Below are 50,114 nucleotides of genomic sequence, written 5' to 3' on the forward strand. Positions count from 1 at the left end.
ATCCCCTGTAGGAGTGAGCCTGCTCGCGATAGCGGTGGATCAGTCAACACACCTGCTGAATGTGAAGCCGCCATCGCGAGCAGGCTCACTCCTACAATTGGCTTGGGTACATCCGCAGGAGATTGATCGGCTGTCAGGCCGCCATCGCTGGCAAGCCAGCTTCCGGCTGTACTTGGAACTGCGGCCATTGAAGATCCCTGTGGGAGCGGGCTTGCCCGCGATGGACGTCAACGATAACGCGCCCTGTCTGAATGAGCGCAGTATCAAGTTTTCATTCACCGGTTCCGCAAAACCCCGCGACGATCTCGTCAATCACCACCCGCACCCTGGCCGTATGCCGCAAATCGGCGTGGGTCACCAGCCAGATGTCATAGGGCACAGGCTTCGTACGTTCCGGCCACAGCCTGACCAGCCCGTCCCGTTCGCCCATGTACACGGGGACTTCGCCGATTCCGATCCCGGCAGCGATGGATCGGCGCACCAGCAAACTGGAACTCAGGCTCGAGACAATCCGCCCGCGGCCAATCGGTTCACCAACCAGTGTCACGTCCTTGTCGCCTTGCAAATAGGGCTGATAGATCACCAGATCATGCCCCTCGAACGCCGAACCCGGCTCCGGTATGCCGTGGGCGTCCACATAGTCTTGCGAAGCAAACAAACCGATCGGCCATCGGGCGAGTCGGCGGGCAATCAGATCCGGGTTTTCCGGCCGGGTATTGCGCACGGCAATGTCGGCCTCACGCTTGGCCAGGCTGAGAATTTGCGTCGAAGCGTCCAGCTGAACCCGCACGTCGGGATGCTGTCGATGCAAACGAGCGATGGCCGGGATCAGCAAATCGATGGCCATGGAATCGGTGGTGGTGACTCGCACGGTACCGGTCAATCGATCGTCCAGGCCTTGAATGCGTCGCTCCAGCTCGTGCGCTGAATGCTCCATTTTCTCCACGGCACGCATTGCCGCTTCGCCCACGGCTGTCAGCGCATAGCCTTCGGATGTGCGCAGGAACAACGTCGCGTTCAAGGACTTTTCCAGTGCCGCGATTCGCCGGCCAACTGTGGCTTGATCCACGCCCAGCACCCGTGCGGCACCGCGCAACGTGGATTCGCGGCAAACCGCGAGAAACACCCGTGCGTCATCCCAGTTCATGGTTTCTCCTGGTGATGCACCTATGCATCACTACAAAGTGTAATCGCAGCATTATTGCATCAAAGAACCTCGATATGCTGGTCGCCATGAAAACACTCAGGACAACGTTCATGGACCGTACCTCACTGACCCCCGATAAACCTGGCAGCGCGATCTGGCTGCCGATCCTTGCAGGTCTCTGCGCCAGCCTGGTGAGCATCGGCCTGGCGCGCTTCGCTTATACGCCGTTGATTCCCTCTTTGATCCAAAACCAGTGGTTTTCCGCCAGCGACGTGGTGTTCCTCGGCGCCGCCAACCTGGTGGGTTATCTGATCGGCGCCTTGCTCGGCCACCCACTGGCCAAGCGTACTTCCAACAAAACCGTTCTGCGGTTGATGATGCTCACGGTGACCCTGGCGTTTTTTGCCTGTGCCTTCCCGTTATCGGTGAGCTGGTTCTTCGCTTGGCGTTTGCTGTCCGGCGTTGCCGGTGGCGCGGTCATGGTGCTGGTGGCTACGACGGTGTTGCCCCATGTACCCGCCTCCCGCAGAGGTGTGGCCAGTGGTGCGATCTTCCTCGGCCTGGGCCTGGGGATTGCCGGCTCGGGGACCCTCGTACCGCCGCTGCTCAGTATGGGTTTGCAACAAACCTGGCTCGGCCTCGGGGTGCTGGCGCTGGTCCTGACGGCGGTCAGCTGGTTTGGCTGGCCATCTTCCACTTCCCCTGCTCCAGCGCCGGCAGCGGTCAAAACAGCGCCGACGTCGATGCCTGCGGGTGTTTACCTGCTGTTCGCCCAATACGCCCTCATGGCAGCCGGGCTCGTGCCCGCCATGGTCTTCCTGGTGGATTACGTCGCCCGGGGGCTCGGGGCCGGGCAACACGTCGGCGCAATGGTCTGGGTGATGTACGGTCTCGGCGCGATTGTCGGCCCGGTGAGTTACGGTTTTCTGGCTGATCGCCTGGGCGCCAAACGCAGCATACGCCTGGTGTTGCTGGTGCAGGCGATTGCGGTGGGCTTGCTGTCGATGTCCAGCACCTTCGTGGCTCTGGCGCTACTCGCGGTCATCATCGGCTCGTTTCCGCCAGGCATCGTGCCGCTGGCGCTGGCCCGGGTTCACGAACTGATTCCCGGCCACCATCAACAACAGATCGCCTGGAGCCGCGCCACGGTTTCGTTCGCCACTTTCCAGGCCATTTCCGGCTTCGCCTATTCGGCGCTGTTCAACGGCAGCGGTGGTAATCACCGATTGATGTTCATGGTGGCGGCCGGGGCGATTGTCGGTGCGTTGTTGTTGGAATGGGCGGCGCGTTTGCTGACCGGGCCAAAGGAACAAACCTGCGCCGCTGCAACGATCACATAAACAAAACAATCCCACCGTTATCGAACTGACTGCATTGCTCAAAGGTATTCATCATGTCGCTGCCGCAAACCATGACCCAAATCGAAATCACCACACCCGGTGGCCCTGAAGTGCTGCAACCAAACCTGGTGCCCGTACCCGTAGCGGGCGCTGGGGAACTGTTGATCCGTGTTCATGCCGCCGGGGTCAATCGACCTGATGTGCTGCAACGCGCCGGTCAATACCCGATGAAACCGGGCATGAATCCGATCCCGGGGCTGGAGGTGGCCGGTGAAGTGGTCGGGCTTGGCGCAGGCGTCAGCGACTTCGTGGTCGGCGACAACGTCTGCGCCCTGACCAACGGCGGCGGATATGCGCAGTATTGTGTCGTCCCCGCCAGTCAGGCTCTGCCGATTCCAGCCGGCATGGATTGGCTACACGCCGCAGCCATTGCGGAAACGTTCTTCACCGTGTGGGCCAACCTGTTCGAGATGGGCGGCGCGCGCAAAGATCAACGAGTCTTGATTCATGGCGGCACCAGCGGCATCGGCACCACCGCGTTGATGCTCTGCCGTGAGTTCGGCATCGAAGCGTTTGCCACGGCGGGCAGTGCAGAAAAGTGCGCGGTGATCCGCGAACTGGGCGCCGAGGCGATCAACTATCGCGAACAGGATTTTACCCAGGTCATTGCTGAAAAAACCGCGGGGCGCGGCGTCGATGTGATTCTCGACATCATGGGCGGTTCGTACCTCAACAGTAACGTTGCGGCGCTGGCCCTCGAAGGGCGATTGGTGATGCTCGGTTTCCTCGGTGGCGCGGTAGCCAGGGAAGTCGATCTGCTGGCGATCATGGCCAAACGCGCCACAGTCACCGGCTCGTTGTTGCGTTCTCGCACCCGGGAAGAAAAAGCCGCGATTGCGCAACAGTTGCGCGAGCACGTGTGGCCGGTATTGGCGGCCGGGCGTTGCCTGCCAATGATCGATGAGGTTTATCCCCTGGCCCACGCGGCGCAGGCCCACGGGCGCATGGAGGGCGGCGATCACATCGGCAAGATTGTGTTGCGGGTGGATTGAACGGCTGTCGAAATTATTCCCGCCCTGCGTGTGCATCTGCTAAAACGCGAACTTCATGTCCGTGCGGGTTGAACAACCGATGTCCACTGCTCTTCTCACTCGTCTGCGGCGACGCTGGCTGCCGCTGCTGTGCATGGCCGCGCTGGTGGTGGGCCTGCCCGTGGGTTGCGGTGCTCTGCAATATAAGGAGCGCGAGTTGCTGTTTCGCATCGAACCGGGCACGGCAGGCTGGTATCGCGGCTTGCCGCAGGACGTTCAGGAATTGGACATCAAGCCAGCAAGTTTCAAGGCCGGGCAAAACCTGCATGCCTGGTGGTGGCCGGCAGCGCGTAAAGATGCACCGGCAATTCTCTACTTGCACGGTGTGCGCTGGAACCTGACCGGACAGGCGTTCCGTATCGAGCAGTTGCGCGCCATGGGTTATTCGGTGCTGGCGATCGACTACCGCGGGTTTGGCCAGAGCAAAGGCGACCTGCCATCGGAAGCCAGTGTCTACGAAGATGCCCGGGCCGCCTGGGAGCGTTTCAAGGTGATGCAACCTGACGCCGGCAAACGCTTGATCTACGGCCATTCGCTAGGCGGTGCGGTGGCCATCGACCTTGCAGCAGAGCTCGCCGCCCAGGCGAAAAACAATCATGGTTCGGTGCCGGTCCGGGGCCTGGTGATCGAGTCCACCTTCACCTCGCTTGGCGATGCCGTGGCGGAAGTCGCCGGCAACAACCTGCCGGTGAACTGGTTGCCGGTGCGCTGGTTGCTGTCACAGAAATTCGATTCCATCGACAAGATCGTCGACATCGACATGCCACTGCTGGTGGTCCATGGCCTGGCCGATCAGTTCATGCCGTCGCGATTCAGCCAGCAACTGTTCAATGCCGCCAACCAGCCCAAGAGCCTGTTGCTGATTCCCGGCGGCACGCACAACAACAGCATGAGCCTGGGGGGCAATCAATATCGCAAGGCACTGGAAAACTTGCTGCGGGAAAAACCGCAGATGGCCGGCCCGGCGATGATTCAAGGTGCGCAGGATTCCTGAGCGCATTGACCCGATCAGCTAGCCCTGAAACCGCGCCCGATAGCGACCCGGACTTTCTCCCGTCCACTTCTTGAATGCCCGGTGAAACGCGCTGGGCTCCTGAAACCCCAACTGCTCGGCAATGTCGCTGATGCTCGCCCGGCTTTCGCGCAGCTGTTCGAACGCCACCGCCCTGCGCACTTCGTCTTTGATTTCCTGATAGGAACAACCTTCGCGCTCCAGTTTTCGGCGAAAGGTGCTGGGGCTCAGGTGTTGTTCCAGGGCAAAGGCCTGCAAGGTCGGCCATTGGCTGTAATGGCTGCTGCGCAAGCGTTGGTGCACTTGCGACGCCAGACCATGCTGATTGCGAAAACGGATCACCAGCCATTGTGGCGCGGTGCGCAGAAATACTTTCAGCGACGCCAGGTCCTGGACCACCGGTAGCCGCAGGTAGTGACTGGCGAACTCGATTTCGGTGCGCTCGGCACCGAAGGTCAGGTTGGGGCCCCAGAGCAACCGGTCATCGCTCAAGGACAAACGTTCATGGCGGAAGTCTGCGCGGTCGATAGGTATGCGCCGGCCTCCCAGCCAGCACAGCAAACTGATCATCAGCACCAGGAACGTTTCTTCGCCGAAACGATTGGCATCGGCATTCTGCGAATACGTCTCCAGACTGATTACCGCCCGTTTGCCGCGCACGGTCAGCGTGCCGCGAAAGTCGCGCAGGAACAGGGCGAAATTGGCCAGGCACTGGCGCATGGCCTTGTGCAGGTCGGGCTCCTGAATCAACGCCCGGCAAATCAGCGCAAAAGCGCCTGGCGGCATGCCATGGGAATCGAGGCCGAAGAACTCGTCGTTGAGCTCGCGGATCTGAATCAGCCACAACGCCGCAAAGGCACTGGCCGGCACTCGCGCCGATGGCTGCTGCATCACGGCCGGGTCGATGCCGGCCTGTTCCAGCACGGCACGCACCCGCTGCGAATCGTCCGCCAGCCCATGGATCATTGCCTGCACGAAGTAGGCGGCCACTGAATCCTTTTCCCGCATGTGAACGCTTCTCTCCCGATCACCCGAAATGGCAAAAAACATCAGGCCCGTTGAACAGTTTCGGCATAGGACAACCGCCCTGCCGGTTCTAGACTCGCGGCAATAGTACGCTTTGTGCCACGACGGCGGCCAAGGTATCGCAGGGTTTATCGGAAGGACGGCAACATGAATCTGCAAAACATTGGCGTGATCGGCGCCGGCACCATGGGCAACGGCATTGCGCAAGTCTGCGCCCTCGCCGGCTTCAACGTGACCCTGCTCGACATTTCCGAAAGCGCTCTGCAAAAAGCCATCGCCACCGTTGGTAAAAACCTCGATCGGCAGATCGCCAAGGACACCCTGACCACCGAGCAAAAAAACGCGGCGCTCGACAAGATCCAGACCAGCACCGACTACAGCAGCCTGCACAATGCTCAGCTGGTCATCGAAGCTGCCACCGAGAATCTCGAACTGAAATTGCGGGTGTTGCAACAGATCGCCGCACAGGTCAGCGCTGACTGCGTGATCGCTTCCAACACCTCATCGCTGTCGATCACCCAGCTCGCCGCCAGCGTCAGCCAGCCTGAGCGCTTCATCGGCCTGCACTTCTTTAACCCGGTGCCGGTGATGGGCCTGATCGAAGTCATTCGCGGCCTGCAAACCAGCGACGCCACCCACACCCTCGCGCTGGACATGGCGACGGCCCTGGGCAAAACCGCGATCACCGCCGGCAACCGCCCGGGGTTTGTGGTCAACCGGATTCTGGTGCCGATGATCAACGAAGCGATCCTGGTGTTTCAGGAGGGCCTGGCCAGCGCCGAAGACATCGACGCCGGGATGCGCCTTGGCTGCAACCAGCCCATCGGCCCGTTGGCGCTGGCCGACCTGATCGGCCTCGACACGCTGCTGGCGATCATGCAAGCGTTCTACGAAGGCTTCAACGACAGCAAATACCGTCCGGCGCCACTGCTCAAGGAAATGGTTGCCGCCGGCTACCTGGGACGCAAAACGGGGCGCGGCTTCCATGCCTATGCCTGAGCGTTGCTCGCGTTTTGCCGAATACCGGGACAAGGTGCTGGAACTGTTCGCCTGCAAGGGTTTCGGTCAGGTCGGCATGCGTGAGCTCGCGACGTGCCTGGGGCTATCCCCGGGCTCGTTGTATCACCATTACCCGAGCAAACAGCACCTGTTGCTGGACCTCATCGAAGAGTTTTACGAAGAGTTGCTGGCAACCCTGGGACGCATCCAGCAAAAGGCGCCGGCCAAGCGAGACCGGCTCAACCATGTGATTCGCGCCCACCTCAATCTGCACCGCGAGATGCCTTGGCATTTTCGCCTGGTCGAACGCGACTGCGGCTGCCTGAATGAAGACCAGCAGGCTCGGGTACGGCAATTGCGCGAGCAGTACGAACGCACCTTGCTGGTGGTGCTCGGCGCCCGTTCGCGATTCAGCGAATCGGGAAAATTGGCGGCCGGGCATGCCATCGCCTCGCTGCTCAACAGCGCCCCCAGTTGGCTGACCACTCAATCACTGGACGAACAAGAGCACAACGAGTTGCTTGAGAATCTGGTGAGCGGCGCCATTGAACGCCTGCTGGCGCCACGGCGCGCGAGCGAAGCGATAAGCATCACCCGCTCTATCGAAAAAAAATCTGACAATGTTCAGGCAGCCGCCGCGTTTTAGCGCTTTGCTGTCCCGGTCAGCCTCATCAGAATTCATCGCGCCAAACGATGTCAGATCCGATGTGCACCTTCATTGACCGGGGCAGAATCATGAAAATCAATCCCTACCTCATTTTCAACGGCGACTGCAAAGCCGCTTTCACCTTCTATGCCCAATGCCTGCAAGGCCATATCGAAGCGATGATGACTTTCGGTGAAACGCCTGCCGCCGAGCATGTGCCAAAGGAACATCACGACCTGATCATCCACACCTGCCTGAAAGTTGGCGATCAGATGCTGATGGCGTCCGATACCACGCCCGACCGCCCGACACCGGGCATGAGCGGTTGTTCGATCTCACTGAATGTCGACAGCGTCGCCGAAGCCGAACGGGTGTTCAATGCGCTGGCCGCGGGCGGCAAAGTCGAGATGCCGCTGGACAGCACTTTCTGGGCCGCGCGCTTCGGCATGTTGGTCGACCGGTTTGGGGTGTCGTGGATGGTCAACTGCGAAAAGGACCAGTAATCAGGCCTTCCTGTTCGAAGATGGCCCATTCGCAAACAGCCCAATCCGAAAGATTGGGCTTTCTGGCAACTCCTCGCCTGTCTGCTACCGTCAACAAAACGGTCTTCCCGATATCGAAAAAGTTCGGATAAGACCGGTTCAGACGTGTCGCATAACCTTTCGTCGCAAAGCAAAACGCTGGGCGCAATACACAGCCTGTCTGGCTTGCGGCTTGCACAGGCCGAGCGTAGCTGCCCAGGAGTGACATAATTCTGACACGGCAGCACCTCAAACTAACGATTAAGGACTCCAGCGAAACGCTTGGTCAGTCACCGGAGATGTAACGTGTCAACTCTCAATGAAATCGCAGCGAACCACGCGAGAATGGCCAAGGCAAAAGAGTTGGAGGCGACCGGTTTGGGCGAGCGACAGCTTCAAATAGTGGGCAGTTTCGAAATCCCCTCAATGGATCATCAACAGCCGGTGATGCCGTTGCACCTTGTAGCGGGCGCTCAGGAAAACATCCCTGGCCAGGCTGTCGGGTATCTGATTTAACTCAAGCCGATTTCAATTCCGAGCACGGGGGCGCGACGCGTGCTGCTCCTGTGCTGAGTATGGAGTTGGCTTCAGACGTATTGCCTATCGATCTCAGCCGTCTGCGTATGGCGTCAAACGCCATAAAAGCTGCGATACCAGCTCACAAATTGCGCCACACCGGCTTCAACCTCCACTTGCGGAGAAAACCCGACCCAGTCTGCCAGCGCCGAAACATCAGCCCAGGTTTTGACGACATCGCCGGCCTGCATCGGGACAAAGTTGCGCTGAGCGTGTATGCCCAGTGCCGCTTCCAGGCAATCGACAAAATCCAGCAGGGCCATTGGCATGCCACGCCCTATGTTGAAAAGCCGGTTGACGCCCTCCCCCTGTTTGTCCGGCACCGGCGGCTTCGGACACAGGCGGACAATGCTTTCGACAATATCGTCTATGTAGGTGAAATCCCGAGCCATCTGGCCATGATTGTAAATATCGATCGGCTGACCCTGGAGGATCGCTTGCGTGAACTTGAACAACGCCATGTCCGGCCGGCCCCAAGGCCCGTAAACGGTAAAAAAACGCAACCCGCTGGCCTTCAGACCGTACAGATGACAATAGCTGCAGGCGAGCAACTCATTGGCGCGCTTGGTCGCGGCATACAGGGAAACCGGCTGCTCGACCGCGTCATCGACACTAAATGGCAACTTGCTGTTGGCGCCGTACACAGAACTGCTCGACGCGTAGATCAGGTGTGCGGGCCGATAGTGTCGACAGGCTTCCAGCACATTGAGAAACCCGACCAGATTCGATTGCGCATAGGCATCCGGATTGTCCAGTGAGTAGCGAACCCCCGCCTGAGCGGCCAAGTGCACAACCTCGGTAAAACCGTGCTGTTTAAATAGAGCCATCAAGGCCGACTTGTCGACAATGTCCATCTTCTGAAAACGGAAATTGCTCAGCTCACTCAGTTGCTTGAGTCGGGCGAGTTTCAATTCCACGCTGTAATAGTCGTTGAGGTTGTCGATACCGACAACTTCAAGACCGTCCCGGCACAACCGTTTGGCGGTGTGATACCCGATGAAGCCTGCAGCGCCAGTCACAAGAATCGTCATGATCTCTGCCCGCGTGTTATTCCCATGGCCGTTACTTATAGCCTTGCTTCATTTCAAGGTCCAGATTCAATAACCAGCCCCACTATTGGGTAATTGCCTCTGAACCCCTCATGCAGCACACGACTATAAGCATCAAAAAAAGTTTAATCCGTTCGGCCGAAATATAAACACCTTACAAAACAGAAACCTACGCACCACCCATTGAACTATTGGATAGAAGGCATGTTTTTTGACAAGGAACGTTTGACATGCTGTCGAGACTGGTCAATAACTACACAGGTCTGATAAACAAGAATACGAGTGCAGTTTGTACGCTTATTTCTGTTGATCGGGCGCCATCAGTTTTTTCTGTTTTTCAATGATCCTTGGTAAGGACCGTGCGGTAGCTTTGCCTATCGAAAACTGCCTGATGGTTATGCCTAACAAGCTGTCAGATATAACGCCAATCCAGTTACCTTCACTGTTACGCCGATGAAACATATTGTGATTCATTATTGAAACACACTTATGGACATCAAATAAAAACAACAACTCTGCCTGACTTGATAACTTCTCGGACTCAGTAGAGCCACTGCCTGCCTAAACTTTCGATATTGACGGAGTTTACCAGCATGCCCGCAATTAGCTCCGATCGTTCCAACTGGTACCTGTTGCAATGCAAGCCTCACCAGGACGAACGCGCCCACCTCAATCTGCTTCAACAGAATTATGCCGTTTTTCATCCCCAGCTTTTGAGGGATCGCGTCATTCGCGGCAAACAACAACGGGTTCGGGAGTCCCTCTTTCCCGGGTACCTGTTCATCCATCTTGGCGGGAACGACAACTGGTCGCCCATTCGCTCTACCCGTGGCGTCAGTCGTTTCGTCGAATTCAATCATGGTCCTGCGACGGTGCCCGAGAACGTCATCGAGCACCTGCGTGCGCGCTGCTTTGAATCATCGTTAACCCCTGATGACCCGCCCCTGACACCCGGCGACCACCTGCAAATAATTCGCGGGCCACTGTCAACACTCGAGGGGGTTTTCATCACATCGCACGGGGCTGAGCGCGTCATGATCCTGCTTCAATTTCTGAACCGGAATCAAACGATCTGCATGCCACTCCGTGACCTCGAACGTCAGCTATCCTCGATTCACCCCAATATCTGACGGAGCCATGACATGGCCTTGAGTTCACGTTGCCCTTTTGCATTGATGATGGTCTCTCTTTACCCAGGAATGGCCTGGAGTCTCGATCCGGCACCGATCAATGTTTACGGATTCGATTTCACGCCGACCTTCCTGGTCGCAGAGAGCTATGACGATAACTTTCGAGAACTGGAAAACAACACGCAGTCCTCGATGATCACCAAGCTGGTGCCCAACTTCGAGCTCAAGGCTGAAGACCGCAACAGCGCAACACGACTGATCTGGCAGCCTGCCCGCTACATTTATCACGACGAATCGGATGCCTCTTACACCGCACAACGGCTGCGGGCGGACAGCATCATGGAGTTCACCGACAGGCACCGCCTGAAACTGGAAGCCGAATACCGCAAGTGGCAGCGCACCGAATCGACCGCGGTCGAAGGTGAAAACGACAAGTTCAACAACAAACGGGTGGGCGGTCTTTACACCTATGGCGCCAAAAGCGCGGACAACCAGATCGATTTTGGCGCCAGCTACGCCGAACTGCGTACCGACAACTCCGATGGCATCAACGAGGACAAGGAACGCAATACCACTGCACTTACGAGTACCTGGTATCACCGCATCGGCAGCAATACCCGTGGCCTGCTGGAGTATGACTACACCGATTTCGACTATCTGGAAACCAACAGCACGCGCAGCAGCCAATCCAACGCGGTATACGCCGGTGCCGTCTGGGACGTCACCGCCAAGACCACCGGTAAAGTCCGCCTCGGTTACGAGAAAAAAGACTTCGACAACAGCGAATCCAAGGACCTCGACAACCCGACGTGGCAAGTGGACCTGCAATACAAGCCACGCACCTATTCAACATTCACCTTTGTCGCCCGCCAGGCACTCGCCGAGGGCGACGATGGCGCCGATGCGGTGAAGTCGACCTTTACCCAGGTCGGTTGGCGCCATGGTTGGACGGATCGGATCACCACCCTGGCACAGGCCGGATTCGGTCGATATGTCTACGAAGGCCAAAGCCGCACGGACGATTTACAGGACTACAACCTGGCGGTGATTTATGCGATGCGCCGGTGGCTGGACATCGAGCTCGGCTATCGCTTCCGCGACAACGACTCGGATGCCGACAACGAAAGTTTTACCCGTAACGTGGTTCAGATCAGCTTCAACGTAAGCCTCTAAGAGGGTTTCGTCATGAACATACGCATAGTTGCCTTGTTGTTCGCACTGGCGGTACTACCCAATACGTATGCAGCAGACCCCGGCACCCAATACAAACTCGCCGCCGGCGATGTCTTGCGCATCATCGTCTTTGGCGAGCCGGAGCTGAGCATGAAAAAAATCCGTCTGAGCGATGCCGGCACCTTTTCCTACCCTTTCCTGGGGGAAATTTCCGCGAAGGGACTGACCCCCGGGCAAGTCGAAAAGATCATCGTCGACGGACTCAAGCAAGGCTATCTGAACGACCCGAAAGTCAGCCTGAGCCAGATCGAATATCGTCCGTTCTATATCAACGGCGAAGTGAAAAAACCCGGCAATTATCCCTTCATACCCGGGCTCACCCTGGAGAAAGCCATCGCCCTGGGCGGTGGCTTGACCGAACGGGCCTCGATCAAACGCGTGACCATCGTGCGCGGTGATGGCGGCGCCACACTCACCGATGAAGTCACCCGCAACACCACGATCGGCCCCGGCGATACCATTTCCATTGCACAAGGCTTTTTCTAATCATGGACAACAGCCCTAGCACCTACGTCGAACGTCCTCTGTCAACGCATGTACATCAACAGTACAGCGAAAACCAGGACACCATTGACCTGCTCAAAATCTGGAGGGTGATCTGGCGCGCCAAATGGAACATCGCCTGGCTCGTCCTGTTCTGCTGTGCGTTGGCCGCCATTGCTGTATCAGCCATTACCCCGCAATACATCGGCAGTACCACCTTGTTGTTCAACGATAAAACCCCGCCGCTGATGTCCTTCCAACAGGTCAAGGACTCGGGCAGCAATGCCACCGAGTATTTGCAGACACAACAAGCGCTCCTGCAATCGCGGGACCTTGCCGAACGCGCGGTGAAAAAACTCGGCCTGACCACCAACCCGGTCACTGACCCGCGCCAGCAACCGACACCCTGGTTCACCCCGCGCAAATGGCTGGCGGAGCTTGAGCTGGATCAATGGCTGCCGGGGCTGAGTACCTGGGTACCGATGAAAAAAGTGCCCAGCGAAGAGGACGTCTTCAACCAGGTCACGCAAAACCTCATGCAGCACACCAGCGTCAAGTTCGTTGGCAAAAGCCAGTTGCTGGAAATCGAGGTCGAACTGCCCGACCCGGTTCTGGCAGCAGCAGCGGCCAACGCGCTGGCCCAAGGCTTTACCGACAGCCAACTGGACACCAGCGAGAAGTCATCGCAGGCCACTACTGCCTGGATGAACACTCGACTGATCAAGCTGCGCGACAACCTGCGTGTCGCCGAGAAAAAGCTCCAGGGCTACCGCGAAGAGCAAGGGCTGGTTGACGTCGGCGGTGTCGCCACCATCAGCGCCAATGAACTGGAGATGACCGGTAATCGCATGGTCGACGCCCGTCGCAACCGTGCAGAAGCCGAGAGTGAATACCGTCAGGCGAAGGCCCTGAGCAACGGCGATCTGAGCCGTCTGTCCAGCGTGCCGGCAGTCTTGAGCAACCCGCTGGTCCAGCAATTCCAGGCGGATCGCGCCAAAGCCCAGGCCAAGGTCGATGAGTTGGCGGGACGCTACGGGCCCAAACACCCGAGCCTGATCTCCGCGCAGTCCGAATTGCGCGCGGCCACCACCAGCCTGCAATTGCAGGTGCAGCAGGTAGTCGCCGGCATCGAACGGCAATACCAGCTCGCCACGGCCAGCGAAGCCTCGCTGCGCCAGTCCTTCAACAGCAACAAGGCGCAGATCCAAGACATTGCTCGCAAAGAGTTCCAGTTGCGCGAGTTCCAGCGTGAAGTCGACAGTACCCGCGCGCTGTATGAAACCTTCGTCACCCGCTTGAAGGAGACCGCAGCCACCGCCGATATGGACTCCACCAAAGTGCGCATCGTCGACCCGGCCATTGTCCCTGTCGAAGCGAGCAAGCCTCGTAAAACGTTGATCGTGGGGATCGTCGGATTGGTTGCGACGTTGGTCGGCATGGCGCTGGCGCTGCTCATGGACAAACTGAGCAACACCTTCAAAACTGACGAGACGATTGAAAGCACGCTGAACATTCCGCTGCTCAGCGTCGTTCCGCTGGTCATGAAGAAAAGCCGTCGGCAACTGGCGCGGTTGTTCGAAGACAATGAGAACCCGCGTTTTTCCGAGACCATTCGCAACTTGCGCACCTGGCTGATGTTGCAAAGCAGCGACATGCCCTCGCAGGTGGTGTTGGTCACGTCGACGGTTGCCGGTGAAGGCAAAAGCACCATTGCCAACAACCTGGCCAGCTCGCTCACTCCACTGGAGCGCGTGCTGCTGATCGATGCCGACATGCGTCAGCCCACCCTGTCGCTGAACTTTGACTTTCCGCCCGACAGTCCGGGACTGGCCAATGTGATTGCAGGCACTGCAAGGCTCGAGGATTGCATCGTTTCGGTGGGCAACCTGGACATGCTGCCGGCCGGGATGGTCATGCCGCCTTCGGTGGATCTGTTCGCCGCACCGCGGCTGCCGTCCCCTGCCGATTCGCTTAACGCGTCACGCCAGCCTCCGCCGCAGGATCTGCTCAGTTCACCGCGCATGGCGCGGATGCTGGAGGCGCTGAAGTCGCGTTACCGCCACATCATCATCGATTCACCGCCTGCGGACATGATCAGCGACGCGCTGTTGCTGGCCAAGCATTCGGACGCTGTGATCTATGTGGTCAAGGCCGACAGCACGCCGATCAGCCAAGTGCAGAAAGGCATTGCCATGTTGCAACAAAGCCATGTGCCGGTATTTGGCGCTGTGCTCAATCAGGTAGACCTGCGCAAGGCGCGCAAATACGGCTACCACCATTCCAAGTCGTTTTATAACTACGACTTCGCACCCCGGTAACGCCCGGCCTGCCGGTCTGTCACTGCGCTGTTAACTGCCAACACAACACAACACAACACTTCGCTTCACCTCTGCCGAGCTACGGAAAAGCCTGCGGGAGCCACGCCGTGTCCGCTCCTAAAGCGCTGACGCATTCATTTTGCCTTGAGGTCAAGCCCATGACTCCGCTCTATACCGCTCAAATGGCACACCGCCGAGGCCTGACGTTCTGGGGCCAGTGGTTTTGCGCAATGACGCTGGTGGTCGCGCTGTTAATGCTGCTCGTGTACTGGCGCGTCGGCAGCCTCACCAGCCCTTACCGCATCCTGATGATCCTGACTGTGCTCGGTTCAGTGCCGATCTACAGCATGATGCAGGTTTATCACAAGCGTCATGGCCTGGTGGTCGGGCTCGGCCGTCTACTGGCCGGCTGGCTGATCCTGCTGGCAGTGCTGGCGAGCATTGCCTTCATCACCCAGACCAGTGCGACGTACTCTCGCCAGGTCATCATGGTCTGGGCAGTGCTGGGCTTTGTGGTCCAGGCCGCGAGTTTTCTGCCGCTGCACTCTTTCGCCCGGCTGCATTCGCGGATGATCTGCAGGGAGCGTCGCTCGGTGATCATCGGCACCTGCCCGACCGCTCACGAACTGGCGAAAAAACTCTCGCGACCGAACCGCGCGCTGGTCCTGGGCTTCATCTCCGCCGCCGATGACAGTGGCCCGGCACCGAGCATTTTGCCGTTGCTGGGACATGTCGACTCGATCCGCGAAATCATCACGCGCCTGGACGTGCGTCGCGTCTACATCGTCCTGACAATGGCGCACGCAGCCACCATCGAAGCGCTGTACATCGATCTGCTGGACATGAACGTCGATGTGGTGTGGATCCCGGACTTCGGTAGCATGGTGCTGCTCAACCATTCGATCTCCGAAATAGAGCGAATGCCGGCCATCTACCTCAACGAGAGTTTGATCAGCTCGCATCCCGCCAGCCTGTTTTGCAAGGATCTGTTCGAGCGCAGCCTGGCGGCCATGGCCATTATTGTCCTTGGCCCGTTGCTGTTGGGGGTGGCGATTGCCGTCAAGCTGACCTCCCCCGGGCCCGTGCTGTTCAAGCAAAATCGCCACGGCTGCAACGGCGAAGTGATCAAAGTCTGGAAGTTTCGCTCGATGCGCCTCCACGACGACAGCGACGTGCGCCAGGCCACCCGGGACGATGATCGCGTCACCCCGCTCGGACGCTTCCTGCGTCGCAGCTCCATCGACGAATTGCCCCAGCTGTTCAACGTGCTGTTCGGTCAGATGGCCTTGGTCGGGCCGCGCCCGCACGCCGTGACCCACAACATTTACTACACCGGCAAAGTGCGCGCCTACATGGCCCGTCATCGCCTCAAGCCTGGCATTACCGGGCTGGCCCAGATCACCGGGCATCGGGGCGAAACCGAAACCGTGGAAAAGATGCAGCTGCGCGTCGCCCAGGACCTCAACTACATCAACCAATGGTCGCTGTGGCTGGACATCAAGATCCTCATCAAAACCCCCTTCACGCTGTTCTCCAAAAACATCTACTGACGCCCTGCCCCATCGTGAACCTGCGTCACGACGCCCCGAGGTTAGATCATGAATGTGAGCGTATTCGGTATTGGTTATGTGGGCCTGGTACAAGGCGCCGCGCTGGCGGAGGTCGGCCATAACGTCCTCTGCGTGGACGTCGACAGCGCCAAGGTCGACGCGCTGAAGGACGGCACGCTGCCGCTCTATGAGCCGGGTTTGAAAAGCCTGGTCCGTGATAATCACCAAAGTGGTCGGCTGCAATTCGGCACTGATCTTGCCAGTGCGGTGCACCATGGTGATGTGCTGTTGATCGCGGTCGGGACGCCGCCTGATGAAGATGGTTCAGCGGACCTCAAATACGTGCTGGACGTTGCGCAAACCATCGCGCTGAACATGGACCGCCATCACATCATCGTCGACAAATCCACCGTCCCGGTCGGCACTGGCGACCGGGTGCGCGAACGCATCGAGCAGGTGCTGGCCGACCACGATCGCAGCCATCTGACCTTCGATGTCGTCTCCAATCCCGAGTTTCTGAAGGAAGGTTGCGCGGTCGAGGACTGCATGCGCCCGGACCGCATCATCATCGGCACCGACAGCCCACACGCCGAAGCGGTCATGCGCGAACTGTACGAACCGTTCAATCGCAACCGCGAAAAGATCATCGTCATGGACATGCGCAGCGCCGAACTGACCAAGTACGCGGCCAACTGCATGCTGGCGACCAAGATCAGTTTCATGAACGAAATGGCCTGCCTCGCCGAAAAACTCGGCGCCGATATCGAGATGGTCCGGCACGGAATCGGGTCCGATCCGCGCATCGGTTATCAGTTCATCTATCCGGGCCTGGGCTATGGCGGATCGTGTTTCCCCAAGGATGTGCAGGCGCTGATACACGCCGCCACCAGCGTCGATATCGACGCCCGGGTGCTCAAGGCCGTGGAGTCTCGCAACCATGAGCAGAAAGCCAGCCTGTTCAAGAGGGTTTTCGATCATTTCGAGGGTGCCTTGCGCGGCAAGACCTTCGCCCTGTGGGGCCTGAGTTTCAAACCCAACACCGACGACATGCGCGAAGCCCCCAGCCGGGTGTTGATGGAGGCCTTGTGGCACGCCGGCGCCAGCGTCCAGGCGTTCGACCCCAAGGCCATGGAAGAGGCCCAGCGCATTTATGGCTCGCGCGATGACCTGACACTGGCGGGCACCAAGGAAGCAGCGCTGAAAAATGCCGATGCACTGATCATCGTCACCGAGTGGCAATCGTTCCGGGCACCGGACTTCGATTTGCTGATCCGCCAGCTCAAGCAACCGCTGATTTTCGACGGACGCAACCTGTTCGATCCGCAGCGTTTGAGCAAGCGCGGCATTACCTACGTCTCCGTGGGCCGGCAAACCCGGCCGGTCAACTGACAGGAGTCGCGCCATGATCAAGCTGCAGATAGTCCGGCGTTTTTCTCCCAGGTTACTGGACGCCAACCAGGCGTATTCCTTCATCAACTTTGCATCCATCAGCAGTTTTTTCGAGCAGACACCAAGCACCGTCGCCTATTTTTGCGACGGCATGCTGATGTCGCTGTTCATGTCCCGGGTGACCGGCCGTGCAATCGGCCGGGTCAGCTTTGACTTCACCTCGATTGCCGACGCGGTACTGGGCAGTGCCGAGCAACAGGGCAAGCGCGTGTATTTCGTCGGTGCCCGGCAGGTTGAACTGGATCTGTTCATCGACAAGATCAGGACGCTCTATCCGCGACTGACCATCGCCGGTTATCACAACGGCTATTTCGATGCGTCCCAGGCTGTGGACATTCAGGCCGACATCTGCCGCAGCGAAGCGGACATTCTGATCGTCGGCCTGGGTGCCGGGCTGCAAGAGCGATTTGAACAGGATGCGCTGCGTGCAGGCTTTCGCGGTGTCGCCTTTACCTGTGGCGGGTTCATTCGCCAGGAAGCCATGGCCACCCGCAATTACTACCCCGCCATGATCGATCAACTGCATCTGCGCGCGTTTTACCGGATGTACCGCGAGCCCCATACGATCAAACGCTACCTGATCGACTACCCGAGCAATTTTTTACACCTGTTGACCCTGCTCGTTCGGCGCAAAGTCGCCATCAGCGTGGGGGAATGACCGATGCACATTCTGTTCATTCTCAAGGATTTCAGAGCGGGCGGCGGTATCGAGCGCGTCCAGCAACGCTTGTCCGAGCAGTTTCTCAAGGACGGCAACCGCGTGAGTTTTTTCGTCATGAACGGTGACACGCCGGACAGCGCGGGTGCGCAAACGCTCAACGCCGCTGGCGGCAACGGCATCGTCGGCCTGTTCAAGTCCATCGTGCTGTTGCGCCGGCTGATTCGCCGCGAGGGCATCACTCACCTCATTTCCGCCAAGGAGCAAGCCAACCTCTGCACCTGGTTCGCCACCCTCGGCCTTCCCTGCAAAGTCATCTATAGCCGCCACGCGGCACTCGATTGCACTGAACAGAAAACCGGCCCCTCCAGCCTGCGTCTGCTCTACGCGCTGTACCTCTGCGGCAGCGGCAAGGTGGTCACGGTTTCCACGGCCCTGCGCCAGTCCCTCATCGATCTGATGCCCTGGGGTCGGCAACGCATCCGTTATTGCCCCAACGCCGTAGTTACCGACCAACTGTTGCGAGCCTCACGGGCGCCGTTGCCCGTCGGGTTACCCGGCGACTATTGGTTGAGCGTGGGTCGCCTGGTGGAACCCAAAGGCTTTGATCTGTTGCTCGATGCCTATGCCCTGGCGCTGCGCAGTGAAGCCCTGCCGGATCTGGTGATCGCCGGTGACGGTCCCCTGCTCGATGCGCTGACCACCCAGGCCAGCCGATTGGGCATCGCACATCGGGTGCATTTCAGCGGATTCCTGAGCAACCCCTATCCCCTGCTCAGGCACGCCCGGCTGTTCATTCTGAGCTCGGTACAGGAAGGCATGCCGACTGTGCTGATTGAAGCACTGGCGTTGGGTACGCCTGTATTGGCATGTGATTGCGAAACCGGGCCCAGGGAACTGCTGGACAACGGCCGGCTGGGTCAATTGGTCAATGCCAACGACGTACCCGCCCTGGCGAAGGGAATGCTCAACAGCCTGGTTTCACCGACTGGCGTTGCGCCAAGCGCAAAAATGCTCGCCGACGCCATTCAACCGTACACCAGCCAGTACGCCGCGAAAACGTACTACCAGGTATGGAACCAATGAAAAAATTGCTGATTATCCTGCACGACCTCAGCGCTGGCGGGGCGGAAAAAATGATGGCGCGCCTGGCCAGTGCATTGGTGGACGCCGGCAATGACGTGACCTTGCTGATGCTCACCGGTGGCGGCCTGCATGCGGCGCACCTCGACCCGCGAGTAAAGAAAGTCGAATTGCGAAGCCCACGCACTGCGCGTGCAGTGCCAGCGCTCGCGCGATTTCTGCGGGCCAATCGCTTCGACGCGCAACTGGCGGCCCTGACTCACGTCAACGTGGTGGCCATCCTCGCCGCATTGCTGTCGGGGACTCTGACACGGCTGCATGTCAGCGAGCGCAACGCGTTTTCCCATGACAAACACGTCAACCCCGACTTCATGGTGCGGCTGGCATACCTGGTGGCACCGTTGTTGTACCGGTTGATTCCCAACCCGGTGATCTGCGTCTCGCGAGGTGTCGCCCAGGATCTGGTCAACACCACCATTGCGCGCCGCCAGGACGTGACCATTGCCGACAACCCGGTCCTTGACGACGACTTTCGCAACAAGCGGCCGGCGCGGCCAAGCCACCGTTGGCTCCAGGACAAGCCCGGGCCGGTGATTGTCGCCGTAGGGCGCCTGGCGCCGCAAAAAGGCTTCGACACCTTGATCAACGCGTTCGCCTCGTTGCCGGACGCCAACACTCGCCTGATCATTTTTGGTGAGGGCGCACTCAGGGACTCGTTGCAAGACCTGGCCCGAACACTGGGCGTGGCGGATCGAGTCGATCTGCCGGGCTATGCCAGTGATCCCATGGCAGAAGTGGCCGCCGCCGACTGCTTTGTGCTGTCGTCGCGTTTCGAGGGCAGTCCCAACGCGCTGGTCGAGGCCTTGTCCACCGGCACACCGGTGGTGTCGACCCGCTGTCCCCACGGCCCGCAAGACATTCTTATCGGTGGCCTCGTCGCGCCACTGGTGGCGGTCGACGACCCGCTCGCCCTGGCGCAAGCGATCACCCTGCAACTCTCGACACCGCGAGATCTACAGCGCCAGTCCCGCATCGATGCCGCTGCGCGCTTCATGAACGGCTGCGCGGTAGAAACCTACCTCGCCGCGTTACTGCGGAGACCATCGCCATGAGTACCCTGGAGATCAAATATTCCACGCTACGCGATGCCTTCACCCTGTTCGGTGTGCTGTTTTACATCCAGGTGATCACGTTTGTTCTCAGCCTGGGTGGTGCAGCCAGTTTCGGTGATATCAGCAAAGACCTCGAAGGCAACGTCGCCAACCAGATCTGCGGCCTCATCACACTGCTGGTGCCGTTGTATTTCTTCATCCGCAACAAGGTGTTCCTGAGCAAAACCTTTTACCGCAGCAACTTCTTTCTGCTGGTGTTCATATTCTGTGTCATTGCCTCGATCAGTTGGTCCAGCGACCCGATGCTGAGTTTCAAGCGCTTTATCGCGCTGCTCAGCGTGGTGTTCTTTGCCGGTTTCATTGCCTATAACTACCCGCTTGAAAAAATCAATTTCATGCTGGGCTGTGCCATCGGCGTGGCGGCGTTTATCGGTTTGATACTCGCCGTGATCATGCCTGACGTCGCGTTCCTGTCCGGCGGCATCCGTGACGGTGCATTCAAGGGGATTTTCGCCGAAAAGAACGCCGGGGCGCGGCTCAATGCAATCGCCATCCTGTTGCTGCTGCCGATGATCCGCCAACGCAATCGCTGGGCACTCTTCTGTGCGTTTTTTTCACTGGTCGCCATCCTGCTCGCCCAATCGGCAACGGGCGTGGCACTGATCCTTTCCGGGACGCTGAGCTACTGGTATTTCCTCACCCTGATCCGGCTGCACATCAACCGCTCGCAGTGGCTGTTCTTCTTTTGCACGCTGGCGTTCCTGCTGGTGTGCCTGTTTCTCTACAACAACCTTTCGTGGCTGCTGGAGTTGGCCGGTCGTGACCCGTCACTCACTGACCGCACGTTGATCTGGGAGCTGCTCGCGCCGTTTGTCGATGACCAATGGCTCAAGGGATACGGCTTCGGCGCCTTCTGGGCCAGCCCCGACGCCGATGGTTTCATCCGTCGCTGGGGTTACATCGGCAACGCCCATAGCGGCTACATGGAAACCCTGCTCAACGGCGGCGCTATTCAGTTGACTGCGCTGGCGTTGCTGCTGGGCGAAGCCCTGTTTAAACAGTACCGCGCCGTAACGGCGAACCAGGCTGCCAGGTTTCGCGCCAGCGCCCTGGTGATCATCGGTTTGTTCATCGTCACCAACTATGTGGCCTACGTGATACCCAATTACCGCTCTGCCGAGTTTTTGGTGTTCTGCACATTGGCCCTGTCCTTCCGGCATCACCACGTCACATACCCCGAATTATCACCGACAACCCTGGGCCAGCATTCGACTGGTCGGGGATTCCCGCGCGATTCAGCCAAGGCGTAACAAAAGGAGAATCACCCGTGCCCAATCAAGCCTCCCCTTCACCGCAAACAGTGTGCGTCGTGATCCCGATGTACAACGGCGCCGCAAGCATTGAGCAAACGCTGTCATCGCTGGCCGAGCAAACCCGGCTGCCCGATCACGTCATCGTCGTCGACGACGGTTCTACGGATGACGGACCCCAGCGGGTCAGAGACTTCGTCGCGCCGTTTCGCCTGACACTGTTGCAGCAGGCCAACGAAGGCCAGGCCAGTGCCCGTAATCACGGGATGCGCCACTCTCAGGAAACCTTTGTCGCGATGCTCGACGCCGACGATCAATTTCGCCCGCAAAAGCTGGAGTTACAACTGGCCCTGTATGACGAACTCACGCGTCAGGGTCGGCAGGTGGGGTTGATCGACTGCTACACGCAGGTCAATTACAGCGACGGCAGGCGGCAACTGGACAACGTGCGCAAGAGCGGCAGGCATTTCTACGATTTCATCCACGCCAACGTCGTCAATGGCGTATCCACCGCGTTGGTCAAACGCGACGTGATCATGCAACTGGGTGGCTTCGATGCCAGCCTGCGTTACTCCGAAGACCGTTACATGTGGACGCGGATCGCCGAACATTGGGAGATCCACACGGTGCCGCAAATTCTGCTGGAGCGCACGGTCAACGCCGGCAACATGACCGCGCAACCGAAAAAGTACTACCAGAACAAGATCAGGTTCATCGAGGTGTACCTCGCCCGCTATGGCGCGCAGCTCAGCAAACAGCAACGGATCGATTTCGTGCTGGGTAACCACACTGACTTTCTCAATGCGTTTTCCCGACGCGACGAGCATGCCGAAGTGATCGATGTGTACCGGCGAATGCTCGAGTGCTCCTGGCAAGCGCTGATCTTCCACAACGGCAAACCGACCTTGCGCTACCTCTATGCCCGCGCCAAAACCTTGCGCAAGGCAACGGCGTCAACCACCGCTCATTGAACCGGTACCCGCCATGGCTAATCATCGTCTGGTGACATTGACCTGGATCTTCACCGAGAAATTCGGCCTGATCTTCCTGTCGATGATTACCTTTGTCGCCTATGCCAGGCTGCTGTCGCCCGCAGAGTTGGGGGTGGGCACTGTCATCATTGCCATCGTCGAGTTGATCGGGCTGGTGTATTCGTCGGTTCTGGAAGACCCGCTGGTACGGCTCGAACGGCTGGAAGACAAACACATCAGCACGGCGTTCTGGGCCTCGGTCCTCGTCAGCCTGGTGTCGATCGTCGTCATCTCGGTCGCGGTGATGCTGTACACGCCCGACCCGCTGCTGCGATGGTTGACGGCGGTGGCCTCGGTGAAAATCCTTTTCACCATGATGGCGCGTGTCTATGTCGCGCAAATGCGCCGCAGCGGCGACTTCAAGACACTGGCGTCGCGCACGTTGCTGGGCAAGGTGGTAGGCGGTGTCGGCGGCATCGCTGTGGCGCTCTGGGGACTGGGTGCCTGGGCGGTCGTTGCCCAGGCGCTGCTCATGGAGTTCGTGTCCATCATCGTTTTGATGCGCGCAGATCCGCGGCGCATTGCCTTTTACATTGACCGTCCTTTCTTGCGCGAACTGTTGAAAGCCGGCGCACCGGTTGCCATCAACGCACTGAGCTCACAAACGCTGCAGCGCGGGGTCAACGTGGTGCTTGGGATGACGGCCGGCGTGAACGCGGTCGGCATGTTCAACATGGCGATGCGCATCATCGAACTGCCACGCACTGCGATTTATAACGGTCTGTTGAGCTATGCATTGCCGGCGTTCGCCCGGCGCAGCGCAGAACCCCTGCGATTGCTCGGGATCCTGGGTGACTCAACCGCCGTCAGCGGCTTTCTGTTGACGCCCTTGTTCATTGGCCTCGCGCTGACGGCAAACGACCTCATCCTGTTGATATTCGGTGCCAAGTGGGCCGAAGCCATTCCCCTGCTGCAAGTGCTGGCCTGCACGGCGGCCATTGGTAACACCGCCATGTACGCCACCACCGCACTGGTGGCGGTCAACCGCAGCCACCTCACGATCAAAGCCGAAGTGGCAACCACTGTACTGGCGCTGGCGCTGGTGTACGGCTTCGGCACCTTTTATGGCGGTATGGCCGCGGCGCTCGCGCTGCTGACGCGGATGTTGATCATCACACCGTTGCAAATCCGTGGACTCAACGCAGCCATCGGTTACGGCTGGCGCCGGTACTTCGACTCCAATTACCGCAGCGTGATTGCCTCACTCGTCATGGCCGCAACCGTCTTGTACGTGTCACCGCAGCTGGGTTTGCAAGGCTACCTGCACCTGGTCTGCAACATTGTGGTGGGTGCGCTGAGCTATGCCGTGGCGTATAGCGTCATGCACCCGCGCTGGCCACAGGAATTCAAATCGGTTTTCACCACCCGCTGAACTCAGTCACTGAGACAGGAAGACCTCACCATGCGCAAAACTACGTTGATTACTGGCGGCGCCGGCTACATCGGCTCTCATACCGCTTTGGCGCTTATCAATGCCGGACACAAAGTGCTGGTGCTCGACAACCTGTGCAACAGCTGCCGTGAGTGCATTGCGCGCCTTGAGCAACTGACCCTGACCCGGGTTGATTTCATCAATGGCGACATCCGTGATACGGCCCTGCTGGACACCATCTTCAACCGCTACGACATTGATGCCGTGGTGCATTTTGCCAGCCTCAAATCCGTAGAAGAAAGCGTGCGCAAGCCGCTGGACTACTACGCCAACAATGTCGCCGGCACGCTTGAACTGTGCCGGGCAATGGCTCGCAATAACGTATTCCAGCTGGTGTTCAGCTCTTCGGCCACGGTTTATGGCGAGCCCACACGCACACCGATTGCCGAAGATTTCGGCACCGGCAAACCGGTCAATCCCTATGGCCGTACCAAGCTCATGATCGAAGAGTTGCTCACCGATCTGTGCCACTCCGACCCACGCTGGAGCATCGGCCTACTGCGCTATTTCAATCCGATTGGCGCTCACGAAAGCGCGATGATCGGCGAAGACCCCAGAGGCCGCCCCAATAACCTGTTGCCGTGCCTGACGCAGGTCGCGATTGGCCGCACCCCCGAACTCACGGTGTACGGCAACGATTACCCGACCGTGGATGGCACCTGCGTGCGCGACTACATCCACGTGGTCGACCTTGCCATCGGCCACCTCAAGGCACTTCAGGTATTGCAGCACACCCGCGGCATCGATTTCTGGAACCTGGGCACTGGCATTGGCTATAGCGTGCTGCAGATCATCCACAGTTTCGAAGACATCACCGGCATCAGCATTCCTTATCGCTTCGCACCGCGACGCGAAGGTGACATCGCGCAAATGTGGGCCGATCCGAGCAAGGCAGCACGTGAACTGGGATGGAGCGCGCAACGTGGCCTGGAACAAATGATCATCGATACCTGGCGGTGGCAGTCGTGTAATCCGCAGGGGTATCAATCTTCGTTCGAAACCCCGTCGCTGGTTGCAGTCAAATGATGTTCAGGGGTTGTCTGCTGCTGGTACTGCTGTGGGTTTCGCTGGCTTGCACCGCCGCACAATCGCCCCCCACCACCGGGCTGGTGCTGTGGCTGGACGGCGCCGATGCGAACACGCTGACCCTGGGCGCGCAGGACAGTGTCCAGCGCTGGAACGACAAATCCGGAAAATCCCATCACGCCACAGTCGATGATGGCGCCTCCAAGCCACAGCGCATGGCAAACGCTCTCAATGGCCATTCGGTGGTGCGTTTCAGTGGCGTGTCGGGGTTTCTGGGAAAATCCATCCGCAGCGCCAAAGGCCCGGTGACGGTATTGATCGTTTCCCGCCGATTGGCCGAACAAGCCGAGGTTGATCCCTGGCAACGCTTGTTCAGCTCACGCCCGCAAAGCACCGACAACGATAACGTGTTGCCGAATTTCGCCATCAGCCTGCAACAGACCACGGCGTATGCGCCGACCGTATCCGTCCTGGAGCTTTACGATGTGCCGATTGGCCCCTATGCCGTCGGGCGCAATGCCATTGGCAATTCTGAAAACTTTCGCGGCGACATCGCGGAAGTGTTGGTGTACGACCGTGCGTTTGCCTCCCTCGCAGAACGCCAGCATGCATTTCAGTACCTGGCGGATAAATGGTCGGTTGCCATTCCGAAATCAGCCAATACATGGACCCGCGTCGGACCACTGGGCCCACTGCCGAACCGGGTCAACGCCAATCTGCCGCTGTCCGATCAGGCCAATACCGGTAAGTGGATTCTCAACAGCAAACTGTCCGACGACTTCAATGGCAGCACCCTCGATCGCCAACGCTGGCACGTCAACAATGCCATCGGCAACGAGTCGCTGGGACGCAAACCGGCGTTGTTCACGCCGAACAATGCATCAGTAAACAACGGCAACCTGAACATTGTCTTCCGCAAGGAAACCTTGCCGCAGAAGTACGTCCAGCTCGGCTTCAAGGACTACACCTCCGCCATGGTCCGAACCATTGAAAAGGGCTTCTACGGATACTATGAAGCACGCGCCAAACCCATGAATTCTGCGGGTTCCAGCGCATTCTGGCTGGCATGGACGGGTATGGAGGACAACGCCACCGAAATCGACATTTTCGAAATCGGCGGCAAAACCAAAAACGCGGCGCTCGACCGCTCGTACAACATGAATGCCCACGTGTGGGCTACACCGCAAAGCAAGGAGCACTTGGCCGACGGCAGCACCTGGATCAGTCCATGGCGCCTGGCGGACGACTTCCATGTCTACGGTTTCGACTGGCAGCCCGACACCCTGCGTTGGTACGTCGATGGTGTACTGGTCAGGGAATCAAAGAACACCCATTTTTACTTCCCGATGGAGGTGATCTTCGACAGCGAAGCCATGTGGAAATGGTTTGGTGTAGTCGACGATGCCGACCTGCCTTCCACCTTCGAAGTCGACTATTTCCGCCTGTGGCAACGCAATCGATAGCGTCACACAAAGGCCGAGGTGCCCTTGGTCTTATTGCTTCGGATCCGCTTCACTTCCCGCACGCTGTAACTGCGTGCCCACTTCAATTGAAGTCCCTGAGGCGCTACTGCCGCCATAGCGTACGCCCTGGGTAAAATTTCAATCGGCAGGGAGGTCAGTATTCATTTCGCGCTAACAAGTATGGAGCGCATATACATGATCAAGCGACGATTAAACGAACTGGATTTGCTGCGTTTCCTTGCTGCCATCGCTGTAGTGTTTTTTCACTATGCGTTTCGCGGCTATGCCAAAGGCGACATGTCTACCATGCCCTACCCGCTATTGGCTGAGCCCGCCAAATACGGTTATTTGGGCGTTGAACTGTTTTTCATGATCAGTGGGTTTGTCATTCTGATGACCGCTTCGAGCAATAATCTGAGAGCGTTTTTTATCTCCCGCGTCGTCCGCCTCTGCCCGGCTTTCTGGGTGTGCTGCACGATCACCTTTGCAATCACCCTTGCCATTGGACAGCCCAGATATAGCGCTGATTTTTATCAATACATCATCAACATGGCATTCCTGAGCGAGCTGATGGGAGTTCCACAAATCGACGGCGTGTACTGGTCACTATTTGTAGAGATTCAATTCTATATAATGATTTCCATCCTGTTGGCCTTCAAGAAAATAGAAAAAATAGAGACCTACCTCGTGTTCTGGCTGCTGATATCTGCCACTGCCGAACTTCTCGCTTTTGAAAAGCTGCGCTCGATACTGATTACTGATTACGCTGCCTATTTCATAGCAGGCGCAACCTTCTACATCATATGGGCCAAGGGCATCACGAAAACACGGGTTTTCCTGCTGGCGGGTGCGCTGGCATTAGCCAACTACACGGCAATTGTCTGGGCCGAATTGCTCGAATCAAAATACGCAACCGAATACAACCCGCTGATCGTATGCAGCGTCATCGGTCTGTTCTTCATCACGTTTATCTTGATCTCAACCAACAAAACGGGAGCTATAGCGACATACAACTGGACCGCATTGGGCGCGCTGACCTACCCGCTTTACCTGCTGCATCAAATGATCGGATTCATGATCTTCAACATTGCCTATCCGGCTGTGAACTCACACATATTGCTTTGGGGCACCATCGTCTTGATGCTGGGTGCGTCTTACGCCATCAACAAACTCATAGAAATCCCCATGGCCAGGTCCATTAAAAAATTCCTTTCGTTATCTTTCATACGTGTCTGGGGATGATTGGCTGGCCAATGTAGCGACATAAAAAAGCCCGCGATTAGCGGGCAGTCGGAATGCTTCAAACTTGTTCAGGCGCCCGATTCAGGATCACTTGCCGGCACGCCGCGCTGCTCTTTTTCGCCTTCGCCCAATTCGTTCATCTGTGGGTCGGCATCAGGATCATCGGCGCGACTGTTGGTGCCAGATTGCGGGTGCTCACTCGATACCGAGTTAGTTGCATCCACATCCGCCATATCTTCATCCACAGGCGATTCATCGTCCGGCGGTAACCGCACTTCATACTGGTTCCAGCTCGGATCATGGCCCGCTTCGTTATCCGTTGTGCGTGTTTCGCGCTGCTGCGATTTGTTGCCGGGTGCATTCTCGTCGATTTCCATGGTGACTCTCCGCTCTCATGCTCGGTAAATCCGCGCTTAAACGTAAGAAAGTCACACCATGGACGAGTGCCCGGCATTGGACGAATGGCAAAAACGAAGCACCCGACCCCGCCCTCGCCTGCATGGTTCGGCTCATCTATTCAGCATTTGGACTCAAGCGACTTTAAGCGCTTCGCCACGCACCCGCCCATCAGCCATGAGCTGCAGATACTCACGCCACTTCTGGAAAGCTTGCTGCTGCCTGCTGGAAGCTTCCAGCCACAAAGCGCCACCGATGTGCTCGACCGGGATGGACATCATCTGCGAAATCGCGAGATCAAGCTCATTAGCGAGCTCACGCCCATTCGGCAAATCGAGGATTAGTGGTCGCATAGAAACCTGTCTTTTTTTTGGGCTACTTCAATGACTTGCGAAACGGTTGATCGTGCGTAGGGTCCGACGAACGGTAGTCAGTATCTATATCCAGCTCCTGTCACCACGAAGTTGCGAAAACTCCCGCCAATAAAAAACCCCGGCGGCTGCCAGGGTTTGATTCGATGCAATGTAGGCCCTTGCGGATGGACGGGCCTTCTGGCTATTGAATCCGTCTCAGTCGTCCTGATCTATCTGATCAAGAAAATCAACGTCATCATCTTCTTCGTCAACAATTGCCTGAGCGTCCTCTTCACCCCATGACTCGTCATCATGGAATTCATGATCGAGCAGGTGGTCGTGCTCGGGCTCTGGGATATCTCGTTCTTCGCTCATGACTTACCGAAAAAAAATTGAAAGAACTACTACAAGGCCTACGGTGAAAACATCAGGTACTTTTATTCCCCTTTGCCCATCCACAAACCATTAAGACCAGACCTGGAATCCACAAGCCAGGCGCCGCAATAGCGGCACCAATAGCCGCCAAAGGTATTCCTGCCAAAAACAGCGGGTTACGCAACGCCCTTTCCATCGCCACATCTCCATGGAACCCATATGATTAAACCACAAGCCTGCCGGTGAACGGCTGGCGAGAAATTGAATATCAGGGAAATCAACGGGTAGTTTTGCGCGGGTTTTGCACAGGCACAAAAAAGCCGATCTAGAAGATCGGCTTAGGTGTCTGATTTTACTCAGGAATAATGGTCGGGACGGAGTGATTCGAACACTCGACCCCTAGCACCCCATGCTAGTGCGCTACCGGACTGCGCTACGCCCCGACTAGGCGTGAAACTTGTTCCTCTTCTCGAGGAACGCTCAAGAATATATCGCAAGCTTTTGAAAACTGGAAGTATTTAAAAGCAGGAATTTATTTCTTGAGGACTACCAGGACATCTTCCAGCTCAGCGATCATCTGGCGAATCATTTGCTTGTATTGGGTGGTGTCGTCTTTGGCTTCATCGCCGGACAAGCGCAAGCGTGCGCCGCCGATGGTGAACCCCTGATCGTAAAGAAGCGCGCGGATCTGCCGGATCATCAGCACATCCTGGCGCTGATAATACCGGCGGTTTCCGCGGCGTTTGACGGGGTTGAGTTGAGGAAACTCCTGCTCCCAATAGCGCAGTACGTGCGGTTTTACCGCACACAGCTCGCTAACTTCACCAATGGTGAAGTAGCGTTTGCCTGGGATGACGGGTAGCTCGTCGTTATGACTTGGTTCCAGCATAAGCCTCAACTCGGGCCTTCAACTTCTGCCCTGGACGAAAGGTGACCACACGGCGAGCCGTGATAGGGATTTCTTCTCCCGTTTTCGGATTGCGGCCAGGCCGCTGGCGTTTGTCCCGAAGGTCGAAATTGCCGAAACCGGACAATTTGACTTGTTCGTTGTCTTCAAGAGCGTGCCTGATTTCCTCGAAAAACAGTTCAACCAATTCCTTGGCTTCCCGCTTGTTCAGGCCCAGCTCTTCATACAGACGTTCCGCCATCTCAGCTTTCGTCAAAGCCCCCATACGTCACTTCCTTAACGTGGCGTCCAACCTTTGTTCGAGCGAGGTGAGGATGTTTTGCGTCGTGGTATTCACCTCATCGTCATTAAGAGTGCGCGATGGATGCTGCCAGGTCAAGCCAACTGCGAGGCTTTTTCTATCAGGATCAATGCCTTTACCCTGATATACGTCAAATAGCCTGAGGTCTGTCAGCCATTCGCCTGCATTTTCACGGATTACGTCCAATACAGCCGAGGCTGCAACGTCTTTGTGCGCAATCAGTGCAAGGTCACGACGCACTTCAGGAAAGCGCGACAACTCGTGGAATTTAGGCATTTTGCCCGACGCCACTTCAGCCAGAACCATCTCGAAAACAAATACCGGACGATCGAGCCCCAAGGTTTTCGACAACTCAGGGTGGATGGCGCCAATGAAGCCCACCAGACGACCTTCGCGTTCGATGCGCGCGGTTTGACCCGGGTGCAATGCCGGGTGCTTGCCAGGCACGAACGTGAATGCATCCAGAGCACCGGCGAAGCCCAGCACCGCTTCAACGTCAGCCTTGACGTCGAAGAAGTCTACGGTGTCGCGACCTTGCGCCCAGCCTTCCGGCAGGCGGCTACCGCAAACCACACCGGCCAGCATCGGCTCTTGATTCAAACCTTCGAGCTGGCCGATGAAACGCAGACCGCTCTCGAACAGGCGCACCCGATCCTGTTGGCGGTTCAGGTTGTGCTGAAGCGCCTTGACCAGGCCTGGCCACAGCGACGAACGCATGGCAGCCATGTCATTGGAAATCGGGTTGGCGAGCAGCAACGGCTCTACACCCGGATTAAACAGCTCGAATTGTTTCGGATCGATGAAGCTGTAGGTGATCGCTTCCTGATAACCACGGGCAACCAGCAGACGACGCAGTTCCGGCAAGTCGCTACGTGCTTCTGCCTTGGCTTGCGGCGCAAGACGCGCTTGCGGGTAACGAACCGGCAGGCGGTTGTAGCCGTACAGACGCGCCAGCTCTTCGATCAGGTCGACTTCCAGGCTGATATCGAAGCGGTGGCTTGGCACTTCTACGCGCCACTGCCCTGCCCCGTCTGCGGTAATGGTCAGGCCCAAGGCGCTGAGCAGACGCTCAACTTCAGCCGGGTCCATTTCCATGCCCAGCATTTGAGTGATGCGCTGAGCGCGCAGGGTCACCGGTGCGATCGACGGCAGGTGCTGCTCACTCACGGTTTCGATGATCGGGCCGGCTTCGCCACCAGTGATTTCCAGCAGCAGGCCAGTGGCGCGCTCCATGGCTTCACGGGCGAGCTGCCAGTCCACGCCACGCTCGTAGCGGTGCGATGCATCGGTGTGCAGGCCATAGGAACGAGCCTTGCCAGCAACCGCGATTTGATCGAAGAACGCACTTTCCAGGAAGATATCGCGAGTGGTCGCGGTATTGACGCCGCTGTGCTCGCCCCCCATGACGCCGGCAATTGCCAGTGCGCGGGTGTGGTCGGCGATCACCAGCGTATCGCTACGCAGGCTGACTTCCTGACCGTCGAGCAGCACCAGCTTCTCGCCTTCTTCGGCCATGCGCACGCGGATGCCGCCATTGATTTCGGCAAGATCGAAAGCGTGCAGCGGCTGACCCAACTCAAGCATCACGTAGTTGGTAATGTCGACCGCGGCATCGATGCTGCGCACGTCAGCACGACGCAGGCGCTCTACCATCCACAGCGGCGTAGGCCTGGACAGGTCGACGTTACGGATCACACGCCCCAGGTAGCGCGGGCAAGCAGCCGGTGCCAGGACTTCAACCGAACGCACTTCATCGTGGACAGCTGGAACGCTGGCCACCACCGGACGCGTGACCGGGGTGGCATACAGCGCGCCGACTTCACGGGCCAGACCGGCCAGGGACAGGCAATCACCACGGTTCGGGGTCAGATCGACCTCGATGCTGGCGTCTTCCAGGTTCAGGTATTCACGAATGTCCTGACCCACTGGCGCATCGGCCGGCAATTCCATCAGGCCATCGTTGCCCTCGCCCACTTGCAATTCGGCTTGCGAGCACAGCATGCCGTTGGACTCAACGCCACGCAGCTTGGCTTTCTTGATTTTGAAGTCGCCCGGCAGTTCGGCGCCAATGGTGGCGAATGGAATCTTCAGGCCAGGGCGCACATTTGGCGCACCGCATACGACCTGAAAGGTTTCCGAACCGTTGCTGACCTGGCAAACACGCAGCTTGTCGGCATCCGGGTGCTGTTCGGTGCTGAGCACCTCGCCCACGATTACACCACTGAATACGCCAGCGGCCGGGGTAACGCTATCGACCTCAAGACCGGCCATCGACAGACGAGCAACCAGCTCATCGCGACTTACCTGCGGGCTAACCCAGCCACGCAGCCATTGTTCACTGAATTTCATCCTGCTCTCCTAAGAATTCGTTACGACTAGCGAAATTGCGCGAGGAACCGCAAGTCGTTGTCGAAGAACAGACGCAAGTCGTTCACGCCGTAACGCAGCATGGCCAGACGCTCAACGCCCATGCCGAAGGCAAAGCCCGAAAACTCTTCCGGGTCGATCCCGGACATGCGCAGCACGTTCGGGTGGACCATGCCGCAGCCCATGACTTCCAGCCAGCCAGTCTGCTTGCAGACACGGCAGCCTTTGCCGCTGCACATCACGCATTCCATGTCGACTTCGGCGGATGGCTCGGTGAACGGGAAGTACGAAGGACGGAAGCGCACCGCCAGTTCTTTTTCGAAGAACACCCGCAGGAACTCTTCGATGGTGCCTTTGAGGTCGGCAAAATTGATGTCGCGATCAACCAGCAGGCCTTCGACCTGATGGAACATCGGCGAGTGGGTGATATCCGAGTCGCTACGGTACACACGGCCTGGGCAGACGATGCGGATCGGCGGCTGTTTCGACTCCATGGTGCGGACCTGTACCGGCGAGGTATGGGTGCGCAGCAACATGTTGGCATTGAAATAGAAGGTATCGTGCATCGACCGGGCCGGGTGATGGCCTGGGATGTTGAGCGCTTCGAAGTTGTGATAATCGTCTTCGACCTCAGGGCCTTCGGCGATGCCGTAGCCGATGTGGGTGAAGAATTGTTCGATGCGTTCCAGAGTGCGGGTAACCGGATGCAGACCACCGGAGGTCTGACCGCGGCCCGGCAGGGTCACGTCAATGGACTCGGCGGACAGTTTGGCAGCCAGGTCGGCCTCTTCAAACAACGCCTTGCGCGCATTGAGAACGTCTGTGACACGCTCCTTGGCAACGTTGATCAGCGCACCGACTTGCGGCCGCTCTTCTGCCGGCAAATTCCCCAGGGTCTTCATCACCTGAGTCAATTCACCCTTTTTGCCAAGGTAGTGAACCCGGATTTGCTCCAGGGCATTGATATCTTCAGCGCTTTGCACAGCCTCTAGTGCTTGAGAGACGAGCGCATCCAGGTTTTCCATGTACAGACTCCAGATACAAAATAGGGGAAGAGCTTGAAGGCTCTTCCCCTATTTATGACGTTTAACACCTGGCCCCACAGAGGTGAGGCCGGGTGACTGTCGGGGGTACTTAAGCCAAGGTGGCTTTAGCTTTCTCGACAATCGCAGCAAACGCCGCTTTTTCGTTCACTGCCAGATCAGCCAGAACCTTACGGTCGATCTCGATGGACGCTTTTTTCAGGCCGGCGATGAAACGGCTGTAGGACAGACCGTTGATACGAGCACCAGCGTTGATACGAGCGATCCACAGAGCGCGGAACTGACGTTTTTTCTGACGACGGTCACGGTAGGCGTATTGGCCTGCCTTGATTACCGCTTGCTTGGCAACACGGAATACGCGGGAGCGTGCGCCGTAGTAGCCTTTAGCAAGTTTCAGAATTTTTTTGTGACGCTTACGGGCAATGACGCCACGCTTTACACGAGCCATGAGTTACTTCCTCTATTCTTGACTAAAATTAACGAAGGCGCAGCATGCGCTCGACTTTTGCCACGTCAGACGGATGCAGCAAGCTGCTACCGCGCAGTTGACGCTTACGCTTGGTCGACATTTTGGTCAGGATGTGGCTCTTGAAAGCGTGCTTGTGCTTGATACCGTTAGCAGTTTTCAGAAACCGCTTAGCAGCACCACTTTTGGTCTTCATTTTTGGCATGTTCGGATACTCCGCATTCAGTTGATAAACATAATCAGAAGGCCTGCCGTGCCCTGTTGATTACTTCTTCTTTTTCGGGGCGATGACCATGATCAGCTGGCGTCCTTCCATCTTAGGATGCTGTTCGACCGAACCGTACTCGAGCAAGTCACCTTCAACTCGCTTGAGGAGTTCCATCCCCAGCTCCTGGTGGGCCATCTCACGGCCGCGGAATCGCAAGGATACCTTGGCCCTGTCCCCGTCACTCAGGAAACGTACCAGGTTGCGCAGTTTTACCTGGTAATCCCCTTCCTCCGTCCCTGGACGAAACTTGATTTCTTTTACCTGAATCTGCTTCTGGTTTTTCTTCGCTGCCGCAATCTGCTTCTTCTTTTCGAAGATCGATTTGCCGTAGTCCATCACCCGGCAAACTGGCGGGACTGCGTCGGCGGAGATTTCTACCAGATCAAGCTTGGCTTCTTCAGCAATACGAAGCGCTTCATCAATCGAGACGATGCCAATCTGCTCGCCGTCAGCGCCAATTAACCGAACCTCGCGTGCCGAGATATTCTCGTTGATCGGGGCTTTCGGTGCAGCTCGTTTATCTTGTCTCATTTCACGCTTAATAATAATTACTCCGAATCTTGGCGACCACGCCGGGAAACCGCTTGCGCGAGGAACTCGGCGAACTGGGCGACGGGCATCGAGCCCAGGTCAGCACCTTCACGAGTACGCACAGCGACAGTCTGCATCTCGACTTCCTTATCTCCAATAACCAAGAGATAGGGAACCTTGAGCAAGGTATGCTCGCGGATTTTAAAGCCGATCTTTTCATTTCTCAAGTCAGACTTGGCACGAAACCCGCTTTCGTTGAGAGTTTTTTCTACTTCGGCAACAAAATCTGCCTGTTTATCAGTGATATTCATGATCACTGCCTGGGTCGGAGCCAGCCACGCAGGGAATGCACCCTCGTAGTGCTCGATCAGGATTCCGACGAATCGTTCGAAGGAGCCCAGGATCGCCCGATGCAACATCACCGGATGCTTGCGGCTGTTGTCTTCGGAGACGAATTCGGCGCCCAGACGGACAGGCAGGTTAAAATCGAGCTGCAGGGTACCACACTGCCAGACGCGACCGAGGCAATCTTTCAGCGAGAACTCAATCTTCGGACCGTAGAACGCACCCTCGCCCGGCTGCAGGTCGTACGGCAGGCCAGCGCTATCAAGGGCTGCAGCCAATGCCGCTTCGGCGCGATCCCAAAGCTCGTCGGAGCCAACGCGTTTTTCCGGACGAGTGGACAGCTTCATTTCGACGTCTTTGAAGCCGAAATCGGCGTAGACATCCATGGTCAGCTTGATGAATGCCGCGGATTCGGCCTGCATCTGCTCTTCGGTGCAGAAGATGTGGGCGTCATCCTGAGTGAATGCGCGCACACGCATGATGCCGTGCAATGCACCCGATGGCTCGTTACGGTGGCAGGCACCGAACTCGGCCAGACGCATCGGCAACTCGCGGTAGCTCTTCAGGCCCTGATTGAACACTTGCACGTGGCAAGGGCAGTTCATTGGCTTGATCGCGTAATCGCGGTTTTCCGACTGAGTGGTGAACATGTTGTCGGCGTAGTTGGCCCAGTGCCCGGATTTTTCCCACAGGCTGCGGTCGACAACCTGAGGCGTTTTGATCTCCAGGTAACCGTTGTCGCGTTGAACCTTGCGCATGTACTGCTCAAGCACTTGGTACAGGGTCCAGCCATTGGGGTGCCAGAACACCATGCCCGGCGACTCTTCCTGGGTGTGGAACAGGCCCAGGCGCTTGCCGATCTTGCGGTGATCGCGTTTCTCGGCCTCTTCGATGCGCTGAATGTAGGCGGCCAGTTGCTTCTTGTCCGCCCAGGCTGTGCCGTAAACGCGCTGCAATTGCTCGTTCTTGGCGTCACCGCGCCAGTAGGCGCCAGACAGCTTGGTCAGCTTGAAGGATTTCAGGAAACGGGTGTTCGGCACGTGCGGACCACGGCACATGTCGACATATTCTTCGTGATAGTACAGGCCCATGGCCTGCTCGTTCGGCATGTCCTCGACCAGGCGCAACTTGTAGTCTTCGCCACGGGCCTTGAATACTTCGATCACTTCGGCGCGCGGAGTGACTTTCTTGATCACGTCGTAATCTTTCTCGATCAGCTGCTGCATGCGCTGTTCGATCGCGGCCAGATCGTCCGGAGTAAAAGGACGCTCGAAGGCGATATCGTAATAGAAGCCTTCATCGATGACCGGACCGATGACCATTTTGGCCGTCGGGTACAACTGCTTGACCGCATGCCCCACCAGGTGAGCGCAAGAGTGGCGAATGATCTCCAGCCCCTCTTCATCCTTTGGCGTGATGATTTGCAGCGTAGCGTCGCTGTCGATGATGTCACTGGCATCGGCCAGTTTGCCATTGACCTTGCCGGCCACGGTGGCCTTGGCCAGACCGGCACCGATGGATGCGGCGACCTCGGCGATGGAGACCGGGTGATCGAATGAACGTTGACTGCCGTCGGGAAGAGTAATAGTTGGCATGGCGCCTCCTCTCCTAGTGGTGACCCCTACCAAAGGTCACGTGGGTTGGGATGAGCCAGTACAAGATCCGGTCCAGGCCATTCAATGACGAACGCCTGCCTTACAGCGGCAGGAGCCTTGCGGCCAACCGGAAAACCGAACCAGAGTGACTGGGATTCAAATCAGGGTTATTCAGGCAGTTGCCGCGTCCGGGACTGAAGGTCGACCGGAGCCAGCAACGAAAAACCTGAGCGGGGCATGCTAGCACAGATGAACGGTCGTGACTGTGGGTGGTTTTCAGCCAAGGCAAATATGGCGTTTTTGTGCCAGAGTGCTGAACTTGATTCGCGCTTTACCCCTCAGATAAAAGACATTGACCCCACAAGGAGCATCCCGGCATGCGTCTGAATCGTTTGTTCGCTGTAGTCGCACCTATCGTTCTGCTGTTGCCTCTGGCTGCGCACGCCGATTGGCCCAAGGGCGAGCGCGAAAAATACATGGCCCAGTGCACTGAAGCGGCCACGCCGCAGATCGGTGCGGCGGCGGCCAAGTCTCACTGCGCCTGTGGTGCCGATGCAATCAAATCGTACCCGGCCAAGGACCTTCAGTCCTTGATGGACAACACTGCCAGCGACTCGCTGAAACAGCAGGCCCTGACTCAGATTTCCAAGTGCAAGGCCAACGCTCCGGCGAAAAAGTGAGCCTTGAAACGGGCTTGAATTGCGATTTGAGCCGGTAAAAAGCCTCTGAAAATCGCGTTTTCCTACAATTTATGCAGGTTTTACAGCTTTTTTTATCGTCTTTACTTTCGGCTGAAAGCCTTTTAAATCGGGGCTTTCAGCCATATCAGGCAACAAAGAAAGCGTGACTGCAGGGCAAACAGCACCTGCGGGGGGGTGCCAAAGCGCACATTTCGACTATGATACCCCGGTGTGCCCAGTTGGCCTGAGCAGCACAGTACTACTGAAAATATATGTTTCTTGGAGATACACCATGTCTAATCGCCAAACCGGCACCGTTAAATGGTTCAACGATGAAAAAGGCTTCGGCTTCATCACTCCTCAAGGTGGCGGTGACGACCTGTTCGTACACTTCAAAGCTATCGAAAGCGACGGTTTCAAAAGCCTGAAAGAAGGCCAAACCGTTTCCTTCGTGGCTGAGAAAGGCCAAAAGGGTATGCAAGCTGCTCAAGTTCGCCCAGAGTAATTTCCAGGCGCACTAAAAAAACCCCGTCCATGTGACGGGGTTTTTTGTGGTCAATGCAAAAGCCTGGGGGTGATCAGCCGCAGTTGACGCGGGTGACGACCCGATTGGCGTCAGTGTTGAGATTCAAGCGATCAGAGCGGTACTCCAGCGTCACCATATCGGTCGGCAGCAGGAACCGCGCATTCTGCGCGCCGGCACGCGTACGCGCCTGCTCCAGCAACTCGGGCGAAGCTTGTTTGCCGATGGTGAACTCGGCCGCTTTGGCCTCGCAACGGCTGTGACCTGTGTCAGTCGTCGTGACAGGGTCTGTTGCCGACTCGGTGGTGCCGGTGCTGCAACCGGCCAACGTGGCAGCGGCCAACAAAGTACCCAATGACGCGAGCTTCCAAGGCATGAAGCCTCCTTTTTTCATTAGTTAAGCTGAGATCGTGCGACCGCCAATCCGGCGTTTGGTTTCACAGGGAGGCCAGGTACTCTGCCCTTCGCCGCGGACAAACGGCAAGTTTGCCTGAGCATTGCCACACCCTTCACCCTGCAATCGTGACTGAATATTTACAAGGCTCAATACACGTCGATGTAATCGAATGCCGGTCGTGGCCAGTTCTCTTTCAATGCATTGAAAATCTGCATGACCCAGACTTCGTCGCTGGCCGCAACCAGGCCGACGTATCCCGACCCTTTAGCCCACGTTTCCAGGCGAAACAGAAGGCCGTCGATGTCGCTACCACCCACAACACCCGATGAAATATAGGCGATGCCGCCCTTGGTCACGCGCAGCTGCGTATGCTCATCATCACTGGCCGACGCCAACAGCTGGCGAACGGCTTCAAGGGTCAAGCCGTCAGGAGTGTTCAAATCGATCTGCACAGCGCAGTCCTTGAATGGTGATCAAAGACCAAGTGTCGCATAGCCCTGCGCTCATGCCTAAGTCGGAGTGCCAAAAGCGCCACGAAATGGTTAACTCGAGGCTCAGACTCTTCCGACCGTACGAGCGCCATCATGACCACTGTAAGTATCGACGCCGACATCAAAGCAAAGTGGCAGGACGGCCATAGCTCTTACAGCCCAGGCTCTACGGAGGAACTTGTCATCATCGGCATCGACCTGCTGGTCAGAGACCTGGGGACCGAGGCCGCGCAATCCTTCATAGAACAGGTTTTCGAGAAGCACCTGGCAGACCAAAAGGGCGCGACAAAATCAGCGCAGGAATAAGCTGCACCGGCATGCATCTGCAGCAATGAACGTTACTTCAGACGACCCAGGCGCTCAGTCAGCAGATTGAAGAACCCCTGGGCGTCGCCGCTATCAACCCAGAAAGCATTCTTTGGCGCCTTGAGGCGGTCGTGCCAGTCGACAATGGTCTGCCCGAAAGTCGGCCCCTCGCGACTGTCGATCACCACATTGACCGCGCGACCGCTAAACAGCTGCGGCTTGAGCAGCCAGGCGATGACCGCGGCGTCGTGCACCGGACCGCCCGGAATATCGTAGTGCTCCATGTCGGCCTTGATGTAATCATTCAGGATATCGCCTACCAATTGGCCGGCTTGGTTGTTCAATGCGGCAATCTGCTTCAGGCGCTCGTCACTGGTGAGGATCTTGTGAGTTGCATCCAGAGACAGATACGTCAGTTTCATACCGCTGTTGAGTACCACTTCGGCCGCATGCGGGTCAGCGAACAGGTTGAATTCGGCTACCGGTGTGATGTTGCCGCCATTGAAGTGCGCACCACCCATGATGACTACTTCCTTGATGCCCTGAATGATTGCCGGCTGCTGCATGAGCGCCAAGGCCAGATTGGTCTGCGGTCCAAGCATCGCAATAGTGATGCTGTGGGGGCTGGCCGACATCAACGTATCGATCAGGTAGGCGACCGCATTGCCCTCGGCCAGGGCGGCTTTCGGCTCGTATACAGAAACACCCGACAGCCCTTCCTTGCCGTGGATGTCCTCGGCATAGATAGGCGTGCGCATCAGCGGCCGAGACGCGCCGGCATAGACCGGCACGTCCTCGCGCCCTGCCCACTCGCGCGCCAGCCGCGCGTTTCGTGATGTCTTGTCCAGGCGCACGTTGCCGGCGACCGTGGTCAAAGCAAGGATATTCAACTCCTGAGGCGACGCCAGCGCCAACAACAAGGCCACCACATCGTCGGCACCAGGGTCGGTGTCGATGATCAGGTCGACCCTTTCCATGCGAATCAAAACGTGACCCCGGCAATCAGCACAACATTGCAGTACGGCTGGCATTCGCCGGTACGAACGACTGCCCGTGCCTGCCGGGTGAGGACTTTGAATTGCTCATGACTGAGCAACTCGCGCCGCCCCAGCGCCCCTTCCGCATTGAGGGCATCCAGGGTTGTCAGTGCCGCTGGCCTCTTCTCGAGGATTTCCTGCGCCAGCACATGACTTTCAACCTGCATTTCGCTGAGCACAACCTTCAGAGTACTGACGAAATCCGGGATGCCATGGGTCAGTGCCAGGTCGATCAGCTCGATGCCTGGCGGCACCGGCAGACCGGCGTCGCCGATGACCACGATGTCGCCATGGCCCAGCGATGCGATCAGGCGCGACAGTGCGACATTGAGCAACGGTGTTTTTTTCATGATGTCTTGAATGCCTGAACGTCGGACAAGGTAGGAATCGAGGGTTGCGCGCCGGCACGGGTTACCGACAACGCCGCGGCAATCTGACCGAAGCGAATCGCTTCAGCTTCGCTTTGGCCACCTGCCAGTGCAGCGGCAAAACCACCCACGAACGTATCGCCGGCCGCCGTGGTATCAATCGCTTTCACCGCAGGCGCCGGGAAATGCGCACAGCTTTTTCCATCGGCAAACAGCGAGCCCTCGGCGCCGAGGGTGATGATCACCTTGCCGGCCCCCATTTCGATCAATCGCGTCGCGGCAGCTTCCGCACTTTGCCGAGACTCCACCGCCAAGCCACTCAAGGCCGACGCCTCGCTTTCGTTGGGTATCAGGTAATCGATGTTCGCATACCAATCCGCCGGCAATGGCTGACTGGCGGGTGCCGGATTGAGAATCACCACTTTGCCCAACTCTCGAGCGCGCTTGAGCGCGTGGCCCACCGTGACATCCGGCACTTCAAGCTGACAGATGATGACATCGGCAGCTTGCAGCACCGCATCGAAACAACCGATCAGCGCAGGTGTCAGCGCACCGTTGGCGCCTGCGACGATCACGATTGTGTTCTGGCTGTTGTCATCGACCACAATCAGCGCCACGCCACTGGAGCCTTCGACGGTGCTGACGGCCTGACAATCGATTTGCTCGGCCAAAAGAGCCTCGCGCAGTTCTTTGCCATAGGCATCGCTGCCGACGCAGCCGACCATTGACACCTGTGCGCCCAGTCGTGCGGCGGCCACAGCCTGATTGGCGCCCTTGCCACCGGAAACCGTGGCAAACGACTCACCGATCAGCGTTTCTCCGCCGCGCGGCAATCGCGGCGCCCGCGTCACCAGGTCCATGTTCAAGCTGCCTATCACCACTACTTTTGCTGGCATACATCAATACTCACTCATTCGATTTCAGCGGCACGCCGGGTTATCGGAACTGCGCAAACAGGCCGGTCAGGGGCGCGGTCGATTCGCGCATGACAATGCTCGGCGTGACGATCCGCTGGCTGGTGGCCAGATCCGGCGTTGCGATTCGCCGAAGCAGCACTTCGGCCGCCATCTCGCCAAGTTGCAGGATTGACTGCCCGACCGTGGTCAACGCCGGATAGACATAGCGGCTCATCTGGATATCGTCGAAGCCAATGACCGACAACTGCGTCGGCACACGAATATTGCGCTCGGCCGCTGCGCGCAGCACGCCGATACCAATCATGTCGTTGGCTGCGAAAATGGCGCTGGGCGGATTGCGCTCCAGCAAGATCGCGGCTGCGTTGTAACCGCCGGTGCTGGTGAAATCGCTTTCCAGCATTCGGTCACCCGGCACCGCGAGGCCCGCATCGCTGAAGGCACGACAAAAACCGGCCAAACGCATTTGCGCCACGCTGGTGGTTGCCGGACCGCTGATGGTGGCGATATCCCGATGCCCCAACTCCAGCAGATGTCGGGTCGCCAGATAAGCGCCGTACTCGTGGTCGATACGGACCAGGTCTGCATCGACGCCCTCCAGACTTCGGTCGACGATCACCATGGGTGTACGCACGCCAGCCAAACCTTGCGCCAGGCCGCTGTCGCCACCGGCCGAGGCGACGATCAGTCCGTCGACACGTTTTTCCAACAGAACGCGCAGGTAGCTGCGTTGCTTGTCGGGGTTGTCGTCGGAGTTGCAGAGGATTACGCAGTAGCCGTTACGCTCGCAATAGTCCTCAATACCCCGGGCCAGCTCGGCGAAGTACGGGTTGAGGCTGTTGGGCACCAGCAAACCGATGGTGGCCGTTGTTTTGGCCTTCAGGGAACGCGCCACGGCACTGGGGACGTAGTCGAGGGTTTTGATCGCCTCCTCCACCTTGAGCCGCACTTCTTTGCTGACTGGCCGAGTCTTGTTCACCACGTGGGAAACCGTGGTGTAGGAAATACCCGCGAGCGCTGCCACATCTTTGATCGTTGCCATGACTCAGGTCCGCCGACTTGCGCGCTGGCTGCGGTAGGTATCGAGCACCACCGCAACCACGATGACCGCACCGGTGATGATGCGCTTGGTCGGTTCGGTGGCACCGATCTGGGCCAGGCCGGCCGCCAGCACGGAAATGATCAACACGCCAAAAAAAGTACTGATGACCGAACCGCGCCCACCCATCAGGCTGGTACCGCCGATGACGACGGCGGCGATCACCTGCAACTCCAGGCCGGAGCCGGCGTTCGGGTCCGCCGCTTCCAGTCGCGAAATCTGGAACAGCGCGGCGATACCGGCCAGCAAGCCCATCAGGCTGAACACCAGAATCTTGTAGGGTTTTGGATTGATACCGGCCAGCCGCACCGCCTCTTCGTTGGTACCGATGCCAATCAGGTAGCGACCGAACACGGTCCGGGTCAACACGGCCTGGGCGATGAAAATGATCAGCAAGGCGATGATAAACGATGGCGAAATCCCGAAAGCGATCGGGTTGGACAACCAGGCAAACGCATCGCCGATGTACGCCGTGCGCGATCCGGTCATCTGATAGGCAACCCCGCGTGCCATTTCCAGCACGCCGAGGGAAACGATAAACGATGGAATGCGCCAGGCCACGGTAATCGAGCCGGTGATGGTGCCCGCGAGGGCTGCGGCCGCCATGCCGAGCAACGCTGCCGGCAGCACACTCCAGCCCCAACCGAGAATCGCCACACTGACCGTCGAGGCTGCCAGCGCCAACACTGAACCCACCGACAGGTCGATGCCGCCGATGATCAGCACGAAGGTCATGCCGACCGCCAGGACCATCAGGTCCGGGATCTGGTTGGCCAAGGTGCTGAAGGTGTCGTAGGACAGGAAATGGCTGCTCAGGAGCGAGAACAGCACGACCATCGCCAGCAAGGCACCGGCCAGCCCCAGATAAGTGCCCAAGCCGTAAAAATTGCCACTGCGTGGACCGACGCCAGATACGGTTTTCATGAAAGATCCCTAGGCGCGGCTTCGTTGAGCAGCGCATCACGTTTTTGGTAGCCGGCAAAAGCGGCGGCAAGCAAATCATCCTGAGTCCAACTGTCGCGCTCGAACGTATCGATCAGACGCCCCGCCGAGAGCACGCCGATCCGGTCGCAGATCAACATCAATTCGCGCAGGTCACTGGAGACCACCACCAGCGCTTTGCCCTGGCGTGTCAACTCGCCGAGCAGGGCATAAATGTCGAATTTGGCGCCGACGTCGATACCACGGGTGGGTTCGTCAAACAGCAGGACCGAGCAATCACGCTCCAGCCAACGGCCGATCACCACTTTCTGCTGATTGCCACCGGACAGCTCGGACACCACTTGCGCCGGGCCGGAGCTGCGAATGCGCATGGCGTCGATCTGACGCTGGGCCAGTGCAGTTTCGTCATCTTTGTTGACGAACCCGCCACTGGAGATGCCCGGCATGTTGCCCAGGGCAATGTTGGCGCCGATCGACTGAGTCAGCAGCAAGCCTTCGCCCTTGCGGTCTTCAGTGATCAGGGCGATGCCGTGGGCAACCGCATCCACCGGCGAGCGAATGCTGACGACTTGCGCGGGAGAGCCTAGCGCTACGGTGCCGCTGTCTGCGGCGTCGGCACCGAAGATCAGCCGCAACAACTCGGTGCGCCCTGCCCCGATCAATCCGGAAATACCAAAGATTTCTCCGGCACGCACCTCAAAGGACACATCCCGAACTTTGTCGGCGCGAGACAAGCCCTTGACCGTCAATGCCGGAGCACCGATGTTGCGCACGCCCATGTCGATGTGTTCGCCCAGCTCCCGCCCCACCATCAAGGTGACCAGTTGTTCACTGTTGTAACTGGCCATCGGCTCGACGCACACCAGGTTGCCGTCGCGCAGCACTGCAATGCGCTGGGCGACTTGGGCGAGTTCTTCCAGGCGATGGGAAATGTAGATGATCGACACGCCACGCGCTTGCAGACGGGTGATCTGCTCGAACAGCATCTCGACTTCACGGGCCGTCAGCATCGCGGTCGGCTCGTCGAGGATCAGAACATGACAGTCGCCGATCAGGTTGCGGGCAATCTCGACCATTTGCTGATGACCGATGCCCAGTTCGCCAACCAGCGTGTCCGGATCGATTGCATCGAGCCCGACTTGTGCCATGGCTTCGATCGCCGCCTTGCGCAGTTGCTTGCGGCTGATCCAGCCGCCGTTGTTCGGCAGGTTATCGAGAAACAGGTTTTCCGCCACCGACAAGGTCGGCAACAGATTGAGCTCCTGCATGACCATGCGAATGCCCAGATTCTCAGCCTGGGTGCGGCTGCCCGGGCGATAGTCCTGCCCCTGAAATTGCATCTGGCCGGTGGTCGGCGTGACCAACCCGCCGATGATCTTCGACAGGGTGCTTTTGCCAGCGCCATTTTCACCGGTCAGCGCCAGCACTTCCCCGCGCATCAGCGTCAGGTCGATGCCGGTCAGGACCGGTTGCGCATAGGTTTTGCCGATGCCGCTGACCGAAAGGACAGCGTTCGGGTCGCGAACGGACATAAGAACTCTCCATGTGCTCGCCCGGACGGGCGAGCACCGTTGTGTCGCCAGAGGACTACTTTTTAGTGACCAGCTCTACCGGCGTCTCGATCACGCCACTGGCGCTGCTGTCGACTTTCTCGCCCTTGATGATTTTCAGCGCGGTCTCGATGCCGAACACCGCTTGCTTGGCGGCAAACTGATCCGCCGTGGCCAGCACGCGCCCGTCAGCGAGCATCGGCTTGATGGCGTTGATATTGTCATAGCCGACCACTTCAACCTTGCCGGCCTTGCCCGCGGCGCGTACCGCCGACACGACACCGAGCGCCATGCTGTCGTTACCGGCCAGCAGGGCTTTGGTTTGCGGGTATTCGCTGAGGATCGACGCGGCGACTTTGTTGCCCTTGTCGATCTCCCAGTCACCGGACTGAACCGAGACGACCTTGATCTGCGCCGCTTCCATCGCATCCTTGAAGCCGGCAGTGCGGGCCTGAGCGTTGGTGGTGGTGGACACGCCTTCGATGATGCCGACTTCGTCACCCGCCTTGAGCTGCTTGGCCAGGTACTCACCCACCAGCCGCGCGCCTTTGCGGTTGTCCGGGCCTACGAATGGAACATTGAGGTTCTTGCTTTTGACCACGGCCGGATCAAGCTGATTGTCGATGTTGATCACGGTGATACCGGCATCGATGGCTTTCTTGATCACAGGAACCATGGCCTTGGAGTCTGCGGGAGCGATCACCAGCGCATTGACCTTGGCCAGAATCATTTGCTCGACAATGCGCGTCTGGCCAGCGGTATCAGTCTCGTCCTTGATCCCGTTGGAAATCAGATCGAATTCACTGGAGTGTTCTTTCTGGTAGGCCTTGGCGCCATCTTCCATGGTCAGGAAGAATTCGTTGGCCAGGGATTTCATGACCAGGGCGACTTTAGGTTTTTCAGGCGTTTCGGCGAAAGCCGAAGAGACAGGCAACGCGGCGGATGCAGCAGCCAGCATTGCGACAGCGAGAAGACGTCCAGCGAATGGCAGCTTCATGGGTTCACTCCGATCTTATGATTATTGTGAGCAACGCTTGCGCTGACGTAAGCTGCGAGGCCTTCGCCGATGGTTTTAACCCATCAGTGAAGGCGCGCAAACGTTTGCGTAGACCGGACTATGCGAATCTTGTCGAGATTTGTCAATGCTGTGGAACGTTGTCAGGGTAGCCGCTCACGCCGTAGTGCTGATCACGTTTCCAGAGCTTGTCAGCTCTTTCGCCAGCGCGGCCGCCACTTGCATCAATGCCGCAGACGTATCGGCAATCTGTGCCTGAATCGACATGACGGCAGTGGCCTTGGCTTCTGCCGACTGGAACGACGCGGCTTGGGTTGCTGCCAATTGCTGTTGTTGCTCGCGCAGTTGTTGCTGCAACTCCTGCATGCGTTTGAGCAACATCTGCACCGCAATGCTTTGCTGGCTGTCGGTGCTTTGCGCTTTCTCGCTGCCCTGAGCGCCGCCGCTTAGACTTACCGACTTTTTATCGCCCCCTTCCAGCCCCAGGCGCTGCGTCGAAGATTCGGATGTCTCGTCAGTCAATGTCGCGACCGTCGACGGCGCTTTACCACCGATGTTTATCACGGACGCATTTGGAAAACCGACGGTCAACGACATGTGAACTCCCTGAAAAAATGATTCCTCAAGGACAGATCGGCGTGCGCAGCGATTTCTTTAACGCTCTTCGACAACCCACGCTTAAACAAACTTTCGGAGAGCCGAACGACAAACTCAAAATCAGTCGGAAACCCGGACGACAGCGCGGTGAACCGCGTTGAAAATTTGTTTGAATCTTTAAACAAATCAGTTACTTGAACAGCTTTCTCAATACGAAGTGTAATTGGTACGGATTCTGCTCTTCTCAAGCACCCCTGGCGTTCAGATCCGCCGGGGGCGCATCTAGATGAACCTGCATCAGCACCGTCACTACTAGAGAGAAAAATAATGACATCTGCTTTCAAGACCTTTGTTCCGGGCGCATTGGCCCTCCTGCTGCTTCTACCGACTGCCGTTCAGGCAAAAGAAGTCGAAACCCAACAGAAACTGGCAAACGTGGTGATCCTGGCCACCGGCGGCACCATTGCCGGCGCGGGTGCGAGCGCTGCCAACAGCGCCACTTATCAAGCCGCGAAAGTCGGCGTCGACAAACTGATCGCCGGCGTTCCGGAGCTCAGCCAGGTGGCCAACGTTCGCGGCGAGCAAGTGATGCAGATCGCGTCCGAGAGCATCACCAACGAAAACCTGCTGCAACTGGGTCGCCGCGTCGCCGAACTGGCCGACAGCGAAGACGTCGATGGCATCGTGATCACCCATGGTACTGACACCCTGGAAGAAACTGCCTACTTCCTGAATCTGGTGGAAAAGACCGAGAAGCCGATCGTTGTCGTCGGCTCCATGCGCCCGGGCACCGCAATGTCGGCTGACGGCATGCTGAACCTGTACAACGCGGTGGCGGTGGCTAGCAGCAAAGAAGCGCGGGGCAAAGGCGTACTGGTGACCATGAACGATGAAATCCAGTCGGGTCGCGATGTCAGCAAGATGATCAACATCAAGACCGAGGCGTTTAAAAGTGCCTGGGGGCCGCTGGGAATGGTGGTCGAGGGCAAATCCTACTGGTTCCGCCTGCCGGCCAAGCGCCACACCATGGATTCGGAATTCGACATCAAAACCATCAAGAGCCTGCCTGACGTCGAAATTGCCTATTCCTATGGCAACGTCAGCGATACCGCCTACAAGGCACTGGCTCAGTCTGGTGCCAAAGCGATCATTCACGCCGGCACCGGCAATGGCTCTGTCTCTTCGCGAGTTGTTCCAAGCCTGCAAGCCTTGCGCAAGGATGGCGTGCAGATCATCCGCTCTTCTCACGTCAACGCTGGCGGTTTCGTTCTGCGCAACGCTGAACAGCCTGACGACAAGTACGACTGGGTCGTGGCGCATGACCTGAATCCGCAGAAGGCCCGCATCCTGGCCATGGTCGCACTGACCAAGACCAACGACAGCAAAGAGCTGCAACGGATGTTCTGGGAATACTGATTCGCCCTCGCCCCACTGAATCCGGTCGGGCACCGTACAAGCCACTCGCCTGCGTCGGCGAGTGGCTCGCATCTAACGACTGACAAAAAAATCCCTTCTTCCTACACCAAACGGAATAAATCGCTGTCAGAGGATTTTCTTGAATTTTAAGCAGTTGCGAAAATGCCTACAGTTAAATACTGTATGCACGTACAGCTTAATAAGGATAATTCCGTGGACACCACTTCTGCCTCACCTGACTCCTATGTACGCATGGGCACGCGCGTTCAGAAAATCATCAACTCCCCCACCGCTCAAAAAGCCAAGGCTGCGCTGATTTTCCGTCTCCCGGACGAACCGGTGGATGAGTGGGAACGTTTGCTCGAAGAAATCGATGAAAACGACAACGTCACCCTCGCCTATCGCGATGACGGCGGTGTGCAGATTTTCTGGGTTGTGCCGAAGGAAGACTGAGTCAATGAGTGTCCGTTGTTTCGCTTTGCTGTTTCTGCTGTTCACCATGGGCGCCCATGCCGATGCTCCACGCACTTTCAGCGAGGCCAAGAAAGTCGCCTGGAAGTTGTATGCGCCGCAATCCACCGAGTTTTATTGCGGCTGCAAATACACAGGTAACAGGGTGAACCTCGCCGCCTGCGGGTATGTACCGCGCAAAAACGCCAAACGTGCTTCGCGTATCGAGTGGGAGCATATTGTTCCAGCCTGGCAAATTGGTCATCAGCGCCAGTGCTGGCAGGAAGGCGGTCGCAAGAATTGCACACGGTATGACCCCGTTTATCAGAAAGCCGAGGCAGACTTGCATAACCTGGTGCCGAGCATCGGCGAGGTCAATGGCGATCGCAGCAACTTCAGTTTCGGTTGGCTGCCGGAGCAATCAGGCCAATACGGTTCTTGCCTGACTCAAGTTGATTTCAAGGCGAAAAAGGTCATGCCGCGCCCATCCATTCGCGGGATGATCGCCCGGACTTACTTCTACATGAGCAAACAGTACGGCTTGCGCTTGTCGAAACAGGACCGGCAACTGTATGAAGCCTGGGATAAAACCTATCCGGTCCAGGCTTGGGAACGTCAGCGAAATCAAAGCGTGGCGTGCGTCATGGGGCGCGGCAATGAATTTGTCGGCTCAGTCGATATGAAAGCCTGCGGTTAAATGCTTTCTGAATGAAAAAAGGCCTCGGATCCGCCATCCGAGGCCTTTTTTGTTTTCTAGCGCAGGCTTTGTTGCAGCGCCAAACGGTATTACTGAACTGCCGGGCGCTCAAGCACCAACACTTCAATGTTCTGCTTCTTCGCCTTGACCAGCGCTGCGTTCACCTGCGCTTGCTTGGCGTCGGCTTCGGCCTTTGAGTTGTATGGCCCCATCAGAATCCGGGTCTTGCCGTTTTCGCGAATCACGTTGGACATGAAACTATGCTCGATCAGCCAGCCGCTGAGATCGCTGACCGCCTGCGGCGTTTCACCTCGCACTTCCAGATCCCATTGTGGACCCGAGACCTGAGCCGGGGTACCCACCGCTGTAGCCTGCGGCTTTGGCGCATCCACTCGCTTGCCCTCACCGCATCCCGCCAGCGCCAATACTGCAATCACCAAGACCATTTTGCGCACTGCGTTTCCCTCTGAATGCTTAAAGCGCGGATTTTAGCACCCATGAATACTTCTCGAGTGCCGCAAAATGGGCTCAAAACAACGAGAATGATGGTTACGGCCTCTGTATAGTTACACCTTGGGAATTAATGCTGCATCTGCGCGTCAGAAAGAGGCACCCAAATTGTGAGACTTCGCACTAATCTATACATACCACCGACCTCTGCACTGTCCGAATCAGGTGCCCCAGAAAGCAATCAAGGAGAAGACCATGCTGATACTCACCCGCAAAGTCGGTGAAAGCATAAACATTGGTGATGACAT

Annotated in this window: 53 protein-coding genes, 1 tRNA gene and 1 pseudogene; 29 read left to right on the forward strand and 26 right to left on the reverse strand. The window is 57.8% G+C overall.

Going from position 1 to position 50,114, the window contains the following annotated elements; all coding sequences use genetic code 11:
- Positions 1 to 271 precede the first annotated feature (271 nt).
- Positions 272 to 1,147 (reverse strand): LysR family transcriptional regulator, encoded by an 876-nt coding sequence (locus D8U73_RS14905; protein ID WP_130904932.1) that lies wholly within the window; start codon positions 1,145 to 1,147, stop codon positions 272 to 274.
- A gap of 110 nt (positions 1,148 to 1,257) precedes the next feature.
- Here D8U73_RS14905 and D8U73_RS14910 point away from each other — a divergent pair, with 110 nt between their 5' ends.
- From D8U73_RS14910 to D8U73_RS14920, 3 genes are all read left to right on the forward strand, one after another.
- Positions 1,258 to 2,487, forward strand: a complete 1,230-nt coding sequence (locus D8U73_RS14910; RefSeq protein ID WP_130904933.1) for a YbfB/YjiJ family MFS transporter — start codon at positions 1,258 to 1,260, stop codon at positions 2,485 to 2,487.
- Between the two features lie 53 nt (positions 2,488 to 2,540).
- Positions 2,541 to 3,539: an NAD(P)H-quinone oxidoreductase gene (locus tag D8U73_RS14915; RefSeq protein ID WP_130904934.1), complete on the forward strand. Its 999-nt coding sequence runs from the start codon at positions 2,541 to 2,543 to the stop codon at positions 3,537 to 3,539.
- Positions 3,540 to 3,618: 79 nt separating this feature from the next.
- Positions 3,619 to 4,572, forward strand: a complete 954-nt coding sequence (locus tag D8U73_RS14920) for an alpha/beta hydrolase (protein ID WP_130904935.1) — start codon at positions 3,619 to 3,621, stop codon at positions 4,570 to 4,572.
- An 18-nt stretch (positions 4,573 to 4,590) separates the two neighbouring features.
- Here the strand turns inward: D8U73_RS14920 and D8U73_RS14925 are convergent, their stop codons facing one another.
- Positions 4,591 to 5,598 carry an AraC family transcriptional regulator gene (locus tag D8U73_RS14925; RefSeq protein ID WP_130904936.1) on the reverse strand — a complete coding sequence of 336 codons (1,008 nt, stop codon included), beginning with the start codon at positions 5,596 to 5,598 and terminating at the stop codon, positions 4,591 to 4,593.
- 165 nt (positions 5,599 to 5,763) lie between these two features.
- Between D8U73_RS14925 and D8U73_RS14930 the strand changes: the two genes are divergently transcribed.
- The 4 genes from D8U73_RS14930 (at position 5,764) to D8U73_RS14945 (ending at position 8,298) form a co-directional block, all read left to right on the forward strand.
- Positions 5,764 to 6,615 (forward strand): 3-hydroxybutyryl-CoA dehydrogenase, encoded by an 852-nt coding sequence (locus tag D8U73_RS14930; RefSeq protein WP_056854387.1) that lies wholly within the window; start codon positions 5,764 to 5,766, stop codon positions 6,613 to 6,615.
- Positions 6,602 to 7,261, forward strand: a complete 660-nt coding sequence (locus D8U73_RS14935) for a TetR/AcrR family transcriptional regulator (RefSeq protein ID WP_056854388.1) — start codon at positions 6,602 to 6,604, stop codon at positions 7,259 to 7,261. Before D8U73_RS14930 ends, D8U73_RS14935 begins: the two co-directional genes overlap by 14 nt.
- 89 nt (positions 7,262 to 7,350) lie before the next feature.
- The gene (locus D8U73_RS14940) at positions 7,351 to 7,764 is read left to right on the forward strand and encodes a VOC family protein (RefSeq protein WP_130904937.1); all 414 of its coding nucleotides are present in this window, start codon (positions 7,351 to 7,353) and stop codon (positions 7,762 to 7,764) included.
- Between the two features lie 324 nt (positions 7,765 to 8,088).
- Complete coding sequence (locus tag D8U73_RS14945; protein WP_130904938.1) at positions 8,089 to 8,298, forward strand: hypothetical protein; 210 nt, start codon at positions 8,089 to 8,091, stop codon at positions 8,296 to 8,298.
- Positions 8,299 to 8,411: 113 nt separating this feature from the next.
- Here the strand turns inward: D8U73_RS14945 and D8U73_RS14950 are convergent, their stop codons facing one another.
- Positions 8,412 to 9,389: an NAD-dependent epimerase gene (locus D8U73_RS14950; RefSeq protein WP_130904939.1), complete on the reverse strand. Its 978-nt coding sequence runs from the start codon at positions 9,387 to 9,389 to the stop codon at positions 8,412 to 8,414.
- Between the two features lie 611 nt (positions 9,390 to 10,000).
- Between D8U73_RS14950 and rfaH the strand changes: the two genes are divergently transcribed.
- The 15 genes from rfaH (at position 10,001) to D8U73_RS15025 (ending at position 27,927) form a co-directional block, all read left to right on the forward strand.
- Positions 10,001 to 10,537 carry a transcription/translation regulatory transformer protein RfaH gene (rfaH, locus tag D8U73_RS14955; RefSeq protein WP_056854395.1) on the forward strand — a complete coding sequence of 179 codons (537 nt, stop codon included), beginning with the start codon at positions 10,001 to 10,003 and terminating at the stop codon, positions 10,535 to 10,537.
- Positions 10,538 to 10,549: 12 nt separating this feature from the next.
- On the forward strand, positions 10,550 to 11,710 hold the full coding sequence (locus D8U73_RS14960) for an outer membrane beta-barrel protein (protein ID WP_056854396.1): 1,161 nt from the start codon (positions 10,550 to 10,552) through the stop codon (positions 11,708 to 11,710).
- Between the two features lie 12 nt (positions 11,711 to 11,722).
- Positions 11,723 to 12,256, forward strand: a complete 534-nt coding sequence (locus tag D8U73_RS14965) for a polysaccharide biosynthesis/export family protein (protein ID WP_056854397.1) — start codon at positions 11,723 to 11,725, stop codon at positions 12,254 to 12,256.
- Between the two features lie 2 nt (positions 12,257 to 12,258).
- Positions 12,259 to 14,571, forward strand: a complete 2,313-nt coding sequence (locus D8U73_RS14970) for a GNVR domain-containing protein (protein WP_056854398.1) — start codon at positions 12,259 to 12,261, stop codon at positions 14,569 to 14,571.
- 158 nt (positions 14,572 to 14,729) lie between these two features.
- Entirely contained in the window at positions 14,730 to 16,121 is a 1,392-nt protein-coding gene (locus D8U73_RS14975) for an undecaprenyl-phosphate glucose phosphotransferase (protein ID WP_056854399.1), read from the forward strand.
- 48 nt (positions 16,122 to 16,169) lie between these two features.
- Positions 16,170 to 17,510, forward strand: a complete 1,341-nt coding sequence (locus D8U73_RS14980) for a UDP-glucose/GDP-mannose dehydrogenase family protein (RefSeq protein WP_056854400.1) — start codon at positions 16,170 to 16,172, stop codon at positions 17,508 to 17,510.
- 13 nt (positions 17,511 to 17,523) lie between these two features.
- Positions 17,524 to 18,228, forward strand: coding sequence for a WecB/TagA/CpsF family glycosyltransferase (locus tag D8U73_RS14985; RefSeq protein WP_130904940.1), 705 nt, complete (start codon positions 17,524 to 17,526; stop codon positions 18,226 to 18,228).
- Between the two features lie 3 nt (positions 18,229 to 18,231).
- Positions 18,232 to 19,314 carry a glycosyltransferase gene (locus D8U73_RS14990; RefSeq protein WP_130904941.1) on the forward strand — a complete coding sequence of 361 codons (1,083 nt, stop codon included), beginning with the start codon at positions 18,232 to 18,234 and terminating at the stop codon, positions 19,312 to 19,314.
- A complete protein-coding gene (locus D8U73_RS14995; RefSeq protein WP_056854403.1) occupies positions 19,311 to 20,423 on the forward strand; it encodes a glycosyltransferase in 1,113 nt (370 codons plus the stop codon). The genes D8U73_RS14990 and D8U73_RS14995 overlap by 4 nt, the downstream gene beginning before the upstream one ends.
- Positions 20,420 to 21,733 carry an O-antigen ligase family protein gene (locus tag D8U73_RS15000; protein WP_130904942.1) on the forward strand — a complete coding sequence of 438 codons (1,314 nt, stop codon included), beginning with the start codon at positions 20,420 to 20,422 and terminating at the stop codon, positions 21,731 to 21,733. Before D8U73_RS14995 ends, D8U73_RS15000 begins: the two co-directional genes overlap by 4 nt.
- A gap of 17 nt (positions 21,734 to 21,750) precedes the next feature.
- A complete protein-coding gene (locus D8U73_RS15005; RefSeq protein WP_056854405.1) occupies positions 21,751 to 22,704 on the forward strand; it encodes a glycosyltransferase family A protein in 954 nt (317 codons plus the stop codon).
- 13 nt (positions 22,705 to 22,717) lie between these two features.
- Positions 22,718 to 24,136: an oligosaccharide flippase family protein gene (locus D8U73_RS15010; protein ID WP_056854406.1), complete on the forward strand. Its 1,419-nt coding sequence runs from the start codon at positions 22,718 to 22,720 to the stop codon at positions 24,134 to 24,136.
- Positions 24,137 to 24,166: 30 nt separating this feature from the next.
- On the forward strand, positions 24,167 to 25,222 hold the full coding sequence (gene galE / locus D8U73_RS15015; protein ID WP_056854407.1) for a UDP-glucose 4-epimerase GalE: 1,056 nt from the start codon (positions 24,167 to 24,169) through the stop codon (positions 25,220 to 25,222).
- Positions 25,222 to 26,685: a family 16 glycosylhydrolase gene (locus tag D8U73_RS15020; protein WP_130904943.1), complete on the forward strand. Its 1,464-nt coding sequence runs from the start codon at positions 25,222 to 25,224 to the stop codon at positions 26,683 to 26,685. The genes galE and D8U73_RS15020 overlap by 1 nt, the downstream gene beginning before the upstream one ends.
- Before the next feature lie 195 nt (positions 26,686 to 26,880).
- Positions 26,881 to 27,927 (forward strand): acyltransferase, encoded by a 1,047-nt coding sequence (locus D8U73_RS15025; RefSeq protein WP_130904944.1) that lies wholly within the window; start codon positions 26,881 to 26,883, stop codon positions 27,925 to 27,927.
- Between the two features lie 68 nt (positions 27,928 to 27,995).
- Here the strand turns inward: D8U73_RS15025 and D8U73_RS15030 are convergent, their stop codons facing one another.
- On the reverse strand, positions 27,996 to 28,304 hold the full coding sequence (locus D8U73_RS15030; protein ID WP_130904945.1) for a hypothetical protein: 309 nt from the start codon (positions 28,302 to 28,304) through the stop codon (positions 27,996 to 27,998).
- An 84-nt stretch (positions 28,305 to 28,388) separates the two neighbouring features.
- On the opposite strand from D8U73_RS15030, the gene D8U73_RS29180 reads away from it, so the two are divergent.
- Positions 28,389 to 28,667 (forward strand): hypothetical protein, encoded by a 279-nt coding sequence (locus tag D8U73_RS29180; RefSeq protein WP_177434453.1) that lies wholly within the window; start codon positions 28,389 to 28,391, stop codon positions 28,665 to 28,667.
- A gap of 225 nt (positions 28,668 to 28,892) precedes the next feature.
- Here the strand turns inward: D8U73_RS29180 and D8U73_RS29185 are convergent, their stop codons facing one another.
- The 10 genes from D8U73_RS29185 to thrS all read right to left on the reverse strand — a co-directional run bounded on the left by D8U73_RS29185 (position 28,893) and on the right by thrS (position 36,874).
- The gene (locus tag D8U73_RS29185) at positions 28,893 to 29,051 is read right to left on the reverse strand and encodes a hypothetical protein (RefSeq protein WP_177434454.1); all 159 of its coding nucleotides are present in this window, start codon (positions 29,049 to 29,051) and stop codon (positions 28,893 to 28,895) included.
- A 366-nt stretch (positions 29,052 to 29,417) separates the two neighbouring features.
- Positions 29,418 to 29,494 (reverse strand) — tRNA-Pro (locus D8U73_RS15040).
- An 89-nt stretch (positions 29,495 to 29,583) separates the two neighbouring features.
- Positions 29,584 to 29,940: a MerR family transcriptional regulator gene (locus tag D8U73_RS15045; RefSeq protein WP_003179985.1), complete on the reverse strand. Its 357-nt coding sequence runs from the start codon at positions 29,938 to 29,940 to the stop codon at positions 29,584 to 29,586.
- Positions 29,921 to 30,223: an integration host factor subunit alpha gene (gene ihfA, locus D8U73_RS15050; protein WP_002553164.1), complete on the reverse strand. Its 303-nt coding sequence runs from the start codon at positions 30,221 to 30,223 to the stop codon at positions 29,921 to 29,923. Before ihfA ends, D8U73_RS15045 begins: the two co-directional genes overlap by 20 nt.
- A gap of 3 nt (positions 30,224 to 30,226) precedes the next feature.
- Positions 30,227 to 32,608, reverse strand: coding sequence for a phenylalanine--tRNA ligase subunit beta (pheT, locus tag D8U73_RS15055; RefSeq protein ID WP_130904947.1), 2,382 nt, complete (start codon positions 32,606 to 32,608; stop codon positions 30,227 to 30,229).
- 26 nt (positions 32,609 to 32,634) lie between these two features.
- Positions 32,635 to 33,651, reverse strand: a complete 1,017-nt coding sequence (gene pheS / locus D8U73_RS15060; RefSeq protein WP_056853666.1) for a phenylalanine--tRNA ligase subunit alpha — start codon at positions 33,649 to 33,651, stop codon at positions 32,635 to 32,637.
- Positions 33,652 to 33,760: 109 nt separating this feature from the next.
- Entirely contained in the window at positions 33,761 to 34,117 is a 357-nt protein-coding gene (gene rplT, locus D8U73_RS15065; RefSeq protein WP_007905879.1) for a 50S ribosomal protein L20, read from the reverse strand.
- A gap of 28 nt (positions 34,118 to 34,145) precedes the next feature.
- Entirely contained in the window at positions 34,146 to 34,340 is a 195-nt protein-coding gene (gene rpmI, locus D8U73_RS15070; protein WP_002553160.1) for a 50S ribosomal protein L35, read from the reverse strand.
- A 60-nt stretch (positions 34,341 to 34,400) separates the two neighbouring features.
- A complete protein-coding gene (gene infC / locus D8U73_RS15075) occupies positions 34,401 to 34,952 on the reverse strand; it encodes a translation initiation factor IF-3 (protein ID WP_169843736.1) in 552 nt (183 codons plus the stop codon).
- Positions 34,952 to 36,874 carry a threonine--tRNA ligase gene (gene thrS / locus D8U73_RS15080; RefSeq protein ID WP_056853667.1) on the reverse strand — a complete coding sequence of 641 codons (1,923 nt, stop codon included), beginning with the start codon at positions 36,872 to 36,874 and terminating at the stop codon, positions 34,952 to 34,954. The genes infC and thrS overlap by 1 nt, the downstream gene beginning before the upstream one ends.
- A gap of 377 nt (positions 36,875 to 37,251) precedes the next feature.
- Here thrS and D8U73_RS15085 point away from each other — a divergent pair, with 377 nt between their 5' ends.
- Positions 37,252 to 37,554 (forward strand): hypothetical protein, encoded by a 303-nt coding sequence (locus D8U73_RS15085; RefSeq protein ID WP_056853668.1) that lies wholly within the window; start codon positions 37,252 to 37,254, stop codon positions 37,552 to 37,554.
- Positions 37,555 to 37,846: 292 nt separating this feature from the next.
- Entirely contained in the window at positions 37,847 to 38,059 is a 213-nt protein-coding gene (locus D8U73_RS15090) for a cold-shock protein (RefSeq protein ID WP_003179963.1), read from the forward strand.
- A gap of 73 nt (positions 38,060 to 38,132) precedes the next feature.
- Here D8U73_RS15090 and D8U73_RS15095 read toward each other — a convergent pair whose 3' ends face one another.
- Positions 38,133 to 38,453, reverse strand: a complete 321-nt coding sequence (locus tag D8U73_RS15095; RefSeq protein ID WP_056853669.1) for an I78 family peptidase inhibitor — start codon at positions 38,451 to 38,453, stop codon at positions 38,133 to 38,135.
- A gap of 167 nt (positions 38,454 to 38,620) precedes the next feature.
- Positions 38,621 to 38,926, reverse strand: a complete 306-nt coding sequence (locus D8U73_RS15100; RefSeq protein ID WP_130904948.1) for a hypothetical protein — start codon at positions 38,924 to 38,926, stop codon at positions 38,621 to 38,623.
- Positions 38,927 to 39,058: 132 nt separating this feature from the next.
- Here D8U73_RS15100 and D8U73_RS15105 point away from each other — a divergent pair, with 132 nt between their 5' ends.
- On the forward strand, positions 39,059 to 39,271 hold the full coding sequence (locus D8U73_RS15105) for a hypothetical protein (RefSeq protein ID WP_056853671.1): 213 nt from the start codon (positions 39,059 to 39,061) through the stop codon (positions 39,269 to 39,271).
- A 32-nt stretch (positions 39,272 to 39,303) separates the two neighbouring features.
- Here D8U73_RS15105 and D8U73_RS15110 read toward each other — a convergent pair.
- The 9 genes and pseudogenes from D8U73_RS15110 to D8U73_RS15150 all read right to left on the reverse strand — a co-directional run.
- Positions 39,304 to 40,245 (reverse strand): annotated as a pseudogene (locus tag D8U73_RS15110) (nucleoside hydrolase); the annotation flags it as partial.
- Between the two features lie 8 nt (positions 40,246 to 40,253).
- Positions 40,254 to 40,658: a D-ribose pyranase gene (rbsD, locus tag D8U73_RS15115; protein WP_130904950.1), complete on the reverse strand. Its 405-nt coding sequence runs from the start codon at positions 40,656 to 40,658 to the stop codon at positions 40,254 to 40,256.
- Complete coding sequence (rbsK, locus tag D8U73_RS15120; RefSeq protein ID WP_130904951.1) at positions 40,655 to 41,572, reverse strand: ribokinase; 918 nt, start codon at positions 41,570 to 41,572, stop codon at positions 40,655 to 40,657. The genes rbsD and rbsK overlap by 4 nt, the downstream gene beginning before the upstream one ends.
- Positions 41,573 to 41,612: 40 nt before the next feature.
- Positions 41,613 to 42,632 (reverse strand): LacI family DNA-binding transcriptional regulator, encoded by a 1,020-nt coding sequence (locus tag D8U73_RS15125; RefSeq protein ID WP_130904952.1) that lies wholly within the window; start codon positions 42,630 to 42,632, stop codon positions 41,613 to 41,615.
- Positions 42,633 to 42,635: 3 nt separating this feature from the next.
- Complete coding sequence (locus tag D8U73_RS15130; RefSeq protein ID WP_056853676.1) at positions 42,636 to 43,613, reverse strand: ABC transporter permease; 978 nt, start codon at positions 43,611 to 43,613, stop codon at positions 42,636 to 42,638.
- Complete coding sequence (locus D8U73_RS15135; RefSeq protein WP_056853677.1) at positions 43,610 to 45,163, reverse strand: sugar ABC transporter ATP-binding protein; 1,554 nt, start codon at positions 45,161 to 45,163, stop codon at positions 43,610 to 43,612. Before D8U73_RS15135 ends, D8U73_RS15130 begins: the two co-directional genes overlap by 4 nt.
- 55 nt (positions 45,164 to 45,218) lie before the next feature.
- Positions 45,219 to 46,178 carry a sugar ABC transporter substrate-binding protein gene (locus tag D8U73_RS15140; protein ID WP_130904953.1) on the reverse strand — a complete coding sequence of 320 codons (960 nt, stop codon included), beginning with the start codon at positions 46,176 to 46,178 and terminating at the stop codon, positions 45,219 to 45,221.
- Positions 46,179 to 46,352: 174 nt separating this feature from the next.
- Positions 46,353 to 46,793, reverse strand: a complete 441-nt coding sequence (locus tag D8U73_RS15145; RefSeq protein ID WP_130904954.1) for a hypothetical protein — start codon at positions 46,791 to 46,793, stop codon at positions 46,353 to 46,355.
- On the reverse strand, positions 46,784 to 47,137 hold the full coding sequence (locus D8U73_RS15150) for a hypothetical protein (RefSeq protein WP_130904955.1): 354 nt from the start codon (positions 47,135 to 47,137) through the stop codon (positions 46,784 to 46,786). The genes D8U73_RS15145 and D8U73_RS15150 overlap by 10 nt, the downstream gene beginning before the upstream one ends.
- Here D8U73_RS15150 and D8U73_RS15155 point away from each other — a divergent pair.
- The 3 genes from D8U73_RS15155 (at position 47,121) to D8U73_RS15165 (ending at position 49,356) form a co-directional block, all read left to right on the forward strand.
- The gene (locus D8U73_RS15155; protein WP_130904956.1) at positions 47,121 to 48,209 is read left to right on the forward strand and encodes an asparaginase; all 1,089 of its coding nucleotides are present in this window, start codon (positions 47,121 to 47,123) and stop codon (positions 48,207 to 48,209) included. The genes D8U73_RS15150 and D8U73_RS15155 overlap by 17 nt on opposite strands.
- 162 nt (positions 48,210 to 48,371) lie before the next feature.
- Positions 48,372 to 48,662: a DUF1654 domain-containing protein gene (locus D8U73_RS15160; RefSeq protein WP_056853681.1), complete on the forward strand. Its 291-nt coding sequence runs from the start codon at positions 48,372 to 48,374 to the stop codon at positions 48,660 to 48,662.
- Positions 48,663 to 48,666: 4 nt separating this feature from the next.
- Positions 48,667 to 49,356, forward strand: a complete 690-nt coding sequence (locus tag D8U73_RS15165; protein WP_056853682.1) for an endonuclease I family protein — start codon at positions 48,667 to 48,669, stop codon at positions 49,354 to 49,356.
- 89 nt (positions 49,357 to 49,445) lie between these two features.
- Here the strand turns inward: D8U73_RS15165 and D8U73_RS15170 are convergent, their stop codons facing one another.
- Positions 49,446 to 49,811 (reverse strand): SPOR domain-containing protein, encoded by a 366-nt coding sequence (locus D8U73_RS15170; RefSeq protein WP_130904957.1) that lies wholly within the window; start codon positions 49,809 to 49,811, stop codon positions 49,446 to 49,448.
- Positions 49,812 to 50,114: the final 303 nt, after the last annotated feature.

The sequence above is a fragment of the Pseudomonas sp. Sample_22 genome, from assembly GCF_004307635.1.
Classification (GTDB): Bacteria; Pseudomonadota; Gammaproteobacteria; order Pseudomonadales; family Pseudomonadaceae; genus Aquipseudomonas.

What these genes read in the sequence shown, in the direction of transcription:
- D8U73_RS14905 (WP_130904932.1), bottom strand. Translation starts at nt 1,147, where the DNA reads ATGAACTGGGATGACGCACGGGTGTTTCTCGCGGTTTGCCGCGAATCC.
- D8U73_RS14910 (WP_130904933.1), top strand. Translation starts at nt 1,258, where the DNA reads ATGGACCGTACCTCACTGACCCCCGATAAACCTGGCAGCGCGATCTGG.
- D8U73_RS14915 (WP_130904934.1), top strand. Translation starts at nt 2,541, where the DNA reads ATGTCGCTGCCGCAAACCATGACCCAAATCGAAATCACCACACCCGGT.
- D8U73_RS14920 (WP_130904935.1), top strand. Translation starts at nt 3,619, where the DNA reads ATGTCCACTGCTCTTCTCACTCGTCTGCGGCGACGCTGGCTGCCGCTG.
- D8U73_RS14925 (WP_130904936.1), bottom strand. Translation starts at nt 5,598, where the DNA reads ATGCGGGAAAAGGATTCAGTGGCCGCCTACTTCGTGCAGGCAATGATC.
- D8U73_RS14930 (WP_056854387.1), top strand. Translation starts at nt 5,764, where the DNA reads ATGAATCTGCAAAACATTGGCGTGATCGGCGCCGGCACCATGGGCAAC.
- D8U73_RS14935 (WP_056854388.1), top strand. Translation starts at nt 6,602, where the DNA reads ATGCCTATGCCTGAGCGTTGCTCGCGTTTTGCCGAATACCGGGACAAG.
- D8U73_RS14940 (WP_130904937.1), top strand. Translation starts at nt 7,351, where the DNA reads ATGAAAATCAATCCCTACCTCATTTTCAACGGCGACTGCAAAGCCGCT.
- D8U73_RS14950 (WP_130904939.1), bottom strand. Translation starts at nt 9,389, where the DNA reads ATGACGATTCTTGTGACTGGCGCTGCAGGCTTCATCGGGTATCACACC.
- rfaH (WP_056854395.1), top strand. Translation starts at nt 10,001, where the DNA reads ATGCCCGCAATTAGCTCCGATCGTTCCAACTGGTACCTGTTGCAATGC.
- D8U73_RS14960 (WP_056854396.1), top strand. Translation starts at nt 10,550, where the DNA reads ATGGCCTTGAGTTCACGTTGCCCTTTTGCATTGATGATGGTCTCTCTT.
- D8U73_RS14965 (WP_056854397.1), top strand. Translation starts at nt 11,723, where the DNA reads ATGAACATACGCATAGTTGCCTTGTTGTTCGCACTGGCGGTACTACCC.
- D8U73_RS14970 (WP_056854398.1), top strand. Translation starts at nt 12,259, where the DNA reads ATGGACAACAGCCCTAGCACCTACGTCGAACGTCCTCTGTCAACGCAT.
- D8U73_RS14975 (WP_056854399.1), top strand. Translation starts at nt 14,730, where the DNA reads ATGACTCCGCTCTATACCGCTCAAATGGCACACCGCCGAGGCCTGACG.
- D8U73_RS14980 (WP_056854400.1), top strand. Translation starts at nt 16,170, where the DNA reads ATGAATGTGAGCGTATTCGGTATTGGTTATGTGGGCCTGGTACAAGGC.
- D8U73_RS14985 (WP_130904940.1), top strand. Translation starts at nt 17,524, where the DNA reads ATGATCAAGCTGCAGATAGTCCGGCGTTTTTCTCCCAGGTTACTGGAC.
- D8U73_RS14990 (WP_130904941.1), top strand. Translation starts at nt 18,232, where the DNA reads ATGCACATTCTGTTCATTCTCAAGGATTTCAGAGCGGGCGGCGGTATC.
- D8U73_RS14995 (WP_056854403.1), top strand. Translation starts at nt 19,311, where the DNA reads ATGAAAAAATTGCTGATTATCCTGCACGACCTCAGCGCTGGCGGGGCG.
- D8U73_RS15000 (WP_130904942.1), top strand. Translation starts at nt 20,420, where the DNA reads ATGAGTACCCTGGAGATCAAATATTCCACGCTACGCGATGCCTTCACC.
- D8U73_RS15010 (WP_056854406.1), top strand. Translation starts at nt 22,718, where the DNA reads ATGGCTAATCATCGTCTGGTGACATTGACCTGGATCTTCACCGAGAAA.
- galE (WP_056854407.1), top strand. Translation starts at nt 24,167, where the DNA reads ATGCGCAAAACTACGTTGATTACTGGCGGCGCCGGCTACATCGGCTCT.
- D8U73_RS15020 (WP_130904943.1), top strand. Translation starts at nt 25,222, where the DNA reads ATGTTCAGGGGTTGTCTGCTGCTGGTACTGCTGTGGGTTTCGCTGGCT.
- D8U73_RS15025 (WP_130904944.1), top strand. Translation starts at nt 26,881, where the DNA reads ATGATCAAGCGACGATTAAACGAACTGGATTTGCTGCGTTTCCTTGCT.
- D8U73_RS15030 (WP_130904945.1), bottom strand. Translation starts at nt 28,304, where the DNA reads ATGGAAATCGACGAGAATGCACCCGGCAACAAATCGCAGCAGCGCGAA.
- D8U73_RS29180 (WP_177434453.1), top strand. Translation starts at nt 28,389, where the DNA reads ATGGCAAAAACGAAGCACCCGACCCCGCCCTCGCCTGCATGGTTCGGC.
- D8U73_RS29185 (WP_177434454.1), bottom strand. Translation starts at nt 29,051, where the DNA reads ATGAGCGAAGAACGAGATATCCCAGAGCCCGAGCACGACCACCTGCTC.
- D8U73_RS15045 (WP_003179985.1), bottom strand. Translation starts at nt 29,940, where the DNA reads ATGCTGGAACCAAGTCATAACGACGAGCTACCCGTCATCCCAGGCAAA.
- ihfA (WP_002553164.1), bottom strand. Translation starts at nt 30,223, where the DNA reads ATGGGGGCTTTGACGAAAGCTGAGATGGCGGAACGTCTGTATGAAGAG.
- pheT (WP_130904947.1), bottom strand. Translation starts at nt 32,608, where the DNA reads ATGAAATTCAGTGAACAATGGCTGCGTGGCTGGGTTAGCCCGCAGGTA.
- pheS (WP_056853666.1), bottom strand. Translation starts at nt 33,651, where the DNA reads ATGGAAAACCTGGATGCGCTCGTCTCTCAAGCACTAGAGGCTGTGCAA.
- rplT (WP_007905879.1), bottom strand. Translation starts at nt 34,117, where the DNA reads ATGGCTCGTGTAAAGCGTGGCGTCATTGCCCGTAAGCGTCACAAAAAA.
- rpmI (WP_002553160.1), bottom strand. Translation starts at nt 34,340, where the DNA reads ATGCCAAAAATGAAGACCAAAAGTGGTGCTGCTAAGCGGTTTCTGAAA.
- thrS (WP_056853667.1), bottom strand. Translation starts at nt 36,874, where the DNA reads ATGCCAACTATTACTCTTCCCGACGGCAGTCAACGTTCATTCGATCAC.
- D8U73_RS15085 (WP_056853668.1), top strand. Translation starts at nt 37,252, where the DNA reads ATGCGTCTGAATCGTTTGTTCGCTGTAGTCGCACCTATCGTTCTGCTG.
- D8U73_RS15090 (WP_003179963.1), top strand. Translation starts at nt 37,847, where the DNA reads ATGTCTAATCGCCAAACCGGCACCGTTAAATGGTTCAACGATGAAAAA.
- D8U73_RS15095 (WP_056853669.1), bottom strand. Translation starts at nt 38,453, where the DNA reads ATGCCTTGGAAGCTCGCGTCATTGGGTACTTTGTTGGCCGCTGCCACG.
- D8U73_RS15105 (WP_056853671.1), top strand. Translation starts at nt 39,059, where the DNA reads ATGACCACTGTAAGTATCGACGCCGACATCAAAGCAAAGTGGCAGGAC.
- rbsD (WP_130904950.1), bottom strand. Translation starts at nt 40,658, where the DNA reads ATGAAAAAAACACCGTTGCTCAATGTCGCACTGTCGCGCCTGATCGCA.
- rbsK (WP_130904951.1), bottom strand. Translation starts at nt 41,572, where the DNA reads ATGCCAGCAAAAGTAGTGGTGATAGGCAGCTTGAACATGGACCTGGTG.
- D8U73_RS15125 (WP_130904952.1), bottom strand. Translation starts at nt 42,632, where the DNA reads ATGGCAACGATCAAAGATGTGGCAGCGCTCGCGGGTATTTCCTACACC.
- D8U73_RS15130 (WP_056853676.1), bottom strand. Translation starts at nt 43,613, where the DNA reads ATGAAAACCGTATCTGGCGTCGGTCCACGCAGTGGCAATTTTTACGGC.
- D8U73_RS15135 (WP_056853677.1), bottom strand. Translation starts at nt 45,163, where the DNA reads ATGTCCGTTCGCGACCCGAACGCTGTCCTTTCGGTCAGCGGCATCGGC.
- D8U73_RS15140 (WP_130904953.1), bottom strand. Translation starts at nt 46,178, where the DNA reads ATGAAGCTGCCATTCGCTGGACGTCTTCTCGCTGTCGCAATGCTGGCT.
- D8U73_RS15145 (WP_130904954.1), bottom strand. Translation starts at nt 46,793, where the DNA reads ATGTCGTTGACCGTCGGTTTTCCAAATGCGTCCGTGATAAACATCGGT.
- D8U73_RS15155 (WP_130904956.1), top strand. Translation starts at nt 47,121, where the DNA reads ATGACATCTGCTTTCAAGACCTTTGTTCCGGGCGCATTGGCCCTCCTG.
- D8U73_RS15160 (WP_056853681.1), top strand. Translation starts at nt 48,372, where the DNA reads ATGCCTACAGTTAAATACTGTATGCACGTACAGCTTAATAAGGATAAT.
- D8U73_RS15165 (WP_056853682.1), top strand. Translation starts at nt 48,667, where the DNA reads ATGAGTGTCCGTTGTTTCGCTTTGCTGTTTCTGCTGTTCACCATGGGC.